Raw genomic sequence first — 56736 nt, forward strand, 5'->3', positions numbered from 1 at the left:
GCATCGCTGTCCGCGGTGACCGCGGCTGACATCGAGGCGTACTTCGCACCCGTCGACGACGAACTGACGTTCTAAAGGAGAGCACATGAGTTACGAAACCATCCTGGTCGAGCGCGAGGCGCGGGTCGGCATCATCACGCTGAACCGGCCGAAGGCGCTCAACGCGCTCAACAGCCAGGTGATGCACGAAGTCACCACCGCAGCAGCAGAATTGGACAGTGACGCCGGCATCGGCGCGATCATCGTCACCGGTTCGGCGAAGGCGTTCGCCGCAGGCGCCGACATCAAGGAGATGTCCAGCCTGGCCTTCGCCGACGCGTTCGACGCCGACTTCTTCGCGCCGTGGGGCAAGCTGGCTGCGGTGCGCACGCCGACGATCGCGGCGGTGGCCGGGCATGCGCTGGGCGGTGGCTGCGAACTCGCGATGATGTGCGACCTGCTGATCGCCGCCGACACAGCCAAATTCGGCCAACCGGAGATCAAGCTCGGCGTGTTGCCGGGCATGGGCGGTTCGCAGCGGCTGACCCGGGCCATCGGCAAGGCCAAGGCGATGGACCTGATCCTGACCGGCCGCACCATCGACGTCGAAGAGGCCGAGCGCAGCGGTTTGGTGTCGCGGGTGGTGCCCGCCGACGACTTGCTGACCGAGGCCAAGGCCGTCGCGACCACCATTTCGCAGATGTCGCGCTCAGCGTCCCGGATGGCCAAGGAGGCGGTCAACCGCGCCTTCGAATCCACATTGGCCGAAGGTCTGCTGTACGAACGTCGGCTGTTCCATTCGACTTTCGCGACAGCTGATCAGTCCGAGGGGATGGCCGCGTTCGTCGAGAAACGGGCACCGAACTTCACTCACCGCTAGTCGCGCGGCGACCGAGCCCGACCAGTTGACCGAGGCCACCCCGGGGCAGCTCAGAAAGCTTACCTAGGCGTGCCGACCTCCGATGACATCACCGCATTGACGGTCCTCTTGTCCAGCCCGGCAGCAGCGGCGCGGTTGACGGGTGGGCGATCAGCGTCAAAGGCGGCGTCTCTCAACATAGAACCGGCACCAGCAGAGAGAGAGCGTCACACGAAACCGCAACGCGGTCTGATGTTTTGGCCTCTCTACGCCAGCCAGTCAGAAGTAGCGGGGGAACCGGCCGTAGTCGGGGTCGCGCTTCTCCAGGAAGGCGTCGCGGCCCTCGACGGCTTCGTCGGTCATGTAGGCCAGCCGGGTGGCCTCGCCGGCGAACAGCTGCTGGCCGACCAGGCCGTCGTCGAGCAGGTTGAACGCGTACTTCAGCATCCGTTGCGCCTGCGGCGATTTCGCGTTGATCTCGGCCGCCCACTCGATGGCCTCGGTCTCCAGCTCGGCATGATCGACGACGGCGTTGACCGCGCCCATCTGGTGCATCTGCTCGGCGGTGTAGGCGCGGCCGAGGAAGAAGATCTCGCGGGCGAACTTCTGGCCCACCTGCCGGGCGAGGTAGGCGCTGCCGTAGCCGCCGTCGAAGCTGCCGACGTCGGCGTCGGTCTGCTTGAAGCGGGCGTGCTCTTTGCTGGCCAGGGTCAGATCGCACGTGGCGTGCAGGCTGTGCCCGCCGCCGGCTGCCCACCCGTTGACCAGGCAGATGACCACCTTGGGCATGAACCGGATCAGCCGCTGGACCTCCAGGATGTGCAGCCGTCCGGCGCGCGCGGCGTCGACGGTGTCGGCGGTTTCGCCCGAGGCGTACTGGTAGCCGCTGCGCCCGCGGATGCGCTGATCGCCGCCCGAGCAAAACGCCCAGCCACCGTCTTTGGGCGAGGGCCCGTTGCCGGTCAGCAGCACGACCCCGACGTCGGGGGACATCCGGGCGTGGTCGAGCACCCGGTAGAGCTCGTCGACGGTGTGCGGGCGAAACGCATTGCGCACCTCGGGCCGGTTGAACGCCACCCGCACGGTCGCGTCGTCGACGTGGCGGTGGTAGGTGATGTCGGTCAGCTCGCCGAACCCGTCGACGGGCTTCCAGGATTCAGCGTGAAAAGGGTTGTCGTTCACGGCTGCCGGCTGCGTCGCCGAGACGCCGTTCGGGCCTCGTCTAGGTAGAGGGCGATCGCCTCTGACCGGTTGATGGCGCCGATTTTGCGCAGGATCCGCTTAACGTGCGTCTTGACCGTTTCGACCGTGATGACAAGTTCCTCGGCGATCTCTGCGTTGGAGGCTCCCAGGACCAACCTCTCGAACACTTGGCGTTCACGTTCCGACAGCGTCTCGGCCAATGCGGAATCGGCTGCCATGGTCGGGGGCTCCACTCGAGTGTCGTCTTCGACATCAAAGCTGATGGCAGCCGCGGCGATGCGGTCAGCTTCCTCGGTCAGCCACGCCGCCGCGCGGGCAATCGACGTTCGCTGTTGGTGGACTCGTTCGTTATTGAGCATCCTCTCGTGGAGCAGCGAATACGCCGAGGCGAACGCATCGAGCACGTCGGAATCACCCGTGGAAACGCCGCCATCGGTGCGGCGGCCGACGTGAAGGAGTGCAACCACCCGCGATTTCGCGATGACGGGGGCGACGAGGTATTGCACCGAGCCGAGCAGCTCCCCGTAGCCGGGTGAGGCGGGCATGTCGACCTCATCGGTCCGGACGGTGTCACGCAGGCGAATACAGGCACGCTCGGGTGCACATTCGCGACGGGGGATCACCGTGGGGCCGCCCAGGCCGTGGTCGGATTCCTCGACGACGAATCCGTCGTCTTCGACGAACGACAGCAACGCACTATCGAAACCGAGCACATCACACAGTTCGGTACAGGCTTGGCGGCCAAGGCCTTGCAGCGATCCGGCCTTCTTCATGCGACGGACGCCAGCAGTCAATAACCGCACCACTTCGACGTGCTCACCTGCTCTCAGCTGGCGCGCCTCGACCTGCGCCTGAAGAAAGTCCGTAAGGAGGCTCTCCCCGATCGCTGCTGCGGTGTCGTCGCCGACGCCGCGTTGGCGGGTCAACAGCTGCTCGGTGGTGGCGGCCGACATCGCGATGACCTCGTCGAGCGTGATCGCATCGCTTGATCGGGAGATGCCGAAGGCGTCACATAGCTGTCGATCGAGTTCGTTGAGTCTAGCGACCATGGCGAAGGTGTTCATCGTGATATCCCATTATCAGCTGGCACTGCCAGCGTAGATCGCGACCGCCGCCGCCCTGCTGGACGTATTAAGCTTTTTAGCAATGTGTTTCAGATGGGACTTGACGGTCCCTTCAGAGATCACCAAATATCCGGCGATCTGGCCGTTAGTGGCCCCGGTAGCCACGTGCGCCATGATTTCCCGCTCGCGGGCGGTCAACGCAGTGACGGCGGGTTCATCGCCCCGGTAGCAAGCCTTGTGCCCCTGTCCCGGCACTGGCCACAAGACCGATCGGGCTGACCGGCCCAGCAATTCGTCGACATTGCCGCACAGATTGTCGACTTCGATACGTTGTCGCGCGGCCCTCTCGTCTAGTGCCGCACTCTCGAACGCCACCGACAGACACTCGGCGAAGGCCTCCAACTGTTCGAGATGCTCCATCGTCACTATTCCGTGGGGTTCAGGCCGGTCGGCATGCAGAATTCCGATGGCCCTGCCCTGAACGGTGATCGGGGCGGCGATATATCCAAAACAACCGGATACCTCGACGATCTCCTTGAAGGTGCGCTTGTCGTCCATCGGTGAGGGCGCAAATACCGCGCACCGCTTACGGACGAGTTCGGTCTCCAATGGAGCATCCGCGAGTTGGATATGGCGATCGGTCACGTACTCGACGAACCCTCGCGCGTGGGGATCGGCCTCCTCGTCTTCGATGTGAATCCGCGCGGGCAGCCATAGCGATCCGCGCACCGTGGAGATCATGGTCCGCGCGAAAGCCAGCTCCCGGCTCAGGACCTCCGGGGCGGCGTAAATCATGTCGCGCGGCGGAAGACCCCGCAGGTACCCCAGGGCCTGACGGATCTCCGACATGGTCTTGACCCGACGAGACAGGTCATGATCGAGAAGTTCGCACTGCACCCTAAGGATCGAGACCAGCATTTCGGCGGTTGCCGCCCAGTCGTCTCTCGGATCGGGTGGCAGCGCGATCCGTTGCTCGAGGCGTTGCCTCAAATTGTCCAGCTGGTGCCCCAGGGCGGCCGGTGTCAGCTCCGGGGGCGCCAGTTTGAGATGCTCAGCGGCGGCCTCGACCGCCGCCTCGGCACGCGCAACTACCATCGGGTCCTCCGCAATGGACGTCAGCACCATCCGCGAGACCATCTCTACTCCTCTCCCCCAATGGAGCGGCCAGGGGCTCCTTACATCGGTCATACCATTGAACCAAATCATAGACCATGTGTTGTGTAGGTCATAGTCGATTCGCAAAATGGCGTAGCTCACCCGTGCGCCAGTGCTTGTGTGCCAACCTCCGCAATGGTCTAATGGTCAGGCCATAGGAGGTGGGATTTGCACGCCGTGATCATGGACGAGTTCGGCACTGCCGCAGTGTTGCGTCCCGGTGAATTTCCCGATCCGGCCGGACGGCCGGGATGGGTGACCGTGGTGCTGCGTGCTAGCGCGCTGAACTGGCATGACGTCTTAGTTCGCCAGGGACGCTATGGTTCACCGCTGCCGCACGTCATTGGCGCCGACGGAGCTGGCATACGTACCGACACAGGCGAGGAAGTGGTGATTCTGCCGTCGCTGAACTGGGGCGACCGGGAGGAGGCACCGGGCAATGGCTGGGAGATTTTGGGCGACCACACGCCGGGGACCTACGCCGAACTTGTCAGCGTGCCGGCCGACTGCGTGGCGCCCAAACCCCGTGGTCTGAATTGGGCCGAGGCCGCAGCGCTGCCGCTGGTCGGTTTGACGACGTTTCGTGCGTTGTTTGTCCGCGGACGGCTACGAGGAGGTGAGTCGATGCTGGTGGTCGGCGCCGGTGGTGGAATCGCCACCACGGCGATCGCCCTCGCGGTCGCGGTCGGTGCCGATATTACGGTGACCTCTTCCTCGGCCGACACCATCGAGCGCGCGGTGGCCGCGGGAGCCCGCGATGGTGTGTTGCACAGCGAACGGGGATGGCCGGAGCACGCTCTTGCCACGTCGCCAGACAAGGCCGGGTTCGACCTAATCCTCGACCCCGTCGGCCGCTGGAACGAATCGCTACGCGCACTGCGCCCCGGCGGCCGGCTGGTCGTACTCGGCGCGAACGCCGCACAGACCGCCGATATAGACATTCGCCGCTTCTATTTCGGTCAATTCGATCTGCTCGGGACAACCATGGGCAGCCGCAGAGACTTCGCTGGGCTGCTCGAGATGTTCGATCGGTACTCCGTGCGCGCACCGGCGATAGACCGCGAGTTCCCGCTGGACCGAGCCGCCGAAGCACACGAACACCTCGAGCATGGACGCGCGTTCGGCAAATGCGTACTAAGACACGGCTAGGGGAGCAGAGTGAGCGAACCAACCGAACTGGTCGCCTACCGGCTCGAGGCCGCCGCCCCCGGCAGCGATGCGCTGGCGGCCTACCTGACGCTGAACGACCCCGCGCGGCGCAATGCCCTGTCGGACGCCCTGCTGGATCAACTGAGCGCATCACTGCGACGCGCAGCAGCCGACTCACGCGTCCGGGTAGTCGTGCTGACGTCGTCTCACCCGCGGGTCTTTTCCTCCGGAGGCAACCTCGACGCATTCGCCGACGATCGCGCGACGATCACCAAATATGCTGGCCTGGGACGCTTTCCCGCCCTCTTCCGCACCCTGACCGGAATCGACAAGCCGGTGATCTGTGCGGCAAACGGCGATGTGTTGGCCGGCGCTCTGGGCATCGCGTTGGCCTGTGACCTGATCATCGCCAAGGCATCCATCCGACTGGGCTGCCCCGAGATCAACGTCGGGGCCTTTCCGTTCATGATCTCGGCATTGATCTTCCGCGCCACCGGGCGCCTGCTTGCTAACGAGCTGATGATGACAGGTCGGCTGGTCAGTGCCGACGAGGCCGCCGCCGCTGGCCTGGTCAATAAGGTGGTGCCCGACGGAGAGTTCGACGGCGCCCTGCACCAATGGGTCGGCGACATCGCCGGCAAATCACCGTTGTTGCTCGGTATGGGCAAGCGGGCGTTGGCGGCGACGCGGGATATGCCGCTGGATTCGGCGTTGGACTATCTGCAAGCCCAACTCGCCCTCGCGTTCACTACTGACGATTTGGCCGAAGGGGTCCAGGCCTTCAAGGAGAAGCGTCCGCCGCGATGGCGCAACGCTTGAGCGTTCGCCGTCACGTTGCCGAACCTTGCTGTTACGGTCTGACCATTCTATGATTTGAAGGATTACGCCGCGGCGCATTTTCCCACGGCGTATCCCGAGAACTGAGGACCAGCGCAATGAAGCCGAGCCGCCACACCACCCGCTACAGCCAGCAGGAAATCGACGAATACTTCCGCGCAGGGCTGTGGTCCACTGAGACGTTTCACGACATGTTGGTCCGGCGGGTCCGGGAAACTCCCGACAAGGTGTTCGCGACCGATGGGACTAGATCGCTGACGTTTCGTGAACTCCTCGACGCCGGCCAACGGTTGGCCGTCGGTTTACAGCGGCGAGGCTTGCGGCGCGGTGACACTGCGGCCGTGCAGTTGCCCAACTGGGTTGAGTTCATCCAGGTGCTGACGGCGCTGTCGCGACTCGGCGTCATCATGGTCCCGATCATGCCGATCTATCGGCGCGACGACGTCAGCTACGTGCTCTCTCATGCCGGCGCAGGGACGGTGTTCACAGCCGCAACCTTCGGCAAATTCGGCTACCTGGACATGTATCTTGGTCTGCGCCAAGAGCATCCCGAACTTACGATCGTCGTCGTCCGGCCGGACAGCGCCGCCGCAGATGTTGCCGATGCCGATGCCAACGTCTTCACGCTCGACGAGCTGGAGGCCGACACTAACGACGACAGCGCGAGACAGGAACTCAACGCTCCGCCCGACCCAGACGACCCCTTCGTCATCGTCTATACCTCCGGAACCACATCGCGCCCAAAGGGATGCGTACACACGTTCAACACTTACTGTGCGGGTTCGCGTGCACTCGTCGAACCATTCGGCTACACCGAGACCGATGTCCAGTTCGGCCCCTCCCCCATTTCGCACACCACTGGGCTGGTCACCAGCGTCTTGGTACCCATGCTTGCAGGGGCCTCGACACACCTCATGGACAGGTGGGATCCGGCCCGCGGGATCGACGAGATTCAGCGCTTCGGCTGTACCGCGGCGGTCACAGCCCCCACCTTCCTGCACACCTTGTTATCTGAGTACAACCCCGAGCGCCACGACCTGTCCACGTTGCGGCTGTGGACATGCGCAGGCGCACCGATCCCCGCAGCGATCGTCCAGCAGGCCAACGCGGCCCTGCCCAAGCTGAGAGTGCTCAGCCTGTACGGGCGCAGCGAAAACCTGGTGACCACAACATGTTCGGTCACAGACGAGGCGTCACGCGCCCTGACGTCGGATGGCAAGGCGCTACCGGGCTCCACCGTCAAGATCGTCGACGACACCGGGAACGAAGTGCCACGCGGTACCGAGGGTGACATTGCCTATCGCGGACCCGCCCACATGATCGAGTACTTGGCAAATCCCGACGAGACCAGGACGCTGTTCACCAAGGACGGCTTCTCCCGGTCAGGAGATCTCGGGAGGATGACCGACGACGGATATGTGCGAGTCACCGGCAGAACCAAAGACATCGTCATTCGCGGCGGAATGAACATCAGTGTGCGTGAGATCGAGGAGCACCTAGCCCACCATCCCGCGTTGCAGGCGTACTCGGTAATGGGCATGCCTGACGAACGGCTCGGTGAAAGAGTGTGCTGCTACCTGGTCAGCAAGCCGGGACATGAACCCCCGACCGTCGAGGAACTGCGCGAATACTTGCTCGGGCAGGGGATGCCGATTCAGAAGACACCGGAGCGCGTGGTCGTTGTCGACTCGCTCCCGATGACCGCAACCGGCAAGATCGTCAAACACGAGTTGCGTGAAGACATCGAACGCCGCCTGCAGCAGGAACGCACGCGGTCTCGGGAAACGGCGGGCACCCCCTGATGGAACTGAGAGACTCTCCCGACGAGGCCGAATTCCGTGCCGATGCGCGGGTATGGCTACAGGACACGCTGCCGCGGCTCGGCGGACACGAGCCCGCGCGCCTTGAGGACAAGCTGGAGTATTGGCGTGCGTGGCAACGGTTGCTCTACGACGCCGGATATGCGGGGCTCTCATGGCCCAAGGAATACGGTGGCGGCGGCGCCGATGCCAAGCTGCGTGCGATCTTCAATGAGGAGCTCGATCGCGCCGGCGCCCCAGAGCGGCTCAATATCATCGGCGAGGATTTCGCGGGTCCCACGATCATCGAATTCGGTACTCCGGCTCAGCAGCAACGCTATCTGAAACCAATCCTGACCGGAGACGAGATTTGGTGCCAGTTGTTCTCCGAGCCCGAGGCCGGCTCGGACTTGGCCTCGTTGCGCACCACCGCCACCAAGGTTGATGGGGGATGGAGAATCCAGGGCCAGAAAATCTGGACCAGTCGCGCCCAGTTGGCCGCGCACGCGATCCTGCTCGCCCGCACCGGCGGCGGACCGCGGCACCACGGAATCACGTACTTCCTGCTCGCAATGGACACCCCGGGCGTCGAAGTCCGTCCCCTGGCGCACATGCTGGGCGAGGCCGAATTCAACGAAGTGTTCCTCGACGAAGTGTTCATCCCCGACGGCGGCGTCCTCGGTGAGGTGGACGGCGGCTGGCAGGTCGCCATGGGCACCTTGGCGTTCGAGCGCGTGGCCATCGCCACCGGCAGGGTGAACACCGCCGGTGCGGTCAACGATTTGATCCGCCAAATCTCAACTCGTACAACGGCCCACGACAACCCACTGGGCACCGACCCGCTGGTGCGGCAACGGATCGCAGATCTGTACGGGCGCGCGCTCGTGCACTACCTGATCGGACAGCGGGTCATCACCGGAGCGGCCGGTGCCGGGCCCCCAGGCCCCGTCACCTCGATCGGGAAACTGTTCTTCTGCCCGCTGGTGGAGGACATCGCCGACTTCGGGTTGGAACTCGACGAGATGGGTGGGCAGTTCACGCTTGCCGAGAAGGGTGCCTCCGAGGCGCCAGCTGGCGACCAACGTTGGCTGCGGCTCGCCTATCAAGCCCGCGGCACTGCGATCGCGGGAGGGTCGACCTTCATTCAGCGCAACATCGTCGCCGAACGCATTCTCGGCATGCCCAAAAGCTAAGACCGACGGCCAACTTGAGTGCCGCGCGAACGAGAAGGGTTGTGACGATGGACAAAGTCGTGACAACGGCGGCGGGCGCTGTTGCCGACGTGACGGACGGGTCGTCGCTGGCCGTGGGCGGGTTCGGGCTGTGCGGCATCCCTCAGGCGCTGATCGCGGCGCTGCTGGAGCTCGGAGTCCGCGATCTTGAGACGGTCTCGAACAACCTGGGCGTGGATGGGATCGGCTTGGGAGTGTTGTTGGAACACAAGCGGATTCGGCGCACTATCAACTCATACGTCGGTGAGAACAAGGAATTCGCTCGGCAGTACATGGCTGGTGAGCTTGAGCTGGAGCTGACCCCGCAGGGCACGCTGGCCGAGCGGCTGCGCGCCGGCGGGGCCGGGATTCCCGCCTTCTACACGTCCACAGGGGTTGGGACGCAGGTGGCCGACGGCGGCCTGGCGTGGCGCTACCACCCCGACGGTACGGTGGCACTTGCCTCGCCGCCGAAAGAAACCCGCGAATTCGACGGGATCACTTACGTGCTTGAGAGAGCCATCCGGACTGACTTCGCACTCGTGCACGCCTGGAAAGGCGACCGGCACGGCAACCTGGTCTATCACGCGGCGGCGGCTAACTTTAATCCAGACTGCGCGGTAGCGGGACGGATCACCATCGCGCAAGTTGAGCATTTGGTCGAGCCCGGCGAGATTGACCCCGCCCGGGTACACACCCCCGGGATCTATGTGCAGCGGGTGGTGCATGTGCCCAACCCGGTGAAGCAGATCGAGAAGGAGACGATACGGCCATGAGCACGCCGGCGACGATGCAGATCGAAGCGATGGGGTGGGGGGACTTCCCGTTTGTGGGGGGGAGCGGCACCTTATGACCTGGACACGAGACGAACTGGCGGCGCGGGTCGCCGCCGAGCTCCGCGACGGGCAGTACGTCAACCTCGGCATCGGGTTGCCCACCCTGATCCCAAGCCACATTTCCGCTGGCATCACCGTCGTCTTGCATTCGGAAAACGGAATTCTCGGTGTCGGGCCGTATCCGCGGCGCGAGGACCTCGACGCCGACCTAATCAACGCCGGCAAGGAGACCGTCACCACGCTGCCAGGGGCGTCGTTTTTCTCCTCGTCGTCCTCGTTCGGAATCATCCGCGGCGGTCACCTCGACATCGCGGTGCTCGGGGCCATGCAGGTCTCGGCCGCCGGCGACCTCGCGAACTGGACGATCCCCGGGAAGATGATCAAGGGCATGGGCGGGGCGATGGACCTCGTGCACGGCGTGGAAAGAGTCTTCGTGATGATGGAGCACACCGCCAAGGACGGCAGCGCGAAGATCGTCGAGCACTGCACGCTGCCGCTGACCGGTAAGCGCTGTGTGAACCGTATCTTCACCGATCTCGCCGTCATCGACGTTGCCGCCGACGGTCTTCATCTGATCGAGACGGCGCCGGGGGTCAGCGTGGACGAAGTTGTCGCGAAAACCGAACCACCCCTTGCGCTTCCCGCCGTGCCGTGACGGCGGCAACATCGACACCCCTTGTCGACGACCAACGCCGAAGAACTTAGCGGTGGAGCGTGGGCACCTTCGGCCCGCACGGCCCATCGGTCAGTCGTCGACGTCGATCGCCTCACGTTTATCCACCGCCAGTGCGGCTTTGGCGTAGCTGTGCACATGGCGACGCATCCGCCGGCCAGCCGCCTCGGCGTCGCGGCTGCGGATCGCCACGGTAATCGATCGGTGCGCGCGCTGGGTGACCGCTCGCACGTCTTCGTCAACGAACGCGGGGTTCTCGGTTCCGGCGTAGATCGCCTGCGACAACGCGGTCATGAACCCGATCAACAATTCGTTGTGACCGGCGACAGCCACCCCTACATGCCAGTCGAGATTGGCTTGCAGAAACGCCGGTAAATCAGCGTCGGGATCGGCGATGTCGTCATTGGCGCGGTCGAGCACCGCGAGGTCGTCATCGGTGCGGTTGCGCGCGGCCAGTTCAGCGCAGAACGGCTCCAATGCCTCGCGCGTCTCCATCAGGTCAGCCAGCTTGATCCGCTGGCCGCGGATCAGCATGCTTACCGAGTTCGCCATCGATTTGCTCGTTGGGCGCTGGACGAAGGCGCCGCCGGCCCGGCCGGCCCTGACCCGGACCAGGTTCTGCACCTCCAGGATCCGTAACGCTTCTCGCACCGTGGCCCGGCTCATCTGCGTCTGCTTGACCAGCTCGCGCTCCGCAGGAAGTGCGGTCCCCTCGACTAGTTCGCCGGAAAGGATCCGCTCGCGCAGCTCACGCGCCAACACATCAGACGCCTTGGGGACATCCATCGGCTTGAACAACACGCTCGACCGTGTCGAGGCCAGAGCCGACCCGTCTGGTTCCATGACCGCTCCGTCCGTCTACGCTTTGGCATAAAGGTAAGACCTAACGTACGGTCAGTCTATTACTCGCGGCTGCCGAACGCAGCCGGCCGGGCCTGACGTCCGATGTCGCACGCGTCACATCCCATCTTCGACGGGCGTGTGCTCGGGTCGCACGTCGCGGCGGCGCTAGAACGCCATCCGCGCGATCAGCTCGGCCACGGCGGCTGGCTTAGCTGAGCCGTCAAGCTCGACGGTGTGCCGCACGGTCAGGTCAACCGTGGAGTCGTTGACCTGGGCGGCGGCGAGTATCTCAGAGCGGACCCGGACACGGCTACCTGCCGGCACCGGCGCGAGGAACCGCACCCGGTTGAGGCCATAGTTGATCCCCATCTTCGCGTTGTCCACGCGGTAATTATGCTTACTCAACGCCGGAATGAGGGACAGCGTTAGAAATCCGTGGGCTATCGTTGCGCCATAGGGACTTTCGCTACTCGCTCGTTCCGGATCGACATGGATCCATTGGTGGTCCCCTGTGACATCGGCGAACGCGTCAATGCGTTGTTGGTCGACGCCTGTCCAGTCGCTGACACCCAGCTCTTGACCGACGGCCCCAACAGCTTCCTCGATGGATGAAATGACTCGCACTGCGCACCTTTCTGATCAAGGGTGGATCGGACCCCCGTGACGTCCGCTCTACGCTGCGCCGACGCCATCGGTGCAGCGCCTTGCCTAGCCCGTTGACCGCGATTGAGCCGGATGTGCCGACTAGCATGCCCGTGTCAATCATCGCCGCGTTGTCTATCACGAAACCTGTTACTGCAGAAGCGAATCCGGCCAGAGCAATGATCACTGCTGTGCCCATGCTCACCAAAGACACATCACACTCGGCCGCCGCAGTCGATGCTTCTGTCATCGTTGTCCGATCAGCTACACCGAACGGGCGGCCTTGGCGGTTTCCGATGCCGCCTTGCTGCGCTCCCGCGCGGCCGCCCAGTCCTCGTCGGTCATTGCGGTTAGCCCGGCGAATGTGTTGGGCCCGGCCAGCCGCTGCCCACCGTCCATCGCAATGGTCTCACCGGTCAGGTAGTCGCAAGCGTCGGAGAACGCAAAGATCGTCAAGTTCGCCAGTTCGTCGATCGTGCCTGGGCGGCCCAGTGGTATTTGCTCGGATTGAGTGGCACCGACAGCGCTCTTATCTGTGGGATTGAGCATTTCCCATGCGTACTCAGTCGGAATCGGCCCTGGCGCAAGGGCATTGAGTCGGATGCCATATCGGCCCCACTCGACCGCTAACGACATCGTCATCGCATGTACTGCAGCCTTTGCCATAGCCGACGGCACCACGAACGCCGAACCGCTCCATACCCATGTCGTCAAATTTGAAAGCACCGATCCGGGCACGCTCTCGGTGATCCAGCGCCGGCCGACCGCCAGCGTGGTGTTGAACGAACCGCTCATCACCGTCGAGGTCACGGCGTCGAAAGCACGTGAGCTCAGGCTTTCCGTTGGTGCGATGAAATTCGCGGCAGCGTTGTTCAGCAAGCCGGTCAAGGCTCCGTGCCGATGCCAGATCTCTGCCACCGCGGCGGTGACCTGGTCAAAGTCGCGGACGTTGACAGGTTGGTAATGGGCGCTGCCTGAGTGACCGGCAGAGATCTCTGCGGCGGCCTCGGCCAGCACGGATTCTCGTCGTCCCCACAGATGCACCTGCGCGCCGTGCGCGACCAGGCGGGCCGCCACTCCACGGCCCAGTCCGGTACCGCCGCCGGTGATGAGGATGCGCTTGCCCTGCAGCACTTCAGGATCAAAGATGCGCGTCACAGTCCCAGGCTCTTGCCGATGATCTCGCGCTGAATCTCGTTGGCGCCGCCGTAAATAGGGGGCGCCAACGCCTTACGCACCTGTAACTCCATTCCGAATTCCACGGCGTAGCCGTTGCCGCCCATGAGCTGCACACCCTCGAGTGCGGCCCGCTTGGCCACCTCGGTGCATTTGAGTTTGGCGATCGAGCCCTCGCGCGCGAGCTGGTCCTCCAGACCGGCGTCGATCTGCGCGGCAACCTGATAGGCGTAGGCGCGGCAGCATTCGATCTCAGCGGCCAGATCCGCCAGGCGATGACGGACCGCCTGGAAACTGCCGATGGAACGCCCGAACGCTTCGCGTTGGCGGACATAGGCGATGGTGTCCTCCAGCGAGCGGCGTGCGGCGCCCAGCGACATTGCCGCGATGATCAGCCGCTCCACGTTGAGTCCGCGCATCAGCCGGTGCCAAGCGTCGCCGATCTCGCCGACCACGTTGTCGACGGGAACGACGACGTCGGTGAAGAAGACGTCGTTGACGGTGTGGCCGTCCATGGTCTGGATCGCCTTGATGTCCAGTCCGGGCGTCGCGGTGGGAAGATACAACAAGGTTAGGCCGTGGTGCTTTCCGGCATTGGGATCGGTGCGAGTGAGCACCAGCAGATGATCGGCCAAGTGCGCGGCCGTGATCCAGGTCTTCTGGCCGTTGACGACCAAGGAGTCACCGTCGCGTACCGCCCGGGTCCGCACCGCACCCAGATCGGATCCGGCACCAGGCTCGGACAATGCGATCGCCTCGAAATGGCCGGCGCACAGGTTGCCGAGAACCTCCTTTTTCTGTGATTCGGTGCCGTGTCGCAAGTACGTTTGTGCCGCGGTCAGCCCAGTGCCGTAAGCATGGATCGGTGCCTGACCGCGTGCAGTCTCCTCGAGGAAGATGCACTCCTCGACCATCCCTGCTCCACCACCCCCGTAGTCGACGGGGACCGACACACCCAACCAGCCGAGTTCGGCCAGCCGCTGCAGCAGTTCGGGGCTGTTGGACAGACCCTTGGTCAGCTGCGCTCGCTGCTCGGCGGTGGCGCAGGTGTCGGCGCAGAATCGCTCGATCGCCGCGGCGAACTCGAGCTGCTCAACGGTGAACATGCTCAGTTGCCGCGATAGGCAGCGAACTCGGGCACTCGCTTCTCGTTGAAAGCGGTAATGCCTTCTTGAGCTTCGGCGGTTTCGCCGAACATCTTCAGGGTCGAGTACGCCATCTGACCGACCGACGCGAACTGTTCGGTGTCGGTGTTAAACGACTGCTTGAGAACCTTCAGTGCGGTCGGCGAAAGCGCCAGGATTTCGTCGGCCCATGCCCGCACCTCCGACTTGAGCTGATCGGCCGGCACCACCTTGTTGACCAGTCCCCACTCGGCTGCCTGCTCCGCCGAATACCTGCGGCACAAGAACCAGATCTCGCGGGCGCGCTTCTCTCCCACTATGCGCGCCAGAAAGCCGGTGCCGAAGCCGGCGTCAAACGAGCCAACCCGGGGGCCGTTCTGGCCGAATACCGCGTTGTCGGCGGCGATCGTCAGGTCGCACAGCACGTGCAATACATGGCCGCCGCCGATCGCGAACCCGTTCACCGCAGCGATGACAGGCTTCGGCACGTCGCGAATGACCCGATGCAGCGTATCCACCTCGAACAGGCCGGTCTCCGATGGTCCGTAGTCGCCGGTTTCGGCGCGCTGCTTCTGGTCACCTCCGGTACAGAAGGCTTTCTCGCCCGCCCCCGTCAGGCAGATCACCCCGACTTCCGAACTGCCCCATGCCAATTTGAAGGCCCGGATCAGCTCGTCGAGGGTGCGCGCCCGAAACGCGTTGTACCGCTCGGGCCTGTTGATCGTGATCCAGGCGAGGCCGTTGTCGACCTCGTAGGTGATGTCGGTGAATTCGGTCATCGAGCGCCTCTCCTCGTTGAAAGCCCCGGGCCCATCTGCCCGGCCAAGTTTATGGTCTTACCATATTACCAAAAGGGTCATCGGTCGTGGAACCCCGGGTTGCCGCGGCATGTGTCAGACCGGCGCAAATTCCGACGCATCCGCGCCAGTTCATCGATCGACTGCTGCAGGTCCTCGAGCTCGGTGACGAGGGCTGCCCGACCATCCATGAGCACATGTCTGGCGGCTTCTGCATCGAGAAGGCCGCGGTGTCGCGCCATCTTCAAGGCGGTGGCAAACATTTCCCCCGACACCGATTCCTCGGTGATCCGGTGCTGCAGTGACCACTGCCGGGCCAGACGAAGGCACTTCGTGAGCAGTTGCTCTTTGTCGATGTCGGGAGCTGGACCGAGGTTCATTAACTCCTCGGCCACCACGCGGTAGGCGTCAATGAACGGTCTGAGCACGAGATGGGCTACCAGCAGGTCGCTTTCATGCAAACTCCGTGCGGCCTCTTCGGTATCGAGCGGCGCGCTCGGGTCATGGCGGCGTCCGGTCATGGTCGCAAACTCATTCCACAGTTCATCGGCGAATTCAGCACGTCCGGCGAAGAAAAAATCGAATTTGAGCAGTTCGCGAACCGCTAGCGCCTTCTCCCATCCGGTGCGCTTGGTGGCTCCCGGTATCCGCACGATCGCCAGCAACGCCAGTTCGGCGATCGCTCTCATCACCAGAACATGGATCGCGCTGTTGCGGTAAACCGCAACAATCAAATGCTGGTCGCCGCCGATCCCCCACACCTTCGCCGGCCCCTCGGAGTAGCAGGTCAACACGCCGGAGCCGACCAAGGCGTGCAGCGTTTGCGACACCGTGGCGCGGTCGGTCAGGTCCGCACCCCCGGCGACGGGCCACCCCCGGGCGCGCAAGTAACGGGCCAGCGGCGCTACGGTGGCGCATACTTCGTCGAGGGTCAGGCCGCGTGCTTCGCCGAGCATCGCGACGCACACGGCGGCCGTCGCAGTTACCGGGGTGGCCTGGTTGATGCGGTGGCAGATGTCCAGCGCGATGCGTTCGACGACCTGCCGGTCGGTCAATCCGTCGGCGCGCAATGCCACCATTCGCGCATGCAACGACACCGGCGACCCGAAGTTGATGTAGATGCGTCCCAAGCGATGCCGCAGGCTGCGCGCGTAACTAAGCAGCCAGCGCGCGTTCTCCGGTTTTTTGGGAAGTCCGCGCGACTCCGCGGTCATCAGTTTGACTTCGTGCAATGGCAATTGGTCGAAGAGGATCGAGACCGGGACAGCGAGGGTCCGCTCCGACCGGACGGATTCGACCGCGTCGGTCACATACCGCAGCAATCCATATCGCGGGGGGCGTAGTTTGCCGGTGCGTGTCCGGCCTCCTTCGATCGACCACACCAGGTTGCGACCGCTAGCCACCATCTGGCCGACGAGCGCGCGCAGGGCCAGCCGGTACACGGGCATGTCCGCCGTCGCGCGGCGCACAGGGATGAACCCGTTACGCCTGGCCAGCGTGCCCAGCGGAAAGAAGTTGAGGTTCGCACCGGCCAGCCCGAACGTCGGCGAAATGCCTTCCTGCGTAAGGCGCGGTGGGAACGAGAACTGATCCAGGTAGGAGCGGTGTGAGATCAAAAAGATCAGGGCGTGGTCGCGGTCAAGTGCCCGCAGCTTGGCTAGCTCGTCGTCGTCGATGACGAGCTGAAAGCCACGGATCATCCATGCGGACACCGCTTTCCAGGCGCAGACGACGGCAGGAACGTGGGTGGCCGCCATCTCGCGCACGTAGTCGGCCGCCTCGGCTCGTACGTCAGCTTCATCGCGACCCAACTGTGATGCCAATCGCACTACGGCCCGGAGAAATCCGTCGGAATTCAGTAGAGCCTCGGCGTCGTCGGGCGCGTCAGTCGCAGCGGCCCCGGTTAAGTGCAGCAGCCGCGTTAGGCGATCCGGCAACACCGTCATCTTCGCGCCGCCACCGACGCTTTCGCGATCGCATCCGACCACTGTTTACCGGCCGCAACGCCCGGCCACTCATCAAGTGTGTCGATGTACAGCTGGCGCATGCGGGGCACCCACTCATCGAGATCGGCTTTGGTCCAGGCCGTGGTCGGAACCGCTTCGTGGACAACAACCTCGATTGCGCCTTCCTGGGCTACTTTAGCGTTTCGCGACATGATCTCGCCGGCATTGCGGATGACGATCGGAACGATTGGCACTCCCGCGTCGCGGGCCAGGTGAAAGCCACCTTTCTTAAACTCGCCGACCCGCGGACTCAGCGACCGAGTGCCTTCCGGCGACATTGCGATCGAAATGCCCTTACGCAGCTTGTCGACCGCGGGCTCCATTGCTGAAATAGCTTTCGCCGTGTTGGAACGATCGACGAAGGCGACGTCGGCCAACGTCAGCAGTTGTCCTAGCACGGGCATCTGCTTCACCTCGGCCTTGGCTACCACGGTGAAACCCCGCTGCACGACCCTAGACGTGACCAGTGCGTCAATCAGCGTGCTCTGGTGGTTGATGAAGAACACCGCTGGGCGATGCGTCGCGTGCTCCTGACCGGTGATTTCAATACGGATGTTCCCCAAATACCCACCGATGCGGCCGAATAGAGAGGTGGCGAGGTCGACTGCGCCGCGACGGTCGAAGGTCAACGCCCCAGCGACGGCGCCCGCACCCACGGCCGCGCCGAAGCCGCCGTACAACGCCGTCGTCCGGGCCAGCGCCACCGGATGAAATCGGCCGCGTTTGGTCTGAAACCGCGCGACGTCCCATCCGCGCTCTGCGGCATGGCGGGCCAGCAACGGTGCCGGGTTGACAGGATGCGGGAACCCGACCGCGTCGAGCAGGGCGACATCCTCGTCGCCGTTGGCATAGGCGTGGCTGTTTTTCAGCGAAATCCGTTGCCGTCGCGCGAATTCCTTGGCCGCGGCGGCCTTGCCTTTGCCCCATAGCGTGTGTCCGACTAGTCCGCCGGTGAGCACACCCTGCTCGGTCTCAAGCTCGGTGCATAACACGTGATCAATACCCAACTCGCGGGCCATGGGCTGTGCCTGCATCCGGGTCGCCGACGTTGCGATGACAACGGTGTGACCGCGGTTTTGATGGGCGCGGACCAGTCGCCACGCCCCGTGGAAGAGCGCCCCGGCGATTTCTTGGGCGAACAGTTGGTCGCCGAGCTCCAGCAGTTCGTCTTCAGTGCGGCCCACCCAACCACGGATCCCTTGCACCAGTAGGTCTTCGAACTCGGCTTCGTCGAGGGGGCCTGAAAGCGCAGCACGTAGGGTGCGCACGAACTCGTCGGGTCCGAGTTCGAAATGGCGGGCGCGGTGAGCGTAGAGAGCGCCAGCTGAGTAACCCTGGATCAGAGTTCCGTCGAAGTCGAAGAAGGCCGCGACTTTCGGACCGCTGGGCCCCGCCTTGATTTGCTCGATGAGCCGGTCGACGGTGATCACCGAGGGCGTCGTACCGGCCATCTCACATCACGCATCCGCAGTTGACGCCTACACCGGGACCGCGCTGGTACCAACTTCATCCCGGCGCAGCTGGTGGGGTCCAGCACGATTCTCACTTCACCATTCCTGTGCCGTCGCTGTCCTGATCGATCCGCCGCCCGCAAATAGACCAGGCCGCAGTGGCGGGCGACCGTGGCTAAAACCCCGACCTCGACACCACGCACCGCATGCCTGAAACGGGGAAAGGCACACCCACACGGCGCCGGGGCGGGTGGCTTGCGACCACCACCTCGGCCTGGTCGTCTCACTATGAAGACTCGACCCGGCTCCGCCAACAGTGTCGGGGCGAAATACCTCTTCTGTGGGGTGGAGAACCGCTCGATGTGGTGACGCGGCGACGCGGATTGTTCAGCCAAACTCGCTGCACCGGGGTCAACGCGGTCGCACTCGACTTTCCTCGTCGCAGGCAGTGCTGCTTCGGGCCAATCGCCGCAGAAGAGAGAAGGCAACGGATGCACATCCCAGCCGCGGTGGCTCAGGAGGTCAGTACACCGTTCGCCCTTACCGAAGTCGAGCTTAAAGACCCGACACCCAATGAAGTGATGGTGCAGCTCACCGGAGTCGGCATCTGCCAGCCAGACCTACATGATCGGGGCGAGTTTTCGCTCGACAAGCTACTCACCACGACGCCGTTGGACCAGATCAACGACACGCTGGCCGCCCAGCATCGCGGAAAGGTCCTCGAGGCCGTGCTGACACCCTGATGCGAGCTGGGACAACAGGTATGGCGAAGAACCCGCGACAATGGGTAACCGCCGTGGCCACGGTGCTGCTGGTGGGGGGCGCCGTCGCCACGGCGGCCAAGTTCGTTCGCCACAACCGCACCACGCCCCATGCGGTGATCCCTTCGCTGGAGCTGACTCCCATTAACCGCAGCGGCGGGGGATCGCCTTTGCTGTTGCTCCACGGCATCACCGCCATTTGGCGGGCGTGGTCACCGGTCCTGCCATCTCTGGAGCCATACCACGACGTGATTGTGCCGACGTTGCCCGGGCACGGTGGGGGTCCGCCGCTGGATCCACAAACTGAGCCTTCGGTTCAGGCGCTGGCCGACGGGATTGAAGAGGTACTCGATCGGTTGAGCCTGCCAAAGGTGCACATTGCCGGCAATTCTCTCGGCGGGTGGGTCGGAATCGAGCTCGCGCGCCGCGGCCGGGCCAGCTCGTTGGTTTTGTTTAGCCCGGCAGGAGCCTGGCGCTCGCAACGTAGTACCGAGTTGCGGGCCATCGGGATCGGGCTCTTGGTTGGTTCCGCGGCCCTGTGTACCTCCCGCGCAGACGCTATCGCGTCCAATGCGGTGCTGCGTCGAATTCTATTGTCCCGACAGGTCGCCCATCCCGATCATGTGCCGCCGGAGGAGTTGGCGGCGTGGTTCCGGGCCATCGGTGTCGCTCCCGCGCTGGTGCCACTTCTGCGCGCGATCCCGCGCTGCCAGGTGCAACCCCTCCCGGCGGACCGCGACTACCCCGTCCGCTTGGTCTGGGGCGACCGTGACCGGGTGTTGCCGTTTAACGGTTTCGGTGAAGCGATGATCGAACGGCTACCCGGGGCGGAGTTGGTCCGCCTCCCAGGCGTCGGGCACGTCCCAATGTCCGACGACCCGACTCGAGTCGCCAAACTGATCCTGGAAGTGACCCACAGCGTCGATAATGCAACGGCGTCGACGCAAGGGGGCGATGGCGATGCCCAGCAACGACGCTGACACGCTTAGCTCATGGGGCGGCGGCCAAGACCTCAGCGCCTGGGAAGCGCTGATGTGGCGCACCGGTGGCGACTACCGCACCCGCTCGACCGGGGTGATCGTTGAGTTGCTCGACACCGAGCCGGACTGGGATCGGCTAGTGGCCGCCCACGATCGGTTCACCCAACGGGTGCCGCGGCTGCGAGAACGCGTCGTCGAACCGACGCTGCCGCTAGTTCCACCGGCGTGGTCTCCCGATCCACATTTCGACTTGACCTATCACCTGCAACGGGTACGGCTACCGGGCGACGGGTCGATAGCCGAACTTCAGACGCTGGCGGCACAGTTCGCGGCTCGCCCGCTCGACCCCGAGCGTCCCCCGTGGGAGGCCCTGCTCGTGCTCGGCATCACCGGCGGTCAGGCCGCCTACCTTTTCAAACCGCATCACAGTCTGAGTGACGGGATTGGTCTGCTGCAATTGTTGGATCTGGCCCACGGGCACAGTCGGGAGCCCGGACCTGCCGACGATAGGCCGATACCTGAGGCTCGACGGACGGAGTCACCAGAAGGACTGCTGGTAAACCGGTTGACCGACAAGGTCGTGAGTGCGCCCGGGGACGCGTTGCGCGAAGCGTTCCACGTCGCTGGCCGATTCGCCGGCGACCCTATCGGAACTGTAACCGAAGCCGTAAAATTCGCGATGTCGCTGCGGCGCGTGTTGACATCGCCGGACGCCCCCCACTCCCCCGCGTTGACCGGTAGCGGTTCGGCTTATCGGCTGGACACCTTTGACGTGCCGTTCGCTGAGCTTAAAGCAGCGGGACGGGCCGGCGGGGGCTCAGTCAACGATGCATTCCTGGCGGGTCTGCTCGGCGGAGTACGTCGCTACCACGAAAGACTATCTCTCCCAGTTGACTTCATACCAATGGCGATACCGGTCAGCCTTCGGACCGACAATGACCCGATGGGCGCCAATAAGTTCGCCGGTGCACGGTTCGTAGCGCCGGCGGGTGAGCCAGATCCCAAAACTCGTATCGCCACTATCCACAAGTTCATTGCTGCCGCGCGCCTAGAGCCTGCGCTCGGATTTCTCGACCTCCTCGCGCCGGTGCTGAGCCGACTGCCGAGGATTGCGCTCACCCGCATAGCCGGCGGAATGACTGGCTTATCCGACCTACAGGCTTCTAACCTCGGCGCGATCGGCCGGTCGCTATATCTCGCAGGCGCGCGCGTAACGCGCATCTACCCGATGGGTCCCCGACCCGGCATCCCAGCCATGATCACGATGTTGACTTACGACGGAACATGTTGCATTGCAGTCAACTTTGACGACGCCATCGCCGAACCCACAGTGTTCGCGACCTGCCTTCGTGAAGGCCTCGACGAGGTGCTCGAGTTGGCGAAGGCCAACTGAAATGGGAGCGTCGAGCAAGCCCGCGAACTCCTCAAAGCCGCTGAAGAACTCCTCGACACCGACGCGATCCACCCCAGGGTTGGCGACGACGGCCTCGACTGTGCGGCGAACGCATCCATCGGCGGGACGTCGCAGGCTCAACAAGTGTCTAGATGCCGGCGACGACAAGTCGAACGTTGCACGGGCCAGACAGATTGCGGCACTGCTGGTTTGATCGGAAAGTGCTCATGCCACGGCCCTAGCCCTACGGGTCGCCGAGGTCTTCTCCGTCCGTACACGTTGGGGCGGCTCCACTAGGCCCGTCCACGGCAGACCTTTTCCACCGGGCAGTCGCGAAGTTCATTTTTATGTGGTTCGAACGCATTTGTTGTTTCGCATCCATCACGGGCTATGGCTCGGTCTACGGCACGCAGGCGGCCGACGAAGGGTTCGCCTACACATTGGTCGAAGTGAGACTCGCATCCGCGCAACTAACCGGTCCGCTACGGGGGCCGAAATGGTGCGCCGTGGCGCAGACAGTGGTCCGAGATCCCCGGTCAAATCCCCCTGTGTAACCCATTAGTCGCCCTTACCGAATGGAAAGCCTATCTCGCGCCACCGACATCCCTGAGCCAGCCGATCGGTCTGCTCCGCGCCGACCAGAAGCACAGCCAGTCCTTGGCAATTGAGTCGACCTGCGATGTCTTCGGCATCTTCGCCGAGGGCCTTGGCATCGCCTTCGAGCGAAACCAGTTGCTAGACAGGCTCAAAGAGTATCACCGGGTGATCCCGTGATCTACTGCCCATCACCCCTCGATGAGCGGTGAGCTGCTTCAGAATTTGATCAGCCCACGAATGTTGCGGCCGGCCAGCATGTCCTCGTAGCCCTCGTTGATGTCGTCGAGCGAGTATTCCTTAGTCACTAATTCGTCGAGCTTCAGCTGGCCGAGGTTGTACATCTCAAGGTAGCGGGGAATATCGTGGCGCGGATTCGATGACCCGAATAGCGCCCCATGGATGGACTTCTCGTACAGCGTCAGCTCGAACAGCGATCCACTGATGGAGAATTCGGTCGGGTGTCCGATCGCGGTGACGATAACCTTCCCGCGCTTGCCCACCAGGCTTAGCGCCTGGCCGACATAGGCGCCCTCGGCCACGTCGGTGGTGATGACGCAAGTGTCTGCGAGCTGCCCACGGGTCCGTTCTACGACCACGCCGAGCGCCTCGTCGACCGTGGCCGCGGTGTGGGTGGCGCCGAACTCAACAGCCCTGTCGCGCTTGTAGTCGACGGGATCCACCGCGACGATATGCCGCGCACCCGCGGCTTTCGCGCCCTGGATCGCGTTGCTGCCAATCCCGCCCACCCCAAGCACGACCACGGTATCGCCGGGCCGAACCTGAGCGGTGTTGACGACACTGCCAAAACCGGTAGGCACGCAGCAGCCGACCAACGCGGCGCGATCAAGCCGAATACCGGGGTCGATTTTCACCACCGACGCGATCGGTACGACGGTGTATTCGGAAAACGTTCCCAGCAGACACATTTGGCCGACCCCGGCACCGCGCGCGTGAAACCGATAAGTGCCGTCTAGCTGTGGACCCTGGATGATCGCGGCGCCGAGGTCGCACAGATTGGTCATGCCGCGCGCACAATACGAGCATTTCCCACATGCCGGCAGAAAGCTCAACACAACGGAGTCGCCCTCGGTGACGTCGGTGACCCCGGGGCCGACAGCGGCCACGACACCGGCACCTTCATGTCCGCCGATGACCGGGAACGGCACCGGAATGTCGCCACTGACCAGATGGTAATCCGAGTGGCACAAACCGGATGCGGTCAGCTTGACCATGACCTCGTTGGGCCCCGGTGGGTCAAGGGTGACCTCTTCGACTTGCCACTTCTCGCCCACGCCCCACAGGACTGCGGCTTTCGTCCTCACCTGACAAACCCCTCCACGTCGTCGGAATGCGCATGCGGCGAGCTCATCCGAGCCTCTCGCTCACCCGCATGACCAAGTCACCGATTGTTGTCACGCTTCAGTCATTGGGCGCATCTCCCCAACGAGGCATTTTTTGTCCCTGAATGGGACGGCTCACGATGCGGCCCTCGACGAGCACCTATCTCGGGGCACTGAAATTAGCCCGGACGAGGGATGTGCGGGCGATCACTGCGGCTTAGCGTCGTCTGGGTAAGCGGCCGAATCCTGTGTGGGTCCGGCGGTCAGGACGATGGATGGGACCGATCATGACAGTAACCGAGGAAGGCGTCCGAACCGACCTCAACACGTTGGCATTCTGGGCGCTGCCGCGCTCCGAACATCATCGGACCTTTGCGTGGCTTCGGGCCAACCGGCCGGTCAGCTGGAACGACGCGCCCGAGGCCATCGATCCTAACCTCGACAACGCCAAGGGATTCTGGTCGGTGGTCAAACACCGCCACATTCAAGAAGTGTCACGCCAGCCGGAGGTCTTCAGCTCCGCCGATGGGGTGTTCATCGATGACTTCCCCCAACTGGTGGAGATGCTGTCATTCATCGTGACCGACCCGCCGCGGCACACCGAGATGCGCAACATCGTCAGCGTCGCCTTCACCCCCCGTAACATCGGCCGGATCGTCGACCAGATCGGCGGCATCGTAGAAGAGATCATCGACAGGGTAGCCCCCCTCGGCGAGGGCGACTTTTGCCAACTGATCACCAAGGAGGTGCCCGGGCGGGTATTCGCCAACTTCATGGGCATCAAAGACCCCGAACAAATTCAATACGTAATGGACGCCGCCGAACAGTTCGCGTCCTGGAGCGACCCCGAATACGCCCACATCGGATCACCTTTGATGGTGTTCGCCGACGCCTCCCAGAAACTGGCCAACGTCGCACTGGAGCTGGCCAAGGAACGTAAGAAGCATCCGGGCGATGACCTGCTGACATGGGTGGCCCAGGCGCAATTCGAGGGCAACAAACTGTCCACCGAAGAGGTCGGAGTCTTCTTCGCATTGCTGGCGGGCGGCGCCAATGACACCACCCGGCACGCGATGGCTCACCTTGCCCTGCTGTTCCAGCACAACCCGGACCAACTCGCCTACCTGCTGGAGGACTTTGAAGGCCGTGCCGAGAACGCCGTCAACGAAGCCCTGCGTATGGAGCCGCCGCTGATGCATTTCCGCCGCACCGCCCTGCGGGATTACGAATTAGACGGAGTGACCATCAAGGAGGGCGACAAGGTGGTCTTGTGGTACATCGCCAGCAACCGGGACGAAGAGATCTTCGACCGCCCAAACACCTTCGACATCAGCCGGTCCGCCAAGCATAATCCGCATCAGGCATTCGGCGGCGGCGGCCCGCACTACTGCCTCGGTCACGTGCTGGGCAGGGAAGTCCTAAAAGCCCAGATGCGGCAGATCTATACCCGGATGACGAATTTGGAAGTAGGAGAACCAGAGCCGTTGCTGTCAAACTTTATGAACGGCATCAAGCGGCTGCCCGTCACCTGGACACCCGAACGCCGCTGATGTCGGTACGCCACCTACAGTTCAGCAGGCGACGCGTCCTTTTCGGCGATGACACACGGGAGGCGGAGTGAGAATCGTAGTGAACCGCACCACGTGCACCGGAATAGGAATCTGCGAGGGCATCGATCCCGAAATGTTCGAAGTCCAAGCCGATGGCAAGACAAAAGTGCTGAAGGGCGACCTCGAGGACGACGAGGCCGTCGAGGTCGCCCGTGATGCGGTGGAGAGGTGCCCTACCCAATCTCTTCGGATCGAGAACTGACGCGGCTGCGGTATCGCTATCTGCGCGCGAATGGCCACGGTCGATGAACTCAGCGACACCAGCAAGGTCAGGCTTGACGGTCCGAAAGTCGCCACCTTCTTCGACTTCGACGTAACCCTGATCTAGGGGTTACTCACTCGGCGGGCTCGACCCCCATCGCGCCCCTGAATTCGCACGGGGATCGACGAACTCGTGTGCGCGCTGCGTGCCACCCTCGGCATCACGTGCCACCAAAGTGCGTTCAAACCACCCTTCTCCTTCGCGGACATGCCGGTGCAAGATCGGGCACTCCTTGTTGAGGTCATCGGCCGGCAGCACACCACGCGTCGATCGACAGCACCGCCTCGTCGAAATGCAGCTGCTCGGCACAGCTTGTGCCCCTCGGCGACGGAACGAAGTCAAACCTGGTGTTGTCGTTGAAAAGCGAAGCACCATGATTTGGAGGTCCCCTCCCGCAGGCGCAGTGACGCCCCGCGTGCCTGCATCCCTTTGCCGGCGAACGACATCAGCGCTATTCGGCAATGGACAACCGGCAGCTGTCCGACGGATTGATGTGGCATCTGAATTGTCCTTCAGCAAAGCCGACTCTCGACAGTGCTGACCGTGGGCGCCCATTTACCCCCAACGCGGGAGAGATGACCCCCCGTCATGGTGACGCACAAAGGAGCCCTGGCGATGGAAAATTTAAATCAGAACGCCCGCCCAATACGTCTCGCGGACAGGCCATTTAGGTCGCTCAAGGCAGTAGAAAGAAGATATCAGTGACGACCACTAGATCAGCCATTCTTCACGATGAGATCACCCGAGGGCCAGAACGGGACTCGCAGGTGATGTTGGAAGAACTGCTGCCCCTCCTGAAGTCAATTCGAGGTGCTCGCACCCGCAGGGACATCACAGACGAATTTCATCGGCGTCCTGATGTACTTGCCGACCAAGCTCACCATCACCTGATCGGCTGAAATAACCATGACCACAATTGATTATCCCCAGCTTTACATCGGCGGTACGTGGGCCGCGCCTGCTGGCCACGACACCATCGAAGTCCATTCCGCGGCCACCGAAGACCGGATCGGTTCGGTACCCAGGGGCCGCGAGGCCGACATCGACGCTGCCGTCGCAGCGGCCAGGACGGCGTTCGACGCCGCCGACGGATGGGCGAGCTGGGATCCGAAGGAGCGAGCCGAGGTCCTCGAGAGGTTCGCGGTGGAATTGGAAGCTCGCGGCGCCGAAACCGCGCGGCGCGTGTCGATGCAGAACGGGATGCCGATCTGGCTCGCCCAGCAGTTCGAGGCCGGGTTTCCGCCGCTGCTGGTGCGCTACTACAGCGACCTGATGACCAGTGCCCCTTTTGAGGAATCGCGTCCCGGCATGCTCGGCGGCGCAGCGCTGGTGTCCAAACAGCCCATCGGCGTCGTCGGTGTGATCGTGCCGTGGAATGTCCCGCAAGGGATTTCGTTCCTGAAACTCGCACCCGCGTTGGCAGCCGGCTGCTCTGTCGTGCTCAAACCGGCCGAGGAAACGGTGCTCGACGCATTCCTCATGGCCGAGGCCGCGGCCGCAGCGGGCCTACCCGAGGGTGTCCTCAACATCGTGCCCGGCGGCCGTGAAGTAGGAGCCTATCTGGTCGAGCACCCCGGCGTCGACAAGATCTCGTTCACCGGCTCCACCGCCGCGGGCCGCTGGATCGCCGAAGCCTGCGGGCGGCTGCTGCGGCCAGTGACCCTCGAACTCGGCGGCAAGTCTGCGGCAATCGTCCTCGACGATGCCGACCTAGGCGCCTCGATCGAGCAGTTCTTCGGAGTTACCCTGCTCAACAACGGCCAAATTTGCTGGCTCAACACCCGAGTGCTGGCGCCCCGTAGCCGCTACACCGAAATCGTTGACACCATCACCGAATTGGCGCACTCACTGAAGGTGGGCGATCCTCTCGACCCCGAGGTCAAGGTCGGTCCGCTGGTGTCGAAGCAGCACCGTGAGCGCGTCGAAGCCTACATCGCGAAAGGTCAAAGTGAAGGCGCCCGAATGACCACCGGCGGCAAACGACCGTTTGACCGTGGCTGGTTTCTCGAACCCACCATTTTCGCCGACTTGGACAACAACGCAACAGTGTCACGCGAAGAGATCTTCGGCCCGGTCCTGTCGTTGATCCCTTACTCCGATGAAGAGGAAGCCGTGGCAATCGCCAATGACAGTGTCTACGGCCTGGGCGGATCGGTGTGGTCATCGGATCCCGAACGCGCGACCAACGTCGCCCGCCGTGTTCGGTCAGGGACCGTCGGTGTCAATCACTACGTCAACGATCCCGTCGCCCCGTTCGGCGGCATCAAGCAAAGCGGGATGGGGCGCGAACTCGGTCCGGAGGGACTGCAGGCGTTCCAGGTATTTAAGACCATTTATTTGCCGCCACTGTCGGATGCCAGCCAACCACCGCCCACGCCGCTATAGCACCTGGCCGACCAACACAAAGTGCAATTCGACTGGAGTCGAACTGATTTACTGCCACCTCGCGGATCGGAGCAAGTAACCAATGTCTGCGCCCGCCGCCACCACGCCCAGCGCTAACGTACATGAATTCACGACCGAGCTGGTTGTGCGCCGCCGCTGCATACCCGCAGAAGGCGTGGTGTTGCTTGACCTTGCCCATCCGGAAAACGTAGAACTCCCGCGCTGGGGGCCGGGCGCCCATATCGACTTAATTCTCAACGACGGAATGACACGCCAATACTCGCTGTGTGGTGATCCTCGAAATTCGACGGTATGGCGCGTTGGGGTCTTACTGGATCCCAACAGTCGCGGCGGTTCACGGTACATTCACGAGCACCTCAACGAGGGGGCCTCGGTGCGCGTGCGCGGACCCCGCAACCATTTTCCGCTTATCGATTCGCCGCAGTACCGGTTCATCGCGGGAGGTATTGGCATCACCCCCATCCTCGCAATGATCGAGGCCGTGCAGCGGGCAAGCGGCGACTGGACCCTTCTCTACGGCGGACGGACGCGGGCTTCCATGGCTTTCGCAGAAGACCTTGCCGAGCGCTACCCCGAGCGGGTGACGGTGTGGCCTCAAGATGAACGGGGTCTTCTCGACCTGGAATCGCTTCTTAAGGACCCCGAAGACAACACCTTGGTGTACAGCTGTGGGCCCGAGCCACTGCTCGCCGCGGTCGAGCAACACTGCGGCCACTGGCCTACAGGGACACTGCATATCGAGCGGTTCGCCGCCAAGGCACCCTCTGCCGAGCAGGTCGCTGAAGCGCTTGAGCGCTTCGAGGTGGTGTGCCAGCGTTCGGGGGTAACTTTAGAGGTGACATCGGACAAGTTGATCCTGGAAGTCCTTGAGGACGCGGGCATCCCCATTTTGGGCAGTTGCTATGAAGGCACCTGCGGTACTTGCGAAGCCAGAGTGCTGGAGGGAACCCCGGATCACCGCGACTCGGTGCTCACCGATGCTGAGAAAGCTGCCGACGACGTAATGCTGGTCTGTGTGTCGCGCTCACGCACCGAAAGGTTGGTGCTTGACTTGTGAAGCCCAACTACCCGACGAAATGTTGGTATGTTGCGGCCACCTGCGACGAGATAACTGCATCGCCACTGGGGCGCCGCCTGCTCGGCGAGGATGTCGTGCTATGGCGCGCTGCCGGTGGCGGAGTCACCGCCTTTGAAAACCGCTGCGCGCACCGGGCCTTCCCGCTATCTCACGGTAGCGTCGACGGGGATCGGCTGGTCTGCGGATACCACGGTTGTACCTACGACACCGACGGCAAGTGCGTATCCACGCCGACCCAACCGCAGGTCCCGACTGGGATGAGCGTGCCCGTGTTCCCCGTTCTCGAGGAGCCGCCATTCGTGTGGATCTGGCTGGGTCCGCCGGCGGCCTCGGCGGGCAGCCAACCGCCAAACATGGCGTGGGTCAATGACCCGGCTTGGTCGACATTCTCAAGTGCCTGGCAAGTGAACGCTAATTACATGATGATCCACGAACACTACCTGGACTTCAGCTACGCTCCCATCCTGCACAGGCGCGACGTACCTTCGGAAATCGCTAGCATGCCGGCCTTCAACGACGTCGAAGTCACCGAAACTAGCGTGTCCTACAGCCGTCTTTTGCCGGATGCACAGCTAACAGACTGGGAGGCAGCCGCCACCGGACTCGACCGCAGGGTTAGGTATAAGCGGTGCGAGAGCGGCACGTTTGTCTCCCCAGCGGTCCATCGCCAGTATTGGCAGATTACAGCCGCGAATGGCGATCTCTACACCACCACCCGAACCCACGCCATCACACCCGAGACCGAAGCATCGACTCATGTGTTTATGCAGGGCTCGCGTAACTACGCGCTAGATAGTGACGCGGTGAGATCCGGTCTGAGCTCGTTTCTGGCCGAGGTTGCCCGACGTGACACCGGCATACTGGAGATGGCATCCGATCACTCGGGCTATGACGGATGGCGAGGCGGCGTGGAGTTCCAGGCGGATGCCGCTGCCTTGCGGGCCCGCCGAATCGTTGGAGTGATGCTGGCGAAGGAAGCAGGCCGGTCCGCGATGCGGCCTGCTCCCGCTCCTACCAATGGGCGGAACTCGCTCCGCCCCGTCGACCCGTCAGTGGCTGAGTAATTCACGGGCGACCCGGGTCGGCGATAATCGCATTCGCGGGCATTGCGGGGCGGTCAATTTGTCTCTCCGCTGACCGCGGTTAGCAGGTCGCTGCGCGCACCTTCTGCTAAAGAAGCCCGCGTGGCTGACGATGTCGGCTAGACCCAAGCTCGAGGCACACTACGGGTCGTGCTAGCTTTCAAGGCTTCTCTAACCAGAGATCTCCCGCCCGCAGGGTCTCGATGATCGCGCTGAAGTCCTTGTCGCCGTTGGTGACCGCGAATTTGGCATAGAGATCGGCGGCGTGGCTGCCCAACGGTGCGGTCGAGCCGGTCGAGTTGACCGCATCCATGGCCAGAGCGAGGTCTTTGTTCATCAGCGCGGTGGCAAACCCCGGGGTGAAGTCGTTGTTGGCCGGCGAGGACGGTACCGGTCCGGGCACCGGGCAGTTCGTGTGGACCGCCCAGCAGTTTCCGGTCGCCCCGGTGATGACGTCGAACAGTGCCTGGGCCGACAAGCCGAGTTTCTCGGCCAGCACGAACGCTTCGCCGATCGCGATCTGATGCACGGCCAGCACCATGTTGTTGCAGACTTTCGCGGCTTGGCCCGCGCCGGCGTCGCCGCAGTGAATGATCTTGCCCGCCATCGGCTCGAGCACCGAGTGAGCTCGCTGTAGTGCTGCGGCGTCGCCACCGACCATGAAGGCCAACGTTCCGGCGACCGCGCCCTTGACGCCACCGGAGACCGGCGCGTCCAGCTGGGCAAAGCCGTGCGAGCCGGCCAGCGCGTGCACCTCGCGGGCGTCGTCGACAGAAATGGTTGAGCTGTCGATGAATAACGTGCCCTCGCCGGCGGCGGGCAGGATCTCGGCGTAGCAGCGCTTCACCAGCTCGCCGTTCGGCAGCATGGTGATCACCACGTCGGCACCGGTGGCGGCGGCCGCGCCGCTGTCCAACACCTCGACGCCGTTGGCCTTCGCGGTCTCGACGGCCGCCGGAACCGGGTCGAAGCCCCGCACCGAGTGGCCGGCGTCGACCAGGTTCTTCGACATCGGGCCGCCCATGTGGCCCAACCCCAGGAACGCAACCGTGAGAGTCTTCGTCATCTGCCCCTACCTAGGCGCTGGCGCGGACTCGGGCGGCTTCGGCCCGCCCGATGACCACCCGCATGATTTCGTTGGTGCCCTCCAGGATGCGGTGCACCCGCAGGTCGCGCACGATCTTCTCCAGACCGTACTCGCGAAGGTAGCCGTAACCTCCGTGCAGTTGCAGGGCCTTGTCGGCGACGTCGAAGCGTGCGTCGGTGACATAGCGTTTGGCCATCGCGCACAACTCCACCTTGTCCTCGGCGCCATCGTCGAGCGCGGCGGCCGCCCTCCACAACATCAGCCGCGACGTTTCCAGCGCGGTGGCCATGTCGGCCAGCGTGAACCGGATGGTCGGCTCGTCGAGCAGTGCCGCGCCGAACGCCTCGCGGTGCGCGACGTAGGTTGCGGCCTTGTCGTAGGCGGCTTGTGCGCCGCCCAACGAACAGGCGGCGATGTTGATCCGGCCGCCGTTGAGGCCGTTCATCGCGATGCCGAAGCCGCCGCCCTCGCCGTCAGTGCCGCCGAGCATCGCCTCAGCCGGCACCCGCACCCCCTCGAGAATGACCTGTGCGGTCGGTTGGGCGTTCCAGCCCATCTTCTCTTCATCGGCGCCGAAACTCAGCCCCGCCGCGCCCTTTTCGATGATGAACGCCGAGATCCCGCGGGGCCCGCTCGATCCGGTGCGGGCCATCACCACGTACACGTCCGACGCGCCGGCCCCGGAGATGAACTGCTTGACGCCGTCGAGCACGTAGTCTGCGCCTTTTTCGGGGCCCTGTTTGACCGCCTTGGTGCTCAACGCGCCGGCGTCCGAGCCGGCACCGGGCTCGGTCAGGCAGTAGCTGGCGATCGCGTCCATCGACGCCAGCCGCGGTATCCAGTCTTTGCGTTGCTCGTCGGTGCCAAACGCGTCGATCATCCACGCGCACATGTTGTGAATCGACAGGAACGCCGCGGTGGTGGGGTCGGCCATGGCGAGCTGTTCGAAGATGCGCACCCCGTCAAGCCGGCGCAGCGCGCTGCCGCCGACATCGTCGCGACAGTAGATCGCGGCCATCCCCAGCCCGGCCGCCCCCCGCAGCTCGTCGACCGGAAAATGTTGCGCCGCATCCCATTCCAGGGCGTACGGCGCGATCTTCTTGGCGGCGAACGCGGCGGCGGTCTCGGTGATGACCTGCTCGTCGTCGTCGAGCCCAAACAGTGGCATCTTTCTCGACTACTTCATGGTCGGGATCGAGAATTCGGCACCGTCTTTGATGCCCGAGGGCCAGCGCTGGGTGACGGTCTTGACCTTGGTGTAGAACTGAATCGACGCCGGGCCGTGCTGGTTGAGATCACCGAAGCCGGAACGCTTCCAGCCGCCGAAGCTGTGGTAGGCCACCGGCACCGGGATCGGCACGTTGACCCCGACCATGCCGACCTGAACCCGGGACACGAAGTCGCGGGCGGCGTCGCCGTCGCGGGTGAAGATCGCCACCCCGTTGCCGTATTCGTGCTCCGACGGCAACCGCAAAGCGTCTTCGTAGTCGTGCGCGCGCACGATGCACAACACCGGGCCGAAGATCTCATCGGTGTAGATCGACATGTCGGGGGTGACATGGTCGAACAGCGTCGGACCGATGAAAAAGCCGCCGTGCAGGTTGGCGTCACCATACGCAAACTCGTCGGTGGTGCGCTCGCGACCGTCGACCACCAGATCGGCGCCCGCCTCGACGCCCTGGTCGATGTAGTCACGCACCCGAGCCAGTGCAGCGATGGTCACCAGCGGGCCGTAGTCGGCCTTCGGATCGAGGCTGTGCCCGACGCGGAGTTGGTTGATGCGCTCAACGAGCCTGTTGCGCAACCGGTTCGCCGTCTCCTCACCCACCGGCACCGCGACGCTGATCGCCATACACCGCTCACCGGCGCTGCCATAGCCGGCGCCGATCAGCGCGTCGACGGCCTGGTCGAGATCGGCGTCCGGAAGGACGATCATGTGGTTCTTCGCACCACCGAAGCACTGTGAGCGCTTACCGTTGGCGGCGGCGGTGGAGTAGATGTACTGCGCGATGTCGGAGCTGCCGACGAATCCGACGGCCTCGATGTCCGGGTGGTGCAGGATCGCGTCGACGGCTTCCTTGTCGCCCTGGACCACCTGGAACACCCCCGGCGGCAAGCCCGCCTCTGCGAAGAGCTCGGCAAGGCGCACCGGAACCGACGGGTCACGCTCAGAAGGCTTGAGAATGAAGGCATTTCCGCATGCCAGCGCGGGCCCGGCCTTCCACAGCGGGATCATCGCCGGGAAGTTGAACGGGGTGATACCCGCGACCACGCCCAGCGGCTGACGAATGGAGTAGACGTCGATACCGGTGCCGGCGCCTTCGGTGAACTCGCCCTTGAGCAGGTGCGGGATGCCGATCGCGAACTCGATCACCTCGACACCACGCTGAATATCGCCCCGCGCATCCGGCACCGTCTTACCGTGCTCGCGTGACAGCAGTTCGGCCAACTCATCCATATGCTCGTAGATCGACTCGACAAACCGCATCATCACCCGCGCCCGGCGTTGGGGATTGAACGCCGCCCACTCCTTTTGCGCTTTCTTCGCCGAGGCGACCGCGGTGTCGACATCAGCCGCGGACGCGAGCAGGACCTGTGCCTGCACCTCGCCCGTGTTGGGATCGAACACATCAGCAGTCCGGATCGACGAGAGATTGCTGCGGCGGCCGTCGATGAAATGCGGAATCTGGGTGGTCATGAGTGTCCTCGGACATAGATACAGAGCATTGGTTACTAGGACATCCTAGTAACCTACGGCGCGATGCCATAGACCCGATGGAGGGTATCCGGGTCATTCCTTGGAGTGATCTCGTGGTCTTTACAAGTCGAACTGCCGAGGTCGGTGCGCGGCGCTGTAGGTTCTCACGCTGCGTGGCGGGTGGTGCGCGCCCTACCTGCTGGTCTGCGAATGCCCAACAGGATGGCGGAGCCGTTTTTCTCACCTTTGTGGCGAATCCGAAGGACCGCACGATCGTGGAGTTCAGAAGGCGCAACCCACGCAGATCGGCGTCACTGCTGTTTTGTGTCCCGCGCGGCGGTCGCTTATTGCCCGGAATTTGTTCTTACCAGCACTCGCTGGTAAGAAATGAACGCAACAATTGCGGCCATGGCGGTCGCGGTCATTGTCCCGTTCACAGCTATGGTCCCAGCCCACGCAGACAGCACAGATGACGCCTTCCTGCGAGACTTAGTAAGTTCATCGTCGACGCCGAACCAATGGGCTGGCAGGAGTTTCGATCACGCCGCTGCGGTCGCCGAAGCTCACCAGGTTTGCGCGAATATTGGTACGACAGAGTCGGACTCAGCCATGATGACCGACATCATCCGCAAGTTCATCGACCCCGACGTTTCCGGCCCATCGGTCTCACTGATCGACGTGGAGGCCGCAACGCAACTCATCAGCGCGGCGGGTAAGAACTACTGCCCCGGCAAAAAGATGTAACGCGGCGTGCGTGCAATGCAACCAAGCGCTCTGACGCACAAAGGAGGAAGAGAATGGGTGAAGTGATGCGCGCGAGGCTGCTGGGGGCAACACTGCTGGCCGGGATCGAGCTCGGGCTCTCCGCGCCGGTGGCGCACGCAGACCCGATGACGATAGATAAGGATCCCAGCCCGTGCAACATGGTCAGGAAGTACGGCCAGCACGACGCGGTTGAGCTGATCGTGGCCTTTTACTCCGTTTCGCCGGACCGCGCGCGGGCGGAACTGGCGAGCCGCGGCTGTCTGGACTGACTGACCGCTACCAAGCGAGTGCCAGTTCGACCCCAGTCAACCGTGAGAAGGCGCCCGACGAAGCGCCTGCGCCTGTCGGCCGTACGATCGGACCCTAATCAACTGCCGATACTGGTGAGTATGTCGGCTCAGGGCCAGCATCAATCAGATACGACTGGCGGAGCGCTGGGCCCGCCGATAATCCCGACTTTATGTCGAGCGAGGTCCGGCCTACGCCCGGCAGTCGTTGATGAGTTCGGCGACTATCGGGTCTAACGTGCAGCGGTTGCCTTCATCAACCATGGCAAGGTACTTGGTGATGCGTTGCCAGGTTCTGCGAGTCGCCATCCATTACTTACCAATCGTTTGGCGTCGCAGCAGGGATGGGCGGATGGTGATGACGTTGACAGGTGGTCAAGCTTCGATCCATTTTGCCGTTTCGATCAGGCGCAGGACGTGGTCGGCGCCACCGCCCTTCAACCACTTTTGGACGGTGAGGGCAGTCGGTTCCTCCTCGCTGACATGCTGATCCGCGCGGGCGTAGGCCACCTCACTCTGGCTGACGGAGACTTTCTGAAGCCTGGCAACCTCGTTCGGCATCTCGCGGACGAAGGGACTATTGGTCTACCGAAACCATTGGCGGTCAAGGCCAAATTGGTTAAGACACTGTCTGTGGAGCCGCGACAAATCCACACAAGCGGCAAAGTCGTGACAGCAGCCGAGGCCGTCACGATGCTCGACCAGCATGACCTGAGCTCGCCTCGATTCTCACCAGCCGCCTCTGATCGCCAGCGACGATCGCAGCTCGCAAGTGGCACAATTCACAGGTAAATGTATAACTATATACCTTATTATGAGCGGGTGAGTTATTCCTGGCAGAGCAGCGCCGTTCGGAGTTTGTGCGCTTGCCCCACCGAGCGCGTGGTAGACGACCGTGACTGATGTTGTGTCGATTGGCACTTACCTTCCGCCCTGGACGACTGGCGTGGGTAACCGCGCTCGTCGGGTCAAGGGACCTGACGAGGATGCGCTGACCATGGCGGTTGCCGCCGGTCGCGCGGCCGATCCGGCGGCCTCTGCGCAGCGCGTCGTTCTCGTCTCGCGTGACTTTCCACTGCTGGAGGGTGGCAACGGTGCTGTGCTTCTCGCCGGCCTTTCGCTGTCCGCCGACGCTGCGGTGACCGAGGTTCTCGGAGGTGCGCCGGTGGTGCTCGACCAAATAACGTCTGCCCCCGCCGGCACTCTCGTCATCGCCGCCGATGACACCGATGGCGTCGCCTCCGCCGCCGCGGTACTGACCGGAGTCGACGGTTCCGGTGCGGCGGTGAATGCAGTCGCTCGACAGACCCGCAGCCTGCCGACGATCGCGCGCGGGCCAGACGGGGCGCGGCACGTGTACGCCGATCCGCGGTTGCAGCGCGAAGTCGGTGTGAAGTCGACGGTGGCCTTGCTGGGACTCGACGGGACACAGTCCGTGGCCGCGGTCGCGGGAGTCGCGGCAGGCCAACTCGGGGGTCGTTTCGATGCGGGCGCCGCGGCCGAAGACGCGACTGTCTCGGCGGCCGCACTGATCCGCGTCTTGGCCGCAGCCATCGAGAAGGGCACAGCAGGGTTGGTGCTGGCTGTCGAGCAGTCCAGCGTGACCGCCGCGCAACTGGAGTTGCGCGCACAACCGCCGGCGATCACCCGCGATGAGGTGACCGCTCGCGATCTGCCTCCCTTCAGGACGGCCGAGGGCATCGGCATCCCGATCTCGCTTCCTGCTTATGCGCGCGCGTTCGATCCGAAGCTGCGGTGGGAGGCCGCTGTATTCGAGGAGCGGCCCGGTATCGACTCCGCACCGCAGTTCCCGCCACGTACCCGTGTCGACGACAACGGTGTGCTCGCCGCCGATTACCGGCTCGAGCCGCTGCCGCGCACCGGCACCGTCTACACCCACACCACAGTGCGGATCCCGGTACCCGATCTGCCCGGCCCTTATTCGCTGGCTGTTGTCCAACTCGACGACAGCCCGGTACGGGTGCTGCTCAAAGTAACCGGAGTTCCGGCTGGAGAAGCCGCTATCGGTCAGCCCGGCTCGGTGGTGCTCCGCCGGCTCGCTACCCGCGCCGGAATTCCCGACTACGGCTACGCGTTCTGGCCCGGCCGCGATTCACGAGGAGCAGTGGCATGAGAAACGTCGCCGTCGTTGGGGCCGGAATGACCGCATTTGCAGAGCATTTCGACCTCGGGATCAAAGATCTCATCCCGATGGCCTACGCCGAGTGCGTCGCCAACGTCGACAAGGGCATCGCCAAATCCGAATTGCAGGCCGCCTGGTTCGGCGAGTTGACCACGACGGACGGCTTCCCGGCCGGCATCCTGGCCGATACCCTCGACCTCACCGGTATTCCGGTAACCCGGGTCGAAAATGCCTGCGCCACTGGCAATGACGCCGTCCGCAACGGCGTGCTGGCGATTGCGTCCGGCGCCTACGACGTGGTGCTCGTGGTGGGTGCAGACAAGGTCCGCGAGACCGCGACCAACGCCACATTCTGGGAGTGGGCCGGGCTGACCCGCGACACCGCCTGGGACTATCCTTTGGGGCTGGTCGCCCCGGCCAACTTCGCGTTGCACGTCACCCGTTACCTGCACGAGTCGCCGGCCACCAAGGAGCACATGGCGATGGTCGCGGTGAAGAACCACTTCCACGCCCTGAAGAACCCCAAAGCCCAACTGCGCTTTGAGATCACTGTCGAGCAGGCACTGGCCGCGCCAATCATTGCTGACCCGTTCGGACTGTATGACTGTACGCCGCAAAGTGACGGTGCCGCCGCGCTGATCCTGGCCGCCGAGGACGTCGTTGACCGTTACACCGATCGCCCGGTGTGGGTGCGCGGAGTGGGGGTGGGCATGGACCGTGTGATGCATCAGCACAAGTCGGATATGACGAGTTTCCCGCCGACTGTGCGCGCCGCCAAGGCCGCGATGAACATGGCCGGACTGACGCCCTGCGATATCGACGTCGCCGAAGTGCACGACTGCTTCACCGGCGTCGAGCTGATCAGCTACGAAGACCTGGGTTTCGCCAGCCGATTCGAGGCCTACAAACTGGTCGAGGGCCGCGAACATTACGTGGGAGGCTCCATCCCGATCAACCCCAGCGGCGGGTTGAAAGCCAAGGGGCACCCGCCGGGCGCGACCGGTGTGGCGCAGTGCTACGAACTGTTCAACCAGTTACGTGGCGAAGCCGAAAACCAGGTCGACGGGGCACGAGTGGGGTTGGCGCACAACATCGGCGGACCGACCGCGGTGTCCGCGGTCACCATCCTGTCCAGCGACAAGCGCTGACACCGCGGATTCGGCGATGAAGGTCGGCGTGTACTTCGACATGCGCAACCCGCCCGCATGGCGCCAGGACTGGAATCGGCTCTACGGGTTCACATTGGAGATGTGCCAAGAGGCCGAGCACCTCGGCATCGACTCGGTGTGGACCAGTGAGCATCACTTATTCGAAGACGGCTACCTCACACAGCCGTTGACGATGTTGGCGGCGATGGGTGCCGTCACCCGGAAGGTTCGGCTCGGCACCGCCGTTCTGCTTGCACCGTTGCGCTCGGCGATTCAGATCGCCGAGGAGGCGACCATCGTCGACGTGATCACCGGCGGACGGGTCGACCTCGGTCTCGGTGCGGGGTACCGCCGTCCAGAGTTCGAACTGTTCGGGGCGGACATCTCCCGGCGCTACACCACGACTGACCGTCGGGTCACGGAGTTGCGGGAGATCTTCTCTGATGCCCGGCATGTGCCTGCACCGGTCCACGGTCAGATCCCGATCTATCTGGGCTACCAGGGGCCGAAAGGGGCCAGAAGGGCCGGGAAACTCGGTGCCGGTCTGCTGAGCGCGAACGGCGCTCTGTGGCCGCACTACCGAGAGGGGCTCGTCGCGGGTGGTCACGATCCGTCGGTGGGCCGCATGAAGGGCGCCTTCTCGGGTTGGGTGACCGAGGACCCCGATGCCGACTGGCCCGTGGTGAGCGAACATCTGCGGTACCAGCTCGACTCCTACCGGCGGTACATGGTCGAGGGCACCGACGCGCCGCTGCCCCGTCCGGTTGACCCCGACCGTATCCGCAGCGAATCCGACTTGGGCAGGGTGCTCGGGGCGTTCGTCCACAACACCCCCGAGGTTGTCGCCGCGTCAGTGCGCGCTTATGTCGACGACGCACCTGTCGAGGAGATCTTCCTGTGGTCATCCATCGCGGGAATGCCAGAGCAGTTGGTGGCCGATCACATCCGACTGATCGCCACCAAACTCAAACCGCTCCTCGCTCAATAGGCGACGACTCCTCGGGGGCAGTGCTGTTACGCAAAGCGGCCTGTTGCGGTCCGACCGCAACGCCGAGTTCGCTCAGAACACATACCGTGCGATCAGGTCGACGACTGCGGCCGGTTTGTCCGATCCGTCGATCTCGATGGTGTGGCGCACGGTCAGGTTCACGACGTTGTCGGCCGCGTTGGCGGCGTCGATCAATTCGGAGCGAACGCGGATCCGACTGTCCGCGGTGACCGCGGCGACAAAGCGCACTTTGTTGAGCCCATAGTTGACGCCCATCTTCGCGTTCTCGACGACGTAGTTGTCCTTGCTCATCTTCGGGATCAGCGACAGCAACAGGAAGCCATGTGCAACCGTGGCGCCGTAAGGGCTGTCGGACGCTGCGCGGTCGGCATCGACGTGTATCCACTGGTGGTCTTCGGTGACGTCGGCGAAGGCGTCGATGCGCGCCTGATCGATCTCCTTCCAGTTGCTCACTCCGAGCTCGTGGCCCACCAGTCGCAGTGCATCGTCGACGGACGCGATCACCTTCATCGGTGCTTCTCTCCTCTGTTGGGCACGCGCTCTCGCGTACCGATGGTCGGGTCCCGCCGCGGCGCCCGGAACCTGCTAGCGCGTGAACAGCTCGGTGATCAGGGTGCGGCGCTGCGCCCAGTCCGCTAAACGCACATCAACGCAACCGTTTTCGGTCACGATGATGTCGACGTCGAATGCCGGGGTCGACGCTGGCCGGCTCAACTGATCCACCAGCGGTGAGCGCCCGTTGAAGGTGGACCCGACGGCGATGATGGATAGACCGCCGCGGCTCAGTCGGCCGGCCCGGCAGTAGTCGGGGTGCCCGCCGATGCCGCCGACGACCTTGTCGGCGACCCCTTCGACGTTGACCTGTCCCGTGGGGTCGATTTCGATGGCGGTGTTGACCGTGATGAGAGGCTCGCCCTGGCTGAGGCGGGTGAGGTCGTGGGTGTGCGCGACGCCCCGCAGGATGGCGCGGCCATCGGCCCAGTCGTAGAGGACGTCGCTGCCCAGCAGATAGGTGGCCGAGGGTTCACCGACAAGCAGGCCACGCCGGTCGAGATCGACCACGGCGTCGGTGAGCAGTCCGGTGTCCAGGCGTAGCGGAACTTGTGCGCGCTGGAGCAGCGCGGTGCCCAGCTGGCCCGGCCCGTACTGTAGCCGGGCTCCCGCGGGCACGAATCTGAGCACCTCATCGGCGAGCGCGTGGTGCACCGCTTCGGGTTGCTTCTGCGGGAACTGATACGGGCCATCGCAACTGCGTCCGATGATGCGCACCTGATGGGGATTCAGCGGTGACTCGGCGCTCGCGGCCGGGGCGGTGCTGTCGATGACGGCCAGCACCGGGATGCCCGCGTCGATGAGCTCTCGCTGCCAGGACACCTCGGTGCTGAACAGGAGCTGGTCGCCGCGCTGCACCAGCCGGGTGATCAACACGTCGGGCCGCAACGGCCCGAGCAGCAGCGCCGGCTGCGCGGCGAGGCTGGTGGGCAGGAATCGTGCTGACGGGCTGCGCAGCACGGCCCGCATTCCCCAACCGGGCATCAACGCCACCACCTCGGCGAATGCATCCGGCTCGAGGCCGTCCAAGGGCGCGGTCAGCCAACTGAGCACCAACCGCATTGCACCGATGTCGCGTGCCGCCGCGCTCAGCGCGGCACCGAAAGCGGTGCCGTCGTCGAGTGTGCGCAGCTGGCCGACACCATCGCCGACCGCGACCGTGAAACCAGCGCCAGGCGGTCGTGACGGGGCTAACGCGTGTAACTCTGTGCGCAGCGTCGCGGCGAAGTCGCCGCGCCCATGGGTCAGGGTCACCGCGGCGCCGCCCGACATGGGAGTGTCTGCCTGCCGATGGTGGTCATGGACGTTCTTGTCGGATTTGTGTGCGGGGCATTGATTGCCGTCAGGCCACCTCGATCACCATGGCTGCACCCATTCCGCCGCCGGCGCACATGGACAGGACGCCGATGCCGCCGCCGCGGCGGCGCAACTCATAGATCGCCGAGGTGACCATGCGGGCCCCGGTCGCGGCGATTGGGTGGCCCAGACTGATGCCCGAGCCGTAGACGTTGACGATGTCTTCATCTAGACCCAGTTCGCGGGCGCAGGCCACGGCTTGGGCGGCGAATGCCTCGTTGATCTCGAACAGTGCGACGTCCTCGATCTTTCGCCCGGCCAGTTCCAGCGCCTTGGGGATCGCCGTGATGGGCGCGCTCCCGGTGCGGTTGGGCGCCACCCCGACCGCGTTCCAGGACAGCACGTTGGCCAGGACGTCGTTGCGTGTCGTCGGCGCGACCAGTGCCACGACGGCGGCCGCGTCGTTGATGCCCGAGGAGTTGCCGGCGGTCACGGTGAAGCCCTCGATCTCGGGGTGGAGCACTTTGAGACTCGACAGCGTCTCCAGGGTGCTGCCACGACGGGGGTGCTCGTCTTGGGCGAAGGTCGTGGTGCTGCCGTCGGCCTGCGGGACCTCGACCGGGATGATCTCCTCGACGAAGGCCCCTGCGTCGATGGCGGCGATGGCCCGCTGGTGGGAGCGCAGTGCCCACTGGTCTTGCGCTTCCCGTGAGATTCCGTATTGGACCGCGCAGTTGTGGGCCACCGTGATCGACATGTCCATTGCCGGCGCGTCCGGGGTCGGTGGGTGGGAGAGGGAGAACCACGGGCCGACCCAGTCGTCGGGGTCCTTGCCGGTGGTGAACGGCTTGCGCTTGCGCGACATCGGCGCCGTCGAGGCTGATTCGGCTCCGCCGGCCAGGATCGCCCGACCCATTCCTGCGGCGATCTGCCCGGCGGCGACCGCGATTGCGGTGAGGCTCGAGGCGCATTGGCGGTTCAGCGCGAGCCCCGGCAGTTGGGTCAATCCGAGATCGACCGCGACGTAGCGGGCGATGTCACCGCCGCCCTGCATGACCTCGGCCAGGATCAGGTCCTCGAAGTCGGTGGCGTCCATACCGGATCGATCGATGGCCGCGGCCACGACCGGCTTGGCGAGGTCCTTGGACTCGACGTTGGCCAGTGTGCCCCTGCGGGCGGTGCCGATCGGGGTGCGCGCCGCGGCGACGATGGCTGCGCGGCTGGTGGTTACGGCCATTTTCGGACTCCCATGGTTGTGTGTGGGTCAGGTCGACAGGATGGTGACCGCGGCGGTGCCGGGGGCGCCGTACAGCTGCGCATATCCGACCCGCGGTGCGTCCACTTGGCGTGCGCCCGCACGTCCGCGTAGCTGGGTGACGAGTTCGTAGATTTGCCGCAATCCCGACGCGCCAACGGGTTCGCCGTTGGCCAACAGGCCGCCGTCGGTGTTGACGGGCAGGCGGCCACTGATCTCGGTCTCGCCCGCTGCGATCAGCTTTTCCTGATCACCGTCGGCGCAGAAGCCGTTCTCGGCCAGATGGATGACCTCGGAGCCGGCGTCGGTGTCCTGTAGCTGGATCACGTCGACATCCTCGGGACCGATCCCGGCTTCCTCGAAGGCAGCCCGGGCCGCGAAGACCGTCGGACTGGGCGCCGGTGTGAGTGAGATCGACGGGCTCAGCACTTCCAGCGCGCCCGCGCGCCGGGAGAACAGTTGGGACGCCCGCAGGTAGATGGGCTGTTTGGTGTACTTGTGGGCTTGGTCAGCGCGGCACAGCACTGCGGCCGCCGCACCCTCGTCGGGCCCGCAGTACATGTACTGGCGCAGTGGATAGTTCAGGATCGGCGATGCGAGGATCTCCTGTTCAGCGACCGGTTTGCGCCGCCAGGCCGTCGGGTTGGCCGCGCCGTTGCGGAAGGCCTTAGCCGCAACCCGTGCCAGGGTTTCGTGGCTGATCCCGTAGTCGTGCATGTAGCGGTTGATCTTCATTCCGAAGAAGTGGGTGGTCAAGAACAGACCCGCTTGGCCATACCAATCCGGCAGCCCAGATACCGAGGGGTGATCGGAGAACGCTCCGCGGGGATGTTTGTCGAGGCCGATCGCGATCGTCAGGTCGTGGTCTCCTACGCGGATTGCGTTGGCGGCCATGGCCAGTGACGTGCCTCCGGTGGCGCATCCGGTGAATACCGCCCGCGCGGGTATGCCGGTCATACCGAGCAGCGCGGTGATGGCCTCAGGGTTCTTGACCTCCATGCTGCCGGCGTAGAGCGCCTGGATGTCCGTCCACGCCACCCCGGCATCGACGAGTGCGTCGTACACGGCCTCTTCGCCCATCTCCAGCGCCGACTTGCCGGGATAGCGGCCGAACGGGTGTAGACCCACCCCGACGATTGCGACGTCACTTGCGGCCATCGTGGTCTCCTTCTGCAGCGTCGTCACCGTCAGCCGGGGCGAAGGCGAAGATCATCGTTTGATCGCCGTCGGCGTTCGTGCCGAACGGCACGATCCGAAGCTCCATCGGCTGACCGATTCTCAGCTTCTCGGGGTCGCTCTCGGTGAGCCGGGTTTCCACCCGCAACGCTCCGGGCAGCTCGACATAGCCGATCGCGAACGGCGTGAACGTCGTCGCGTCGTCATCGCCGGCATACGGCGGCGCCGGAGGCCGGAATTGCTGGGTGGTGAACGTCCACAGCGTGCCGCGCCGCGGCAGCTCCACCGGCTCGAGCGCTTCGCGCCGGGTACCGACAATGCGGTGGGAGCGATACGGGAAGACGATCTGTCCGTCGGAGGATCGCCCGCCGATCAAAGCGGGATCCTCTGACGGCCAGGTGAACAATCCTTCAGCCAGCGGAACCTGTTGGCTCACGGTCACTATCCTCTCGGTGTCAGTACTGTCCACGCGGCCATCACCGCGACGGTGTCGGTGCGAAGAACGACAGGGGGCGTTCGACGAATTCGAACAACACCCCGTCCGGCGAGCGCAAGAAGGCGATGTAGAGTCCGTCGATCTTGGTGCCGGGCAGCGGGCACCACACCGGATCACCTTGCACGGCAATCCAATCCGGCAGCAAAGCCAGTGCGCCTTCTACGCTGTCCACCCGCAGCGCGCAGCGGTACAGTCCCTGGCTGTTGCCGCCGTCGGCCCTCGGGTGCCGGGCCGTGTCGGGATGCTCGACCACGGTGAGGGTGAACTGTGCGCCGTCCTCAGGCAAGCCGAGCCGCGCCACCACGCAGTCCACGGGTTCTGCGGTGCCGCCGGGGGCGAGCTGTTCGCCTGAGGCGGAGACCCGCGTGGGTCCGTCGATGACGGCGAACCCGATCTCGGTGAGGAAGGCGACGGTCGCCGCGGCGTCGATGGCTGCGATGCGGATGCCGCCGAACAGCGCCCCCTGGTGGGGGTCGGCGTCCGGGGGCGCCTGGGTGAGCTCGATCACCGCACCGTCGGGATCCAGGGCGAGCACCGACTCGGTGCCCGAGATGAGCCCGTCGATGGGATCGGAGACCCGTACTCCGGCGGCGCGTAGGTCCGTGCTGATAGCGGCGAGATCGGTGACCGACAGCAGCGTGGAGCGGATGCCGGGTCGCACCGGATCGGTGTTGGTGTCGCGCCGCAGCGGTGGGGTGCTCCACTCGATGGCTTCCAAAGCGCAACTGCGGCGGCCCCCGCGACCGTCGTAGAGGAACGCGGTCTCGGTGTAGGTGGGGCCATCCAGGCCCATGATGCTGCCGTCGCCGGGCACCTGGGGATCGGTCCGCATCCGCGTGGTCAGTCCGAGTACGCCGCCGTAGAGCTTCTCGGTGGCCTGCACCGAGGCGCAGTTGAGGTTGACGTGCAGGAAGCGGCGGGCGAGATCCTCGGAGATCGGCATGTCACAGCACCACCGAGTTGATCTTGAAGTCGATGATCTCGTCCTCGCTGAATCCCAGCTCGGCCAGCACGGCGTCGGTGTGCTCACCGTGTGCCGGCGCGCACGTGAGGTCCAGCGGTATCTCGTTGAACTGGGCGGGGCTTGCCGCCAGGGCGAACTCGTTGGCCTTGGCGTCGGTGACCCGAGGCAGGTACCCGTTGGCGATCACCTGCGGATCGCTGTGCACCTCGTGGGCGGTGCGCATGACGTCCCACACACCATCGAACCCGGCGAACGCCTTCTCCCAGTGCGCAAGGTTCTCCGACGCGAAGCTCTCCCGCAGTTCGGCGATGCACTGCTTGCGGTTGCCGAACCGCGCGGTGGCATGGGCGAAGCGCTGGTCGTCGATCAGGTCGGTGCGGCCCAGTCGGGTGCAGAAGTCCGACCAGAATCGGTCGGCCTGCAGCAGCACGAAGGCGATGAACCGGTTGTCGCGCGTCCGGTAGATGCTGGCCACCGGGTTGGGCATCTCGTCGAGGTTGAACTTGGGGATGTCCTGTCCGGTGACGCCGGCGCCGACGATGTCGGGGCCCAGCTGCCAGATTGCGGCGTTGAGCAGCGAGACGTCGACGACCGATGGCTCACGGGTGCGTTCGCGTTTCACCAGGGCTGCGGCAATACCGGCCGCGAGCGCCAGACCTCCGTAGGAGTCACCGAAGCCCGGTCGCTGAATCGGCGGATAGCAGCCGGTACCGTCGGCGTACGCATCGCCGATGCCGCCGCGCGCCCAGTACGCGGCCAGGTCGAAACCGCCCTGGGCGGTCAGGTCCCCCTTGGTGCCGTAACCATGGCCGCGGGCGTAGATGATGGTGGGGTTGCGGGCGCGGATCTGGTCGACGTCGATGCCCATCCGCTGTCGGGAGTCGGGCAGCAGGTTGGTGATGAAGACGTCGGCGGTCTCGATCAGCCTCATCAGCAGTTCAAGGCCTTCGGCGGTGGAGGTATCCAACCCGACACTGCGCTTGCCGCGGTTGGGCTGCTCGACGAAGTGGTTCACTCCCCCCGCGCCGGTGACGATCCCTGAGCTGATGAGCCCGCGCTGCGGGTCGCCTGTCTCGGGATGCTCGACCTTGATGACGTCGGCGCCCCAGTCGGCAAGCACCGCGCCGGCGGCCGGGACGAACGTCCACGCGGCCAGCTCGACCACACGGATCCCGCTCAACACGTCAGTCATAGCGTCCATCGGTTCATCGGTTGAGTGCTGACGGCCGGCGTCAGTCGACTAGCAATGCGATCAGCCTGTGGATGGGGCACGAGTCCCCCATCACGTGGCGAAGCTGCGGTCAGCACACTCACCCGGGCATCGTAACCCGGTTGTTGACGTTTTTGTCAAATGGCGGGTCGCGACGGGCGCTAGCCTTTCGTGCGGCCAACATCTAGCCACTTCAGAGGCGCTTCAGCGGGATTTTGACAATAATGTCAACCGTGGCCGAGCTGGGGTTCGATCCATTGAGGCCCGGGCGCGCAGGACCGTTGTGCCGTCCGGGTGGACGTCGTGGTGTCGGGCTGCCTCATAGCTGTGCATCGGCCCCTGGCGTCTTTCTGGTGTCTCGCTGCGCGTGGCTTGTCGTCCTTTGGGGCGACCCTGGGCGAACGCCGCCTGGACGTCAGCGGGTGGCGCGTCTTCGATGACTCGCCCAACGATGACTGCGCGGCGGCGGGCTTCGCGAGCGCGGGCGCGGTCGATGCTGTGCCGAGATCGGCGACTGGGCGAAGTCCATCGTGATGGTCTCATTGCTGAGATCGCTTGCAGGTGATCGTCATTCAGTGTCGCTCGCCGCCTCTTGGGCTGAGGAACGACCGCCGGAAAGCTGCGTGACCGAGGCTAGCGAAGGAGGTCTGCCGAGGCGCGCGGTTACCGTTGGCCCGGCTTGGCGGTGCGAGCAGAATTGCCTGCATGTTCCAGCCCAAGCCTGATTGGACTTTGGCAATACACTGTCATAGTTGGCGTCGGAGCCTCTGCGCGGCGGGGGTGTCAAATCTGGGCCGACGCCGTGGTTGTCGCTGTCGGGACATCGGAGACAGTCGAGGAGGGGCGGATGGCGCGAGGCGATCGTTCACCGCGTGACGAGCATGCTGATCGGACGCGGAATGCGCTGCTGGAGGCCGCCCTGAATCTGTTCAGCGCCAACGGGTACGACGCGACTACCACCGATCAGATCGCCGAGAGCGCGGGCGTTTCGCCGCGGACCTTCTACCGGTACTTCCCCGGCAAGGAGTCGGTGCTGTTTTTCGGTGAGTACGACTTCATCGACGCCGTCAGCGGGGTCTACCTCGCGCAGCCCGAGGAGCTATCCGACTTCGAGGCGCTGGCAAGCTCGTTCGCGTTGCTTGCGCCGGGGCTTAAGCGCATTCGCAAGCGGATCGCGCAGTACCACGAAGCGGTCGCCTCGTCGCTGGTGCTGATGGGCCGGGAGCGCAGTAATCACGAGGCCAATGCCACGACAGTGGCGAAGGTGATCGCCCAACGGCGGCATCTGCCGGCACCCGACGACGAGTGCCGTTTGCTGGCGGCCGTCGGGATGCTGCTGGTCCAACGTGCCCTCGATCAATGGTTGTCGACACCGGGTCGCGCTCTCGACGATCTGATCCGTCAGGAGTTCGCGGCGCTGCCCGCGGTATTGAAGTAGCGGCCCCGCTGACCCTGACGGTCATCGGAGGGTGGGGCCGTCGGGGCCGCGTCCGCCGGTTGCCGGCACTGGACTTGCCCTTTCAGAACGACCCGCGGTCTGTCGAGCAAAGCTCACGTGTGGCACCGCTCTGCCGGATCGTTGACTACATGTGGGGCGGGGAGTTGCGTTCCCCGCGCATCACGTGATGCTGGCGGCTTCCGCGGACGTGTGAGCTGGTGGTGTCACGGGCCCGTGGGCTGGTCCGGCTGGCGGCCACTCATGCCTCGAAAAGGGGGGTTGTTGCGGCCCGCCTGGGTCAGTGCAGTGCGCCCACAGTGCCCGGTGCCCGGTGCCGTTCAGCCCAGCACCGGGAAGCGGCGCTCGTCGGCCAGACTGTCCAGGGCCTGCTGCATGACGTGGCGGACATGGGCGTCGACCTGGTCGATGTCGGGGTCGGCGCCGAACTGGGCGAGGATGTCGATCGGTTCGAGGACCTGGGTGACGATCTTGGTGGGCAGGGGCACGTTGACCGGCAACAGGATGCTCAGTCCGAAGGGGAATCCGAACGAGATGGGCAAAATCTTCAGCCGCAGCTTGTCGAGCCCGAGCAACTTGGCCAGCCCTTCACCGCGCGACAGATAGAGCTGGTTCTCCTGCCCGCCGATGGATACCGCGGGGACGATCGGCACTGCAGCGTTGAGCGCCGCCTTGACGTACCCAGTTCGGCCATTGAAGTCGACGATGTTGGCTGACCGGGTGGATCGGTAGACGTCGTAGTCACCGCCGGGGAATACCACGACCACCCCGCCGGCACGCAGGGCCGCATCGGCGTTGTCGTGATTGGCGCGGATGAAGCCTGTCTTGGACAAGATGTCGCCGGCCGGGCCGGTGATAAGGATGTCGTGACTGAGTGTGTAGACGGGCCGGTCGTAGCCGAACTTGTCGTAGAAGCCGGTCGCGAACACCGGGACATCCAGCGCGAACAACCCGCCCGAGTGGTTGGACACTACCAGCGCCCCGCCAGGCGGAAAGGATTCCAGACCGCGCACCCGGGAACGGTGATAGCCCTTGATGATCGGCCGAATCCAGCCCATCACCCGCTCGGTCAGCTCAGGGTCCCACTTGGTGACCTCCGAGGAGCTGGTATCGCTCGATCCCACTTTCCCCCTTCGGTTCATTAAGCATCGTCGGGTGTGGCGCCTGCGTGTTATTTCGGGGTGAAGCGTTGCGCGCCGTCGAGCCGCAAGACCTCGCCGTTGGCGTAGCCGTTGGTCAGCAGGAACGTAGCCGCGTCGGCGAATTCTGCGGGGGATCCGAGCCGCTTCGGGAATGGCACGTTCGCAGTGAACTTGGCGATGGCGTCTTCGCCGACCGATTCCATGATCGGCGTCTTCATGGTTCCCGGTGCGATGGTGTTGACCCGGATGCCCACCGAACTGAGATCGCGGGCCGCGGCGATGGTCAACCCGATGACTCCGGCCTTGGCCGCGGCATAGGCGGTCTGCCCGATCTGGCCCTCATAGCCCGCGATCGACGCGGTCAGCACCAGCGCGCCCCGCTCACCATTTTCCCGGGGTTCGGCCGCGGCGATCGCGGCGGCCACCAACCGGGCCACGTTGTAGGTGCCGTTGAGGTAGAGGTCGATCGTCTTGGTGAAACCAGCCATATCCGCCGGGCTGCCGTCGCGCTGCACGATCCGTTGTGCCACACCGAAACCGCCGTGTGCCACGACCGCATAACGCAGTTGACCGAGCTGGTTGGCCTCCTCAATCGCGCCGAGGATGCTGTCCTCGCTGGTCACGTCGGTGCTCACGAACAGCGCCCGGCCGCCCAGCTCGTCGGCTAGCGCCTTGCCCTTGTCGGCGGCGAGATCAGCGATCACCACACCTAAGCCGTCGGCGTGCAGCCGGCGAACCGTCGCCTCGCCCAGACCGCCGGCGCCGCCGCTGACGATCGCCGAGGCACCTTCGAATTGCTGCACCTTCACCATTACTGACTCCTTGGGTTGGGACGGACTAGCCGTCGAGATAGTCGTTGTATTCGGCGCGGACTGACTCCATCGCGTTGAGGCGGCGGGCCAGCAGGGTGATCTCGGCGTCGATCTGGGCAGGATCGCCCGAGCTTGCCTTCACTTCGTCGAGCCGAGCGTGGGTGCGCTCGATCTCCTCGACGAGGCGCTCGCGGGCCTCGTCTTTGGTGAGGAGATCCTGGTCGGTCCAGTCCGACCGAGGAAGCTGCTCAACCCTCCCCACGTCGTCGCCGGCGGGGGTCACGCCACCCGCGGAAAGTTGTAGAACTCACGGGCATTGAGCTCGACGATCTTGTGGGCCTCGTCGTCGGGCACGTCCTTGAGGGCCTGCGCGGCCCGGTCGCGGCTCTGCGGCCAGAACGAATCCGAGTGCGGGTAGTCACACTCCCAGGTGATCTGGTCGACACCGATGTGGTGGCGGACCTCTACGCCGAAGTCGTCCTCGATGAAGCAGCCATGAAAGTGCTTCTTCCACAGGTAGCTCGGCGGATGGTCTTGGTTGACGTTGTTGTAGAAGCGGTGCTTGCGCCACACGCTGTCGGCGCGCTCCAGGATGTAGGGGATCCACCCGACGCCGCCCTCGCTCAGGCCGATCTTCAACTTGGGATGCCGGTACAGCGTGTGGCTGAACAACCAGTCGGTCAGTGCGGTCATCGACATGGTGCCCATCAGCGTGACGAACACGGCGAAAGGGGCATCCGGAGCAATCGGCGGCGGGAACCCGCCGGAACCGAAGTGCTGAGCCAACACCAGGCCGGTGTCCTCCATCGCCGAGAGCAGCGGGTCCCAGTGATCGGAGTGCACTGACGGCAATCCCAGCTTGTCGGGCAGGTCCGGGAAGGTCACGCATTTCGCGCCCTTAGCGGCGACGCGGTGGATCTCCTTGACGCTGGCCTCGACGTCCCAGAACGGCAACATCGCAACCGCGACGAACCGATCGGGCGCGGTGGCGGCCCACTCGTCGAGGTGAAAGTCGTTCCACGCTGCCGAGCACAGCCGTGCTAACTCTTTGTCCTCGCCCTCGTGGAACACCGCGCCCGCGAACCGAGGAAATGACGGGAAGCAGGTCATCGCCTGCACGCCGTCGATGTCCATGTCGGCGACCCGCGCCTTGGGGTCATAGCAACCCGGGATCATGTCGTCGTAGCGCACCGGCTCGACGCCGTACTCCTCGGGCTTCTTACCCGCAACCGCGTTCAGCCCGATGTAGGGGTAGATCCGGCCCTCGTACTCCCAGACCTGACACATCGCCTTGGTGTCGGGACGCTCCCATTCGATGATCTTGGGACCCGCCTCCAAGTATTTGGTGGGCAGTCGATCACTCCAGACCGTCGGGTGCTCGATCAGGTGATCGTCGACGGAGATCAATTCCATCCAGGGCTGTAGCGGCACGGGTGCCTCCTTTGTCGGGGTGAGTAGAACAGCAGGGGAAATGCATCCGGGTTTTTCTTGCGGGTCTATTGGGGGGCTGTGACGACGTCAGGTTTCGGGTAGAAGCCGCGCGCCCAGTGGCGCAGCCGTTGAAAGCCCGCGGCCTCGGTCGGCGCGAGCCCCGGTTTATCTAGGTACTGCTGGTGATCCCAGATCTTGATGTCGTCGGGCAGCGCCATTTTGGCGACCCGGAGTCGTTCGTCGTAGTTCTCACCCTCGGAGATCCAGTAGGTCGCGAAGATGTCGGACGTGGCGTCGTCGACGGGCGTTGTGCAGATCGCGATGACCCGCACACCGTCGGCGGTGTGCTCACCGTTGAAGCTGACCCCGATTCCCGACCAGCGGATCTCGATGGTGTTGTGGGTGTCGCCGGGGCGGTCGTCGCCGTTGACCCATCGCCGGCCGAACCCCACCTTGGCGTGCCAGGTCTCTTCGGTGACGTGCTCGGTGAGCACGACGGGGCTGATCGGGGTGCGGTGGACGAATTGGAAGTGGTGGGGGTCGACGCCGTTCTCCGCGACGGTCTGCGGGTGCACGTGGATTCCGGGAAACAGGGCGCGTTCCTGGCTGCCGACCGCTCGGTAGCACCGACTGCTGACGTGCTCGCCGAGGGTTTCGAGCGCGTGGGGTAGCTGCCAGAGCGGATCGCGGCGTTGCACGTCGTGCCAGAGATAGAGGCATTCGTTGATTTCTGACACCGGCCAGGCCCGTACCCGTCGTCCCCGGTTGGGGCGTTGCTCGTAGGGGATGCGGACGTTGCGGCCGTTGCCGTCCCAGACCCAGCCGTGGAACGGGCACTGGATCCCGTCCTCGACCACACAGCCCCCGACGGACAGATTGGCCCCGAGGTGTTGACAGTGCGCGTCGAGGACGTGGACGTCGCCGTCCAAGTCTCGGAAGGCGACTAACTCGGTCCCGAAATAGTGCAGTGGCTTCACCGCGCCGACGGCGAGATCGGAGCTCCAGCCGACCTGGAACCATCCGGTCGGCTGCATCGTCGGCAACTCGCTCACGCAGCGCATCCGCCCGTCGTGTCGATTCAGTGGGTTGGCAGGACGAGCGGGACGGCGTCCAGGCCCATGGTGGCGTGTGGCCACGGCACGGTGGGCTGGGCGCCCTCGCGAAGCGCGTAGTCGGGGATGCGGTTGTGCCATTCCTCGAGGATCAGGCGCAATTCGAGGCGGGCCAGGTGCGATCCCAGGCAACGATGCGGGCCGCGGCTGAACGCGAAATGGGGTGGCTGCTTGTCGAGATGCACGGTGTCTGGGTCTGGATATTGGTGGGGGTCGCGGTTTGCGCCGCCCAGACTGATCAGGATGGTGGTGTCCTTGGCCACGGGACACCCCGCTATTTCGACGTCCTCGGTGGCAACGCGCGGCGCGAACGGAACCGGGCTGTCGACTCGGAGCTGCTCCTCGATGAAGTACGGAATCAGGGAGTAGTCAGCGGTGAGTGTATGTCGCAGTTCCGGGTCCGCGGCCAGCCTCGCAAAGGAGAACCCCAAAGCGGACGTCACGGTATCGAGGCCGGCAAGGACGAACAGGAAGCACAGCCCGAGGATCTCCGGGTCGGTGAGCCCGCCCTCATCATCGAGCGCGGTCAACTGCGAGAGCAGGTCGTCACCCGCGGGGTTGGCGCGCCGCGCCGCAATGTGCTCGTTCAGGTAGGTGTAGAGCTCGAGGGCGAGCGCCAAGACCTCCGGGGTCGGCTCGCCGCTGGCGGGGTTGGTGAACTCCAGGATCGAGTCCTTCCAGTGCACCAGGCGGTCGCGGTCTTCTAGCGGCAACCCGAACAGTGTCAGGAAGACCTGGGTAGGAAACGGGACGGCGACGTCGGCGAGAAACTCACACTCCCCCCGTTCCTTGATGGCATCGATCAATTCGCCCGCCTGCCGCCGCAGCTCGGGTTCGCGTTCGGCCATCTTTCGCGGACTGAAAAACGGGTCCAACAGCCGTCGGAACCGGGTGTGATCGGGGGGGTCGATGGCGATCGGAACCAAAGGGACCGGGCTGCCGAGGCGGTCGAACGCCCGGGCCGAGGAAAAGAGTTCGGGTCGCTTCGCCACGAACTCGACGGCCGCAGCGCTGGTCAGCACCACCTGCTCGCGACCTTGCACGACCTCGCCGTGCTGGCGCAGCTGCTGCCACGCCAGTGTTCTGTCCCGGGTGAAAGGTAGATCGTCGACGTCGAAGGTGGCGTCGGTGCTCATGTCGGTCATGCTGGCGTGGTCCCGTCGTTCGCGAGCCGGATGGTGAATTCGGGTATGCGGTAACCACTGTCACCGAGGTCGACGATGCGGGCCTGCACTGGTTGGCCGATCCGCACGTCGGCGGGGTCGGCGTCGATGACCGCATTGATACGTAGGCCGGGCTGTTCGTCGAGTTCGATGAGGCCGACGACGTAGGGCGGTATGCGACCGGGCACCAGCGCTTGGCGTATCACGATGTAGCTGAAGACGGTGCCCCGTCCGCTGACTTCTTCAAAGTGCACCGGGCCGCCGGTGTATCGGCTGCGTTCCAGCGGGGGGTGGATCCACTTGCCGGTGTCGTCGCAGCGACACAGCATCAGCTTGCCGGCCTTGAGGCCTTCCCAGTACGGCGCCGAGTCCGGGTCGGGTACCGGGATCGGCGGCATCAGTAGCGGATTGGTGGCCGGGGGTGATGTCATGGCTTCTCCCTGCTGTAGACGTTAGCGCCGCCGAACGGGCCGCCGCCGGCAGTGACGAGAGCGAGTTGGGCGCCGTCGACCTGGCGCACACCGGCCGCGTGACGCAACTGCAGTGCGGCTTCGTAATGGTGGTTGAGGCCGTGAATGTAGCCTTCGGACAACAGGCCGCCGTGGGGGTTCACCACCACGTCACCGCCGTAGGTCGCGCGGCCGGTGGAGAAGAACTTGCCGACCTCGCCCTTCTCACAAAATCCGAACCCTTCCATGGTGGCCATCACCGTGTAGGTGAAGCAGTCGTACATGCAGGCCAGATCCATATCCGCCGGGTTCAGCCCCGTCTTCTCCCAGATCTTGGGACCGGCTGTGCGCGAATACATTTCGGTCGGATCGCTCCACTCCGTCCAACCGGCACCGCCTTGAGAGTTGGACGAGCCGACGAGCCACATCGGATCCTGCTTGGCGTTGCGGGCGATGTCCTCGCCCGCAATCAGGATGGCCACCGCGCCGTCGACCTCGGAGGTGCAGTCCAGCACCCGGAACGGCTCGTTGATCCAGCGCGCCGCCAAATAGTCATCCATCGACAGCGGCTCGCGGCGTAGCGCGTGCTCATTGGGCCCGGCGTGCTTACGCTGGGTGATCGCGATCTGCCCCAGATCCTCTGAGGTGGAGCCATATTCGTGTTGGTGGCGGCGCGCCCACATGGCAAACCATTGCGGCGGTACCATGAACCCCGACGCGGTGTCGAACTGGTCATGGTGGGGCACCTGCATCGGTCCCTCGATGTGGCCGAAGCGATGTCCGGAGCGGCCGTTGAGTGAGCGGTACACCAGCACGGCCTTGCAGATCCCGGCCTCGATCACCGCGGCGGCGGTCGCGACCTGGTCGGCCACCAGATTCCCGCCGCCGAACATGGCGTTGGCCCACGCCAATTCCTCGATGCCCAGCGCCCACCCGACGAAGATCGGCTGTTCGGAGTCGTTGGCCATGAAGGTGCAGATCCCGTCGATGTCGGCAGGTGTCAGCCCGGCGTCGTCGATGGCGTCGCGGCAGGCGGCGACAGCCATCCCGCGGGTGGTGCGACCGGAGTTCTTCGAGTAAGTGGTGCGGCCGATTCCGATGACGGCACAGGTCATGTCATTTCTCCAGTCATCGCGTTACTTGGTGATCGGTGCAGGCGCCGGGTCCCTGGGCAGGCCCAAGATTCGTTCGGCGATCAGATTTCTGACGACTTCGGAGGTGCCGCCGGCGATGGTCAGGCAGCGGCTGAACAGGTAGTCGTGCACCACCGTCCCGGCGGCCTGCCGGCCCAGCGGGTCGCCGCTGACGGCCTGGCAGCCGTCGGGTCCGGTCAACAGGGCCGGTCCAGCGATGCGCAGCGCGAGTTCGGCGACGCGCTGGGCGTGCTCGGCGCCGAAGAGTTTGGCGATGTTGCCTTCGATGCCGGGTCCGGATTCGAAGACCGCGCGCGCAGCTTGGCGCAGGTTCACCGTCGCCAGGGCGTAGGCCTCCACGAGCAGCGCCCCGACCTCGCCGGCCAGCCGGTGACCGTTGCCGCGGTGACGCGCCAACAGATCGAGCAGGTCCTCGGCGACCATGGTCACCGAGCCGCCGCCGATCGACACCCGCTCATTGCCCAGAGCCGCCATGGCCACCCGCCAGCCGTTGTTGACCTCGCCGACCACGCGATCGTCGGAGACGAACACCTCGTCGAAGAAGACCTCGTTGAAGAGGGCTTTCCCGGTGATCTCCCGCAAGGGACGGATCTCGATACCCGGTGCGGACAGGTCGATGATCATGGCTGTAATGCCCTTGTGCTTGGGCACATTCGTGTCGGTGCGCACCGTGGCCAGCCCGAGCTGGCAGTTCACCGCGTCGCTGGTCCACACCTTCTGGCCGGTGAGCGTCCACCCGCCGTCGGTGCGGACGGCCTTGGTGGACACCGCAGCCGCATCCGAGCCGGCTCCCGGTTCACTGAACAGCTGGCACCACCGCTCCTCACCCTCCAGGCTGGGCCAGATGAACCGGTCGATCTGTTCAGGGCTGCCGTGTTGCAACACCGTGGGCACCATCCACTCGCCCAGACCCAGGCTGGGGCGTTCCACGCCGCGCAGCTCCTGCTCGATGATCAGCTGCTCGATCGAGCCGGCGGCGCGGCCGTAGGGTTTGGGCCAGTGCGGCACCAGATATCCGGCGTGAGCCCACAGCTTCTGCTGCGCGGCGGGTTCGGTCTTGGCCAGCTCTGCCCGGAAGTCCCTTACCGCCTGCCGGTACTGTTCGGCTTCCGGCGGTAGGTCCAACGACGTGCCTTGGCGTGCACCGCCGATCTGCAGGGCTGCGACGTCATCGCGGAGCGCGTCCTCGCCGCCGGCGAACGCCAGCAGCACCGTTGCGCGGCGGACGTAGAGGTGGGCGTCGTGTTCCCAGGTGTAGCCGATGCCGCCGTGGATCTGGATGTTTTTCAGCGCCGCGCGTTGATAGGCGGGCAACACGTGCCCGGCCGCCATCGTCACCGCCAGCTCGGCCTCGGATGCCTTGGTGCGGGCCGCATCCCAGGTGGCGGACACGGCGAGCTCGGTGTCGACCAACATGTTGGCGCAATGGTGCTTGATCGACTGAAAGGACCCGATCGGGCGGCCGAACTGTTCACGGGTGGCCGCATAGACGCTGGCCATCTCGGTGCACGCGGTCAGACCGCCGACGGCTTCGGCCGCGGCCAGCAGGCGCACCGTCCGGGCCGCAACGCGGGCCGCCCCGGGGAAGCTGTCCGCCACCGGCGCCGACACCAAGTTG

54 protein-coding genes (2 of these 54 only partly in view) are annotated in these 56736 nt (G+C 64.5%); 23 read left to right on the plus strand and 31 right to left on the minus strand.

The genetic code is table 11. The features are described from left to right. Both B8W69_RS03860 and B8W69_RS03865 read left to right on the plus strand, forming a co-directional pair. On the plus strand, positions 1–75 hold the 3' end of the coding sequence (locus B8W69_RS03860) for an enoyl-CoA hydratase/isomerase family protein (protein ID WP_085288659.1). Its footprint begins 963 nt before the window's first position; the window shows 75 of its 1038 coding nt (coding positions 964–1038); its start codon lies beyond the left edge, outside the window; it ends in the stop codon at positions 73–75. Between the two features lie 10 nt (positions 76–85). Continuing rightward, entirely contained in the window at positions 86–859 is a 774-nt protein-coding gene (locus tag B8W69_RS03865; RefSeq protein WP_085288660.1) for an enoyl-CoA hydratase, read from the plus strand. Positions 860–1117: 258 nt separating this feature from the next. Here B8W69_RS03865 and B8W69_RS03870 read toward each other — a convergent pair whose 3' ends face one another. Genes B8W69_RS03870 through B8W69_RS03880 form a run of 3 tightly spaced genes read right to left on the minus strand, consistent with a single transcriptional unit; the run spans position 1118 to position 4362 of the window. Continuing rightward, positions 1118–2020 carry a 1,4-dihydroxy-2-naphthoyl-CoA synthase gene (locus tag B8W69_RS03870; protein WP_085288661.1) on the minus strand — a complete coding sequence of 301 codons (903 nt, stop codon included), beginning with the start codon at positions 2018–2020 and terminating at the stop codon, positions 1118–1120. Continuing rightward, a complete protein-coding gene (locus tag B8W69_RS03875; protein ID WP_085288662.1) occupies positions 2017–3105 on the minus strand; it encodes a helix-turn-helix transcriptional regulator in 1089 nt (362 codons plus the stop codon). Before B8W69_RS03875 ends, B8W69_RS03870 begins: the two co-directional genes overlap by 4 nt. 15 nt (positions 3106–3120) lie before the next feature. Next, entirely contained in the window at positions 3121–4362 is a 1242-nt protein-coding gene (locus B8W69_RS03880; RefSeq protein ID WP_133057969.1) for a LuxR C-terminal-related transcriptional regulator, read from the minus strand. A 66-nt stretch (positions 4363–4428) separates the two neighbouring features. Here B8W69_RS03880 and B8W69_RS03885 point away from each other — a divergent pair, with 66 nt between their 5' ends. From B8W69_RS03885 to B8W69_RS03910, 6 genes are all read left to right on the plus strand, one after another. Continuing rightward, a complete protein-coding gene (locus B8W69_RS03885; RefSeq protein WP_085288663.1) occupies positions 4429–5409 on the plus strand; it encodes a zinc-binding dehydrogenase in 981 nt (326 codons plus the stop codon). Between the two features lie 9 nt (positions 5410–5418). Next, positions 5419–6228: an enoyl-CoA hydratase/isomerase family protein gene (locus tag B8W69_RS03890; protein ID WP_085288664.1), complete on the plus strand. Its 810-nt coding sequence runs from the start codon at positions 5419–5421 to the stop codon at positions 6226–6228. A gap of 116 nt (positions 6229–6344) precedes the next feature. After that, positions 6345–8048, plus strand: coding sequence for an AMP-binding protein (locus tag B8W69_RS03895; protein ID WP_085288665.1), 1704 nt, complete (start codon positions 6345–6347; stop codon positions 8046–8048). Further along, complete coding sequence (locus tag B8W69_RS03900; protein WP_085288666.1) at positions 8048–9238, plus strand: acyl-CoA dehydrogenase family protein; 1191 nt, start codon at positions 8048–8050, stop codon at positions 9236–9238. The genes B8W69_RS03895 and B8W69_RS03900 overlap by 1 nt, the downstream gene beginning before the upstream one ends. A gap of 47 nt (positions 9239–9285) precedes the next feature. Continuing rightward, entirely contained in the window at positions 9286–10032 is a 747-nt protein-coding gene (locus tag B8W69_RS03905) for a CoA transferase subunit A (RefSeq protein ID WP_085288800.1), read from the plus strand. A 73-nt stretch (positions 10033–10105) separates the two neighbouring features. Then, on the plus strand, positions 10106–10747 hold the full coding sequence (locus tag B8W69_RS03910; protein ID WP_085288667.1) for a 3-oxoacid CoA-transferase subunit B: 642 nt from the start codon (positions 10106–10108) through the stop codon (positions 10745–10747). A 90-nt stretch (positions 10748–10837) separates the two neighbouring features. Here the strand turns inward: B8W69_RS03910 and B8W69_RS03915 are convergent, their stop codons facing one another. The 7 genes from B8W69_RS03915 to B8W69_RS03945 form a co-directional block, all read right to left on the minus strand. After that, complete coding sequence (locus tag B8W69_RS03915; protein WP_245843097.1) at positions 10838–11608, minus strand: FadR/GntR family transcriptional regulator; 771 nt, start codon at positions 11606–11608, stop codon at positions 10838–10840. Positions 11609–11773: 165 nt separating this feature from the next. After that, positions 11774–12232, minus strand: coding sequence for a MaoC family dehydratase (locus tag B8W69_RS03920; RefSeq protein WP_085288668.1), 459 nt, complete (start codon positions 12230–12232; stop codon positions 11774–11776). A gap of 282 nt (positions 12233–12514) precedes the next feature. Continuing rightward, positions 12515–13408 (minus strand): SDR family oxidoreductase, encoded by an 894-nt coding sequence (locus tag B8W69_RS03925; RefSeq protein WP_085288669.1) that lies wholly within the window; start codon positions 13406–13408, stop codon positions 12515–12517. Beyond that, positions 13405–14532: an acyl-CoA dehydrogenase family protein gene (locus B8W69_RS03930; RefSeq protein ID WP_085288670.1), complete on the minus strand. Its 1128-nt coding sequence runs from the start codon at positions 14530–14532 to the stop codon at positions 13405–13407. Before B8W69_RS03930 ends, B8W69_RS03925 begins: the two co-directional genes overlap by 4 nt. Positions 14533–14534: 2 nt before the next feature. Continuing rightward, on the minus strand, positions 14535–15329 hold the full coding sequence (locus B8W69_RS03935) for an enoyl-CoA hydratase-related protein (RefSeq protein ID WP_085288671.1): 795 nt from the start codon (positions 15327–15329) through the stop codon (positions 14535–14537). Between the two features lie 77 nt (positions 15330–15406). After that, entirely contained in the window at positions 15407–17293 is a 1887-nt protein-coding gene (locus B8W69_RS03940) for a 1-acyl-sn-glycerol-3-phosphate acyltransferase (RefSeq protein WP_133057970.1), read from the minus strand. Continuing rightward, positions 17290–18804 carry a bifunctional HAD family hydrolase/lysophospholipid acyltransferase family protein gene (locus B8W69_RS03945; protein ID WP_085288673.1) on the minus strand — a complete coding sequence of 505 codons (1515 nt, stop codon included), beginning with the start codon at positions 18802–18804 and terminating at the stop codon, positions 17290–17292. Before B8W69_RS03945 ends, B8W69_RS03940 begins: the two co-directional genes overlap by 4 nt. A 491-nt stretch (positions 18805–19295) precedes the next feature. On the opposite strand from B8W69_RS03945, the gene B8W69_RS03950 reads away from it, so the two are divergent. Genes B8W69_RS03950 through B8W69_RS03960 form a run of 3 tightly spaced genes read left to right on the plus strand, consistent with a single transcriptional unit; the run spans position 19296 to position 21938 of the window. Further along, positions 19296–19547 (plus strand): hypothetical protein, encoded by a 252-nt coding sequence (locus tag B8W69_RS03950; RefSeq protein WP_085288674.1) that lies wholly within the window; start codon positions 19296–19298, stop codon positions 19545–19547. Positions 19548–19567: 20 nt separating this feature from the next. Beyond that, positions 19568–20545 (plus strand): alpha/beta fold hydrolase, encoded by a 978-nt coding sequence (locus tag B8W69_RS03955; RefSeq protein ID WP_085288675.1) that lies wholly within the window; start codon positions 19568–19570, stop codon positions 20543–20545. Further along, positions 20526–21938 (plus strand): wax ester/triacylglycerol synthase domain-containing protein, encoded by a 1413-nt coding sequence (locus tag B8W69_RS03960; RefSeq protein ID WP_085288802.1) that lies wholly within the window; start codon positions 20526–20528, stop codon positions 21936–21938. Before B8W69_RS03955 ends, B8W69_RS03960 begins: the two co-directional genes overlap by 20 nt. 812 nt (positions 21939–22750) lie before the next feature. Here the strand turns inward: B8W69_RS03960 and B8W69_RS03965 are convergent. Continuing rightward, a complete protein-coding gene (locus B8W69_RS03965; RefSeq protein WP_085288676.1) occupies positions 22751–23857 on the minus strand; it encodes an NDMA-dependent alcohol dehydrogenase in 1107 nt (368 codons plus the stop codon). A 305-nt stretch (positions 23858–24162) separates the two neighbouring features. Between B8W69_RS03965 and B8W69_RS03970 the strand changes: the two genes are divergently transcribed. The 5 genes from B8W69_RS03970 to B8W69_RS03990 all read left to right on the plus strand — a co-directional run bounded on the left by B8W69_RS03970 (position 24163) and on the right by B8W69_RS03990 (position 30295). Beyond that, complete coding sequence (locus tag B8W69_RS03970; RefSeq protein WP_085288803.1) at positions 24163–25425, plus strand: cytochrome P450; 1263 nt, start codon at positions 24163–24165, stop codon at positions 25423–25425. A 67-nt stretch (positions 25426–25492) separates the two neighbouring features. Next, positions 25493–25687: a ferredoxin gene (locus tag B8W69_RS03975; RefSeq protein WP_085288677.1), complete on the plus strand. Its 195-nt coding sequence runs from the start codon at positions 25493–25495 to the stop codon at positions 25685–25687. 966 nt (positions 25688–26653) lie between these two features. Beyond that, complete coding sequence (locus tag B8W69_RS03980) at positions 26654–28132, plus strand: aldehyde dehydrogenase (protein WP_085288678.1); 1479 nt, start codon at positions 26654–26656, stop codon at positions 28130–28132. Positions 28133–28214: 82 nt separating this feature from the next. Beyond that, complete coding sequence (locus tag B8W69_RS03985; RefSeq protein WP_085288679.1) at positions 28215–29210, plus strand: PDR/VanB family oxidoreductase; 996 nt, start codon at positions 28215–28217, stop codon at positions 29208–29210. Continuing rightward, entirely contained in the window at positions 29207–30295 is a 1089-nt protein-coding gene (locus B8W69_RS03990) for a Rieske 2Fe-2S domain-containing protein (RefSeq protein WP_085288680.1), read from the plus strand. Before B8W69_RS03985 ends, B8W69_RS03990 begins: the two co-directional genes overlap by 4 nt. 178 nt (positions 30296–30473) lie before the next feature. On the opposite strand, the gene mmsB is transcribed toward B8W69_RS03990, so the two are convergent. The 3 genes from mmsB to B8W69_RS04005 are packed head-to-tail and all read right to left on the minus strand — an operon-like array spanning position 30474 to position 34098. Beyond that, on the minus strand, positions 30474–31379 hold the full coding sequence (gene mmsB, locus B8W69_RS03995; RefSeq protein WP_085288681.1) for a 3-hydroxyisobutyrate dehydrogenase: 906 nt from the start codon (positions 31377–31379) through the stop codon (positions 30474–30476). A 10-nt stretch (positions 31380–31389) separates the two neighbouring features. Further along, positions 31390–32562 (minus strand): acyl-CoA dehydrogenase family protein, encoded by a 1173-nt coding sequence (locus B8W69_RS04000; protein WP_085288804.1) that lies wholly within the window; start codon positions 32560–32562, stop codon positions 31390–31392. A 15-nt stretch (positions 32563–32577) separates the two neighbouring features. Beyond that, on the minus strand, positions 32578–34098 hold the full coding sequence (locus B8W69_RS04005; RefSeq protein ID WP_085288682.1) for a CoA-acylating methylmalonate-semialdehyde dehydrogenase: 1521 nt from the start codon (positions 34096–34098) through the stop codon (positions 32578–32580). A 441-nt stretch (positions 34099–34539) separates the two neighbouring features. Here B8W69_RS04005 and B8W69_RS04010 point away from each other — a divergent pair, with 441 nt between their 5' ends. Both B8W69_RS04010 and B8W69_RS04015 read left to right on the plus strand, forming a co-directional pair. Beyond that, positions 34540–34842 carry a DUF732 domain-containing protein gene (locus B8W69_RS04010; protein WP_245843120.1) on the plus strand — a complete coding sequence of 101 codons (303 nt, stop codon included), beginning with the start codon at positions 34540–34542 and terminating at the stop codon, positions 34840–34842. Between the two features lie 53 nt (positions 34843–34895). Further along, positions 34896–35132, plus strand: coding sequence for a hypothetical protein (locus B8W69_RS04015; protein ID WP_085288684.1), 237 nt, complete (start codon positions 34896–34898; stop codon positions 35130–35132). Between the two features lie 393 nt (positions 35133–35525). On the opposite strand, the gene B8W69_RS31040 is transcribed toward B8W69_RS04015, so the two are convergent. After that, on the minus strand, positions 35526–35711 hold the full coding sequence (locus B8W69_RS31040) for a hypothetical protein (RefSeq protein WP_220084541.1): 186 nt from the start codon (positions 35709–35711) through the stop codon (positions 35526–35528). On the opposite strand from B8W69_RS31040, the gene B8W69_RS32090 reads away from it, so the two are divergent. The 4 genes from B8W69_RS32090 to B8W69_RS04035 all read left to right on the plus strand — a co-directional run bounded on the left by B8W69_RS32090 (position 35634) and on the right by B8W69_RS04035 (position 39429). Beyond that, a complete protein-coding gene (locus tag B8W69_RS32090; RefSeq protein WP_369332966.1) occupies positions 35634–35942 on the plus strand; it encodes a ThiF family adenylyltransferase in 309 nt (102 codons plus the stop codon). The two genes, B8W69_RS31040 and B8W69_RS32090, sit on opposite strands and share 78 nt — an antisense overlap. 103 nt (positions 35943–36045) lie before the next feature. Beyond that, complete coding sequence (locus tag B8W69_RS04025; RefSeq protein WP_085288686.1) at positions 36046–37284, plus strand: Zn-ribbon domain-containing OB-fold protein; 1239 nt, start codon at positions 36046–36048, stop codon at positions 37282–37284. After that, positions 37281–38441, plus strand: a complete 1161-nt coding sequence (locus B8W69_RS04030; protein ID WP_085288687.1) for a thiolase C-terminal domain-containing protein — start codon at positions 37281–37283, stop codon at positions 38439–38441. Before B8W69_RS04025 ends, B8W69_RS04030 begins: the two co-directional genes overlap by 4 nt. Before the next feature lie 16 nt (positions 38442–38457). After that, positions 38458–39429, plus strand: a complete 972-nt coding sequence (locus tag B8W69_RS04035; protein WP_085288688.1) for an LLM class flavin-dependent oxidoreductase — start codon at positions 38458–38460, stop codon at positions 39427–39429. A gap of 72 nt (positions 39430–39501) precedes the next feature. On the opposite strand, the gene B8W69_RS04040 is transcribed toward B8W69_RS04035, so the two are convergent. From B8W69_RS04040 to B8W69_RS04070, 7 genes are all read right to left on the minus strand, one after another. Further along, on the minus strand, positions 39502–39960 hold the full coding sequence (locus tag B8W69_RS04040; protein WP_062895291.1) for a MaoC family dehydratase: 459 nt from the start codon (positions 39958–39960) through the stop codon (positions 39502–39504). A 75-nt stretch (positions 39961–40035) separates the two neighbouring features. Next, positions 40036–41274, minus strand: a complete 1239-nt coding sequence (locus B8W69_RS04045) for an acetyl-CoA hydrolase/transferase C-terminal domain-containing protein (protein WP_085288689.1) — start codon at positions 41272–41274, stop codon at positions 40036–40038. Positions 41275–41344: 70 nt separating this feature from the next. After that, a complete protein-coding gene (locus tag B8W69_RS04050) occupies positions 41345–42535 on the minus strand; it encodes a thiolase family protein (protein ID WP_085288690.1) in 1191 nt (396 codons plus the stop codon). A 27-nt stretch (positions 42536–42562) separates the two neighbouring features. Beyond that, entirely contained in the window at positions 42563–43711 is a 1149-nt protein-coding gene (locus B8W69_RS04055; RefSeq protein WP_062886642.1) for a thiolase family protein, read from the minus strand. After that, positions 43698–44165: a Zn-ribbon domain-containing OB-fold protein gene (locus B8W69_RS04060; protein WP_085288805.1), complete on the minus strand. Its 468-nt coding sequence runs from the start codon at positions 44163–44165 to the stop codon at positions 43698–43700. The genes B8W69_RS04055 and B8W69_RS04060 overlap by 14 nt, the downstream gene beginning before the upstream one ends. Before the next feature lie 40 nt (positions 44166–44205). Then, entirely contained in the window at positions 44206–45168 is a 963-nt protein-coding gene (locus B8W69_RS04065) for a VOC family protein (RefSeq protein ID WP_085288691.1), read from the minus strand. Position 45169: 1 nt separating this feature from the next. Beyond that, positions 45170–46381 carry a CaiB/BaiF CoA transferase family protein gene (locus tag B8W69_RS04070; protein WP_085288806.1) on the minus strand — a complete coding sequence of 404 codons (1212 nt, stop codon included), beginning with the start codon at positions 46379–46381 and terminating at the stop codon, positions 45170–45172. An 865-nt stretch (positions 46382–47246) separates the two neighbouring features. Here B8W69_RS04070 and B8W69_RS04075 point away from each other — a divergent pair. Next, positions 47247–47837, plus strand: coding sequence for a TetR family transcriptional regulator (locus tag B8W69_RS04075; protein WP_062886633.1), 591 nt, complete (start codon positions 47247–47249; stop codon positions 47835–47837). Between the two features lie 338 nt (positions 47838–48175). On the opposite strand, the gene B8W69_RS04080 is transcribed toward B8W69_RS04075, so the two are convergent. From B8W69_RS04080 to B8W69_RS04120, 9 genes are all read right to left on the minus strand, one after another. Next, the gene (locus B8W69_RS04080) at positions 48176–48913 is read right to left on the minus strand and encodes a 1-acyl-sn-glycerol-3-phosphate acyltransferase (protein WP_439330587.1); all 738 of its coding nucleotides are present in this window, start codon (positions 48911–48913) and stop codon (positions 48176–48178) included. Between the two features lie 113 nt (positions 48914–49026). Then, complete coding sequence (locus tag B8W69_RS04085; RefSeq protein ID WP_439330583.1) at positions 49027–49809, minus strand: SDR family oxidoreductase; 783 nt, start codon at positions 49807–49809, stop codon at positions 49027–49029. Between the two features lie 25 nt (positions 49810–49834). Then, on the minus strand, positions 49835–50092 hold the full coding sequence (locus B8W69_RS04090) for a hypothetical protein (protein ID WP_085288693.1): 258 nt from the start codon (positions 50090–50092) through the stop codon (positions 49835–49837). Beyond that, on the minus strand, positions 50089–51240 hold the full coding sequence (locus tag B8W69_RS04095; RefSeq protein ID WP_220084542.1) for an amidohydrolase family protein: 1152 nt from the start codon (positions 51238–51240) through the stop codon (positions 50089–50091). The genes B8W69_RS04090 and B8W69_RS04095 overlap by 4 nt, the downstream gene beginning before the upstream one ends. Positions 51241–51305: 65 nt before the next feature. Beyond that, a complete protein-coding gene (locus tag B8W69_RS04100; protein ID WP_245843101.1) occupies positions 51306–52292 on the minus strand; it encodes a Rieske 2Fe-2S domain-containing protein in 987 nt (328 codons plus the stop codon). Positions 52293–52318: 26 nt separating this feature from the next. Further along, positions 52319–53497 (minus strand): cytochrome P450, encoded by a 1179-nt coding sequence (locus B8W69_RS04105; RefSeq protein WP_085288696.1) that lies wholly within the window; start codon positions 53495–53497, stop codon positions 52319–52321. Continuing rightward, complete coding sequence (locus B8W69_RS04110) at positions 53494–53946, minus strand: Zn-ribbon domain-containing OB-fold protein (RefSeq protein WP_085288697.1); 453 nt, start codon at positions 53944–53946, stop codon at positions 53494–53496. Before B8W69_RS04110 ends, B8W69_RS04105 begins: the two co-directional genes overlap by 4 nt. Further along, positions 53943–55079 (minus strand): thiolase C-terminal domain-containing protein, encoded by a 1137-nt coding sequence (locus B8W69_RS04115; RefSeq protein WP_085288698.1) that lies wholly within the window; start codon positions 55077–55079, stop codon positions 53943–53945. The genes B8W69_RS04110 and B8W69_RS04115 overlap by 4 nt, the downstream gene beginning before the upstream one ends. Before the next feature lie 21 nt (positions 55080–55100). Further along, on the minus strand, positions 55101–56736 hold the 3' portion of the coding sequence (locus B8W69_RS04120; protein ID WP_085288699.1) for an acyl-CoA dehydrogenase family protein. Its footprint extends 572 nt past the window's final position; the window shows 1636 of its 2208 coding nt (coding positions 573–2208); its start codon lies beyond the right edge, outside the window — the gene reads right to left on this strand; the stop codon is at positions 55101–55103.

The organism is Mycolicibacterium vulneris (assembly GCF_002104765.1).
In the GTDB taxonomy this organism is placed as follows: Bacteria; Actinomycetota; Actinomycetes; order Mycobacteriales; family Mycobacteriaceae; genus Mycobacterium; species Mycobacterium vulneris.

Coding starts and splice junctions, on each gene's coding strand:
- B8W69_RS03865 (WP_085288660.1), top strand. CDS start 86: ATGAGTTACGAAACCATCCTGGTCGAGCGCGAGGCGCGGGTCGGCATC.
- B8W69_RS03875 (WP_085288662.1), bottom strand. CDS start 3,105: ATGAACACCTTCGCCATGGTCGCTAGACTCAACGAACTCGATCGACAG.
- B8W69_RS03895 (WP_085288665.1), top strand. CDS start 6,345: ATGAAGCCGAGCCGCCACACCACCCGCTACAGCCAGCAGGAAATCGAC.
- B8W69_RS03900 (WP_085288666.1), top strand. CDS start 8,048: ATGGAACTGAGAGACTCTCCCGACGAGGCCGAATTCCGTGCCGATGCG.
- B8W69_RS03905 (WP_085288800.1), top strand. CDS start 9,286: ATGGACAAAGTCGTGACAACGGCGGCGGGCGCTGTTGCCGACGTGACG.
- B8W69_RS03910 (WP_085288667.1), top strand. CDS start 10,106: ATGACCTGGACACGAGACGAACTGGCGGCGCGGGTCGCCGCCGAGCTC.
- B8W69_RS03915 (WP_245843097.1), bottom strand. CDS start 11,608: ATGGAACCAGACGGGTCGGCTCTGGCCTCGACACGGTCGAGCGTGTTG.
- B8W69_RS03930 (WP_085288670.1), bottom strand. CDS start 14,532: ATGTTCACCGTTGAGCAGCTCGAGTTCGCCGCGGCGATCGAGCGATTC.
- B8W69_RS03935 (WP_085288671.1), bottom strand. CDS start 15,329: ATGACCGAATTCACCGACATCACCTACGAGGTCGACAACGGCCTCGCC.
- B8W69_RS03940 (WP_133057970.1), bottom strand. CDS start 17,293: ATGACGGTGTTGCCGGATCGCCTAACGCGGCTGCTGCACTTAACCGGG.
- B8W69_RS03945 (WP_085288673.1), bottom strand. CDS start 18,804: ATGGCCGGTACGACGCCCTCGGTGATCACCGTCGACCGGCTCATCGAG.
- B8W69_RS03950 (WP_085288674.1), top strand. CDS start 19,296: ATGCACATCCCAGCCGCGGTGGCTCAGGAGGTCAGTACACCGTTCGCC.
- B8W69_RS03955 (WP_085288675.1), top strand. CDS start 19,568: ATGGCGAAGAACCCGCGACAATGGGTAACCGCCGTGGCCACGGTGCTG.
- B8W69_RS03960 (WP_085288802.1), top strand. CDS start 20,526: ATGCCCAGCAACGACGCTGACACGCTTAGCTCATGGGGCGGCGGCCAA.
- B8W69_RS03970 (WP_085288803.1), top strand. CDS start 24,163: ATGACAGTAACCGAGGAAGGCGTCCGAACCGACCTCAACACGTTGGCA.
- B8W69_RS03980 (WP_085288678.1), top strand. CDS start 26,654: ATGACCACAATTGATTATCCCCAGCTTTACATCGGCGGTACGTGGGCC.
- B8W69_RS03985 (WP_085288679.1), top strand. CDS start 28,215: ATGTCTGCGCCCGCCGCCACCACGCCCAGCGCTAACGTACATGAATTC.
- mmsB (WP_085288681.1), bottom strand. CDS start 31,379: ATGACGAAGACTCTCACGGTTGCGTTCCTGGGGTTGGGCCACATGGGC.
- B8W69_RS04005 (WP_085288682.1), bottom strand. CDS start 34,098: ATGACCACCCAGATTCCGCATTTCATCGACGGCCGCCGCAGCAATCTC.
- B8W69_RS04010 (WP_245843120.1), top strand. CDS start 34,540: ATGGTCCCAGCCCACGCAGACAGCACAGATGACGCCTTCCTGCGAGAC.
- B8W69_RS04015 (WP_085288684.1), top strand. CDS start 34,896: ATGGGTGAAGTGATGCGCGCGAGGCTGCTGGGGGCAACACTGCTGGCC.
- B8W69_RS32090 (WP_369332966.1), top strand. CDS start 35,634: ATGCTGATCCGCGCGGGCGTAGGCCACCTCACTCTGGCTGACGGAGAC.
- B8W69_RS31040 (WP_220084541.1), bottom strand. CDS start 35,711: ATGCCGAACGAGGTTGCCAGGCTTCAGAAAGTCTCCGTCAGCCAGAGT.
- B8W69_RS04030 (WP_085288687.1), top strand. CDS start 37,281: ATGAGAAACGTCGCCGTCGTTGGGGCCGGAATGACCGCATTTGCAGAG.
- B8W69_RS04035 (WP_085288688.1), top strand. CDS start 38,458: ATGAAGGTCGGCGTGTACTTCGACATGCGCAACCCGCCCGCATGGCGC.
- B8W69_RS04040 (WP_062895291.1), bottom strand. CDS start 39,960: ATGAAGGTGATCGCGTCCGTCGACGATGCACTGCGACTGGTGGGCCAC.
- B8W69_RS04045 (WP_085288689.1), bottom strand. CDS start 41,274: ATGTCGGGCGGCGCCGCGGTGACCCTGACCCATGGGCGCGGCGACTTC.
- B8W69_RS04050 (WP_085288690.1), bottom strand. CDS start 42,535: ATGGCCGTAACCACCAGCCGCGCAGCCATCGTCGCCGCGGCGCGCACC.
- B8W69_RS04055 (WP_062886642.1), bottom strand. CDS start 43,711: ATGGCCGCAAGTGACGTCGCAATCGTCGGGGTGGGTCTACACCCGTTC.
- B8W69_RS04065 (WP_085288691.1), bottom strand. CDS start 45,168: ATGCCGATCTCCGAGGATCTCGCCCGCCGCTTCCTGCACGTCAACCTC.
- B8W69_RS04070 (WP_085288806.1), bottom strand. CDS start 46,381: ATGACTGACGTGTTGAGCGGGATCCGTGTGGTCGAGCTGGCCGCGTGG.
- B8W69_RS04075 (WP_062886633.1), top strand. CDS start 47,247: ATGGCGCGAGGCGATCGTTCACCGCGTGACGAGCATGCTGATCGGACG.
- B8W69_RS04080 (WP_439330587.1), bottom strand. CDS start 48,913: ATGGGCTGGATTCGGCCGATCATCAAGGGCTATCACCGTTCCCGGGTG.
- B8W69_RS04085 (WP_439330583.1), bottom strand. CDS start 49,809: ATGGTGAAGGTGCAGCAATTCGAAGGTGCCTCGGCGATCGTCAGCGGC.
- B8W69_RS04105 (WP_085288696.1), bottom strand. CDS start 53,497: ATGACCGACATGAGCACCGACGCCACCTTCGACGTCGACGATCTACCT.
- B8W69_RS04110 (WP_085288697.1), bottom strand. CDS start 53,946: ATGACATCACCCCCGGCCACCAATCCGCTACTGATGCCGCCGATCCCG.
- B8W69_RS04115 (WP_085288698.1), bottom strand. CDS start 55,079: ATGACCTGTGCCGTCATCGGAATCGGCCGCACCACTTACTCGAAGAAC.